The 46,781-nt window shown below is 72.7% G+C and carries 30 protein-coding genes; 21 read left to right on the top strand and 9 right to left on the bottom strand.

Going from position 1 to position 46,781, the window contains the following annotated elements; all coding sequences use genetic code 11:
* Nucleotides 1-132: 132 nt before the first annotated feature.
* A complete protein-coding gene (locus tag AC4H2H_RS16985; RefSeq protein WP_494372001.1) occupies nucleotides 133-2,358 on the bottom strand; it encodes a prolyl oligopeptidase family serine peptidase in 2,226 nt (741 codons plus the stop codon).
* A 42-nt stretch (nucleotides 2,359-2,400) separates the two neighbouring features.
* Nucleotides 2,401-3,405: an aldo/keto reductase gene (locus AC4H2H_RS16980; RefSeq protein WP_494372000.1), complete on the bottom strand. Its 1,005-nt coding sequence runs from the start codon at nucleotides 3,403-3,405 to the stop codon at nucleotides 2,401-2,403.
* Nucleotides 3,406-3,466: 61 nt separating this feature from the next.
* Between AC4H2H_RS16980 and AC4H2H_RS16975 the strand changes: the two genes are divergently transcribed.
* Nucleotides 3,467-4,330 carry a LysR family transcriptional regulator gene (locus tag AC4H2H_RS16975; RefSeq protein ID WP_494371999.1) on the top strand — a complete coding sequence of 288 codons (864 nt, stop codon included), beginning with the start codon at nucleotides 3,467-3,469 and terminating at the stop codon, nucleotides 4,328-4,330.
* 9 nt (nucleotides 4,331-4,339) lie between these two features.
* On the opposite strand, the gene AC4H2H_RS16970 is transcribed toward AC4H2H_RS16975, so the two are convergent.
* Both AC4H2H_RS16970 and AC4H2H_RS16965 read right to left on the bottom strand, forming a co-directional pair.
* Nucleotides 4,340-4,888, bottom strand: coding sequence for a LuxR C-terminal-related transcriptional regulator (locus AC4H2H_RS16970; RefSeq protein ID WP_494371998.1), 549 nt, complete (start codon nucleotides 4,886-4,888; stop codon nucleotides 4,340-4,342).
* A gap of 192 nt (nucleotides 4,889-5,080) precedes the next feature.
* The gene (locus AC4H2H_RS16965) at nucleotides 5,081-6,307 is read right to left on the bottom strand and encodes a sensor histidine kinase (protein ID WP_494371997.1); all 1,227 of its coding nucleotides are present in this window, start codon (nucleotides 6,305-6,307) and stop codon (nucleotides 5,081-5,083) included.
* A gap of 195 nt (nucleotides 6,308-6,502) precedes the next feature.
* Here AC4H2H_RS16965 and AC4H2H_RS16960 point away from each other — a divergent pair, with 195 nt between their 5' ends.
* Together AC4H2H_RS16960 and ligA are read left to right on the top strand one after the other, a co-directional pair.
* Entirely contained in the window at nucleotides 6,503-7,102 is a 600-nt protein-coding gene (locus AC4H2H_RS16960) for a M15 family metallopeptidase (protein WP_494371996.1), read from the top strand.
* An 89-nt stretch (nucleotides 7,103-7,191) separates the two neighbouring features.
* Nucleotides 7,192-9,600 carry an NAD-dependent DNA ligase LigA gene (gene ligA, locus AC4H2H_RS16955; RefSeq protein ID WP_494371995.1) on the top strand — a complete coding sequence of 803 codons (2,409 nt, stop codon included), beginning with the start codon at nucleotides 7,192-7,194 and terminating at the stop codon, nucleotides 9,598-9,600.
* 519 nt (nucleotides 9,601-10,119) lie between these two features.
* On the opposite strand, the gene AC4H2H_RS16950 is transcribed toward ligA, so the two are convergent.
* Together AC4H2H_RS16950 and AC4H2H_RS16945 are read right to left on the bottom strand one after the other, a co-directional pair.
* On the bottom strand, nucleotides 10,120-11,031 hold the full coding sequence (locus AC4H2H_RS16950) for a dihydrodipicolinate synthase family protein (RefSeq protein ID WP_494371994.1): 912 nt from the start codon (nucleotides 11,029-11,031) through the stop codon (nucleotides 10,120-10,122).
* Between the two features lie 71 nt (nucleotides 11,032-11,102).
* Complete coding sequence (locus AC4H2H_RS16945; RefSeq protein WP_494371993.1) at nucleotides 11,103-13,364, bottom strand: MMPL family transporter; 2,262 nt, start codon at nucleotides 13,362-13,364, stop codon at nucleotides 11,103-11,105.
* Nucleotides 13,365-13,479: 115 nt separating this feature from the next.
* Between AC4H2H_RS16945 and AC4H2H_RS16940 the strand changes: the two genes are divergently transcribed.
* Nucleotides 13,480-14,085 carry a TetR/AcrR family transcriptional regulator gene (locus tag AC4H2H_RS16940; protein ID WP_494371992.1) on the top strand — a complete coding sequence of 202 codons (606 nt, stop codon included), beginning with the start codon at nucleotides 13,480-13,482 and terminating at the stop codon, nucleotides 14,083-14,085.
* Nucleotides 14,086-14,131: 46 nt separating this feature from the next.
* Here AC4H2H_RS16940 and AC4H2H_RS16935 read toward each other — a convergent pair whose 3' ends face one another.
* A complete protein-coding gene (locus AC4H2H_RS16935) occupies nucleotides 14,132-14,797 on the bottom strand; it encodes a ThuA domain-containing protein (protein WP_494371991.1) in 666 nt (221 codons plus the stop codon).
* Between the two features lie 73 nt (nucleotides 14,798-14,870).
* Nucleotides 14,871-16,052, bottom strand: a complete 1,182-nt coding sequence (locus AC4H2H_RS16930) for an ROK family protein (protein WP_494371990.1) — start codon at nucleotides 16,050-16,052, stop codon at nucleotides 14,871-14,873.
* A 395-nt stretch (nucleotides 16,053-16,447) separates the two neighbouring features.
* Between AC4H2H_RS16930 and AC4H2H_RS16925 the strand changes: the two genes are divergently transcribed.
* The 15 genes from AC4H2H_RS16925 to AC4H2H_RS16855 all read left to right on the top strand — a co-directional run bounded on the left by AC4H2H_RS16925 (nucleotide 16,448) and on the right by AC4H2H_RS16855 (nucleotide 43,280).
* Nucleotides 16,448-17,968 (top strand): sugar ABC transporter ATP-binding protein, encoded by a 1,521-nt coding sequence (locus AC4H2H_RS16925; RefSeq protein WP_494371989.1) that lies wholly within the window; start codon nucleotides 16,448-16,450, stop codon nucleotides 17,966-17,968.
* Nucleotides 17,965-19,017 (top strand): ABC transporter permease, encoded by a 1,053-nt coding sequence (locus AC4H2H_RS16920; RefSeq protein ID WP_494371988.1) that lies wholly within the window; start codon nucleotides 17,965-17,967, stop codon nucleotides 19,015-19,017. Before AC4H2H_RS16925 ends, AC4H2H_RS16920 begins: the two co-directional genes overlap by 4 nt.
* Before the next feature lie 109 nt (nucleotides 19,018-19,126).
* Complete coding sequence (locus AC4H2H_RS16915) at nucleotides 19,127-20,191, top strand: substrate-binding domain-containing protein (protein WP_494371987.1); 1,065 nt, start codon at nucleotides 19,127-19,129, stop codon at nucleotides 20,189-20,191.
* A gap of 130 nt (nucleotides 20,192-20,321) precedes the next feature.
* Nucleotides 20,322-21,494: a Gfo/Idh/MocA family protein gene (locus AC4H2H_RS16910; protein WP_494371986.1), complete on the top strand. Its 1,173-nt coding sequence runs from the start codon at nucleotides 20,322-20,324 to the stop codon at nucleotides 21,492-21,494.
* 257 nt (nucleotides 21,495-21,751) lie between these two features.
* Complete coding sequence (locus AC4H2H_RS16905; RefSeq protein WP_494371985.1) at nucleotides 21,752-26,737, top strand: ThuA domain-containing protein; 4,986 nt, start codon at nucleotides 21,752-21,754, stop codon at nucleotides 26,735-26,737.
* Between the two features lie 298 nt (nucleotides 26,738-27,035).
* Nucleotides 27,036-27,743: a hypothetical protein gene (locus AC4H2H_RS16900; RefSeq protein WP_494371984.1), complete on the top strand. Its 708-nt coding sequence runs from the start codon at nucleotides 27,036-27,038 to the stop codon at nucleotides 27,741-27,743.
* A 41-nt stretch (nucleotides 27,744-27,784) separates the two neighbouring features.
* Nucleotides 27,785-28,792, top strand: a complete 1,008-nt coding sequence (locus AC4H2H_RS16895) for a sugar phosphate isomerase/epimerase family protein (RefSeq protein WP_494371983.1) — start codon at nucleotides 27,785-27,787, stop codon at nucleotides 28,790-28,792.
* 241 nt (nucleotides 28,793-29,033) lie between these two features.
* A complete protein-coding gene (locus AC4H2H_RS16890) occupies nucleotides 29,034-30,284 on the top strand; it encodes a Gfo/Idh/MocA family protein (RefSeq protein WP_494371982.1) in 1,251 nt (416 codons plus the stop codon).
* Complete coding sequence (locus tag AC4H2H_RS16885; RefSeq protein ID WP_494371981.1) at nucleotides 30,281-31,912, top strand: sugar ABC transporter ATP-binding protein; 1,632 nt, start codon at nucleotides 30,281-30,283, stop codon at nucleotides 31,910-31,912. The genes AC4H2H_RS16890 and AC4H2H_RS16885 overlap by 4 nt, the downstream gene beginning before the upstream one ends.
* The gene (locus AC4H2H_RS16880) at nucleotides 31,909-32,955 is read left to right on the top strand and encodes an ABC transporter permease (RefSeq protein WP_494371980.1); all 1,047 of its coding nucleotides are present in this window, start codon (nucleotides 31,909-31,911) and stop codon (nucleotides 32,953-32,955) included. The genes AC4H2H_RS16885 and AC4H2H_RS16880 overlap by 4 nt, the downstream gene beginning before the upstream one ends.
* The gene (locus AC4H2H_RS16875) at nucleotides 32,952-34,034 is read left to right on the top strand and encodes an ABC transporter permease (RefSeq protein WP_494371979.1); all 1,083 of its coding nucleotides are present in this window, start codon (nucleotides 32,952-32,954) and stop codon (nucleotides 34,032-34,034) included. The genes AC4H2H_RS16880 and AC4H2H_RS16875 overlap by 4 nt, the downstream gene beginning before the upstream one ends.
* 132 nt (nucleotides 34,035-34,166) lie before the next feature.
* Complete coding sequence (locus AC4H2H_RS16870; protein ID WP_494371978.1) at nucleotides 34,167-35,393, top strand: substrate-binding domain-containing protein; 1,227 nt, start codon at nucleotides 34,167-34,169, stop codon at nucleotides 35,391-35,393.
* 214 nt (nucleotides 35,394-35,607) lie between these two features.
* Nucleotides 35,608-36,546 carry a sugar phosphate isomerase/epimerase family protein gene (locus tag AC4H2H_RS16865; RefSeq protein ID WP_494371977.1) on the top strand — a complete coding sequence of 313 codons (939 nt, stop codon included), beginning with the start codon at nucleotides 35,608-35,610 and terminating at the stop codon, nucleotides 36,544-36,546.
* A 106-nt stretch (nucleotides 36,547-36,652) separates the two neighbouring features.
* Complete coding sequence (locus tag AC4H2H_RS16860) at nucleotides 36,653-42,253, top strand: ThuA domain-containing protein (protein ID WP_494371976.1); 5,601 nt, start codon at nucleotides 36,653-36,655, stop codon at nucleotides 42,251-42,253.
* Nucleotides 42,254-42,392: 139 nt separating this feature from the next.
* Nucleotides 42,393-43,280, top strand: a complete 888-nt coding sequence (locus AC4H2H_RS16855) for a hypothetical protein (protein WP_494371975.1) — start codon at nucleotides 42,393-42,395, stop codon at nucleotides 43,278-43,280.
* A 51-nt stretch (nucleotides 43,281-43,331) separates the two neighbouring features.
* Here AC4H2H_RS16855 and AC4H2H_RS16850 read toward each other — a convergent pair whose 3' ends face one another.
* Entirely contained in the window at nucleotides 43,332-43,919 is a 588-nt protein-coding gene (locus AC4H2H_RS16850; RefSeq protein ID WP_494371974.1) for a GNAT family N-acetyltransferase, read from the bottom strand.
* 81 nt (nucleotides 43,920-44,000) lie between these two features.
* On the opposite strand from AC4H2H_RS16850, the gene AC4H2H_RS16845 reads away from it, so the two are divergent.
* Nucleotides 44,001-44,795: a LamB/YcsF family protein gene (locus tag AC4H2H_RS16845; protein WP_494371973.1), complete on the top strand. Its 795-nt coding sequence runs from the start codon at nucleotides 44,001-44,003 to the stop codon at nucleotides 44,793-44,795.
* Nucleotides 44,792-46,486, top strand: coding sequence for a 5-oxoprolinase subunit B/C family protein (locus tag AC4H2H_RS16840; RefSeq protein ID WP_494371972.1), 1,695 nt, complete (start codon nucleotides 44,792-44,794; stop codon nucleotides 46,484-46,486). The genes AC4H2H_RS16845 and AC4H2H_RS16840 overlap by 4 nt, the downstream gene beginning before the upstream one ends.
* The last annotated feature ends 295 nt before the right edge of the window (nucleotides 46,487-46,781 follow it).

Genomic DNA, 46,781 nt, shown 5'->3' with positions numbered 1-46,781 from the left:
CGTCAAGGCCGCGCTCCTGAAACCCACGCCCGACGGACCAGGGTGACGGCGCGGACAGCCCGAGCACCGACGCCGCCCCGGCCGCGGACCCGACCACAGCACGCCCAACTCAGGTCGAGCCCCGACCCGACGTCAGGCGAGGCGTTCCGTGAGGAAGCGGTAGTGCACCGCGGCCATGTGGGCGGCCTGGGCGTTGTTCGCGGCGCCGCCGTGGCCGCCCTCGATGTTCTCGTAGTAGGTGACGTCCTTGCCCTCGCCGAGCATCTTCGCGGCGAGCTTGCGCGCGTGGCCGGGGTGGACGCGGTCGTCCTTGGTCGACGTCGTGAACAGCACGGGCGGGTACTCGCGCTCGGCGTCGAACAGGTGGTACGGCGAGAAGGTGCGGAGGAACTCCCACTGCTCGGGGTCGTCCGGGTCGCCGTACTCGGCGGCCCACGACGCGCCGGCGAGGAGCTTGGTGTACCGCTTCATGTCGAGCAGGGGCACGCCCACGATGACCGCGGCGAACAGCTCGGGGTACTGCGTGAGCATGTTGCCCGCGAGCAGGCCGCCGTTCGAGCGGCCCTCCGTGCCGAGGTGCTCGTGCGTCGTGACGCCCCGCGCGACGAGGTCGCGCGCGACGGCGGCGAAGTCCTCGTACGCGCGGTGGCGGTCCGCCTTGAGCGCGGCCTGGTGCCACGCAGGGCCGTACTCGCCGCCGCCGCGGATGTTCGCGACGACGTGCACCCCGCCCTGGGAGAGCCAGGCGCGGCCGAGCGCGCCGGAGTAGCCGGGGGTCAGCGAGATCTCGAAGCCGCCGTAGCCGTAGAGGAGCGTCGGCGCGCGGCCGGGGCCCCCCGGCTCGCCGCTCGCGCCGTCGGTCTCGCCGTCCGTCTCAGGGCCGCCGTCGGGCGCGCCGCTGACGAGGTCCGCCCGCCCGACGACGAAGTACGGCACGCGCGTGCCGTCGTCGGACGTGGCGAAGTGCTGGGCGACGGTCATGCCGGACGCGTCGAAGAACGCCGGGTTGGACTTGAGCACCTCGGGCTCGCCCACCTCTCCGGCGTGCTCCCCGAGCGAGAGGAGGGAGAGCGTCGTGGGCGTGAGGTAGTCGGTCGTGACGAGCCAGAGGTCGTCGGTGTCGACGGGGTCGACCGCCCCGACGGCGACGGTGCCGAGCTCGGGCAGGCCGCTGAGTGCGGTGCGCTCCCAGGGCGCGTCCGCCGCGGCGTCGGTCGCCTCGAGGTCGGGCGGCGTGAGGACCTGCAGCCGGTTCTTCACGTCGTCGAGGACGTTGACGACGAGGTGGTGGCGGGTCCAGGTCGCGCCGGCGAGCGACGTCGTCGGCGTGGGCTCGAAGAGGACCGTGAAGCCGCGGTCCCCGGCGAGGAAGTCGTCGAACCGTGCCGCGAGGAGCGAGCCCGCGCGGTACGTGGCCCCGCCGACGCTCCAGTCGTCGCGCAGCTCGACGAGCATCCACTCGCGGCGCACGCCGACCTCGGCCGAGTCGGGCACGTCGATCTTCGTCAGGCGCTGCTCCGGGGTGCCGGTGTGCTCGGCGAGGTAGAGCTCGTCGGAGTAGAACGCCTTGGAGCGGTGCACGAAGTCGCGCTCGAAGCCCGGGGTGTGCGACCGCCAGGCCGAGATGTACATGTCCTCGTCGGTGCCCTCGTAGACCGTCGTGGCGGCCTCGAGCGGGGTGCCGCGCCGCCAGAGCTTCACGACGCGCGGGTAACCCGACGGCGTGAGCGAGCCCTCCCCGAAGTCGGTGTAGACGTACACGGTGTCGGCGTCGACCCAGCCGAGCGCGCCCTTGGCCTCGGCGCGGTGGAAGCCGCCGTCGACGGGCTCGACGAAGCGCTTCTCGGCGAGGTCGAACTCGCGCGTCACGTCGGCGTCCGAGCCGCCGGGGGACAGCTCGACGAGCGCGTGCCGCCACTGCGCGCCGGCGGCGAGCTGCTCGGGCGTGGGGCGCAGGACGGACGCTCCGTGCCACACCCAGCTCTCGCCCTCGGCGGCCGCGAGCGCGTCGAGGTCGAGGACCGTCTCCCAGGCGGGGGAGTCCGTGCGGTAGGAGTCGAGCGTGGTGCGGCGCCACAGCCCGCGCTCGTGCGCGGCGTCGCGCCAGAAGTTGTAGTAGTGCTCGCCGATCTTCGAGACCTCGGGGATCTTCGCGTCCGAGTCCAGCACCTCGCGGATCGCGGCCTCGGTGGCGGCGAACTCGTCGGCCGCCTCGAGCGTGTGCGCGACCTCCGCGTTGCGGGCGCGCACCCACGTGAGCGCCTCGTCTCCCTCGACGTCCTCGAGCCAGAGGTACGGGTCGTGCGGTGCGTCGTCGTGCCCGGGCGTCGTCGTGGCGGTGGTCTGCTCGGCGGTCATGGTCACCCACCCTACGGCGCCGACGGTGGGCGGACGCCTGCTTCAGGTGGCGAGCAGGGTCGCGCCCGACACCTCGACGCCGGCCAGCGCCTCCTCGACGGCCGCGAGGGTGTCGGGGTGCAGCGTGACGGTCGCGGCGGCGACGTTGTCGTCGATGTGCGCCGGCGTCCGGCTCCCGGGGATCGGGACGACGCCGGGTCGCTGGTGGAGCAGCCAGGCGAGCGCCAGCTGGGAGGGCGACAGACCCGCACGGTCCCCGATCGCTCGGACCGGTGCGAAGCGGTCGTGGTTCGCGACCAGGTTCTCCGGAGAGAACCGCGGGGCATGAGCGCGGAAGTCGTCGTCGCCGACCTGCGTGACCGCGCCGGTGAGGAACCCGTTGCCGAGCGGCCCCCAGGCCACCACGCCCACCCCGAGCTCGTCGGCGGCGGCGAGCAGCGCGTCGTCCGGCCGCTTCCACATGGACCACTCGACCTGCACCGCGCTCACGGGGTGCACCGCGTGCGCCTCGCGCAGCTGGGTGGCGGTGACGTTCGAGAGGCCGAGGAACCGCACCAGCCCGCTGCCCACGAGCTCCGCGACCGCGCCCACGGTGTCGGCGAGGGGGATCTGGGGGTCGGGAAAGTGCGGGTAGTAGAGGTCGATGACGTCGGTTCCCAGGCGGCGCAGGCTCGCCTCGGCGTACCCGCGCACGAGCCGCGGGTCGGCGTTCACGGCGAGCTCGCCGAAGCGATAGCCGACGGGGAACGTGTGGCGCGGCTCGCCGTCGGGCACGAGGAAGCCGAACTTGGTCGCGACCACCACCTCGTCGCGCCGGCCCCGCAGAGCCTCGCCGACCAGGCGTTCGTTGTGGCCGTCGCCGTACCCGTCCGACGTGTCGACGAGCGTCGTCCCGGCGTCGAACGCGTGGCGCAGTGCGGCGACGCCTCGCAGGTCGTCGACCTCGCCGTACATGCCCGGGGACAGGCCCATCGCGCCGAAACCGACGGCCGAGACCTCGAGTCCGCCGAGCCGGCGGACGGGAAGGGGGAGCAGTGTGCGTGTCATGTGCTGAGCCTCCCGCCCGGCGCCGCCGCTCGTCCAAGATCTGTGGGCATACTCGTCGGTTATGGACGTCCACGTGCGGGACCTGCGGTACTTCGTCGCCGTCGCCGACGAGCTGAGCGTCACGCGCGCCGCGGAGCGGTTGTTCGTGTCGCAGCCGGCGGTGTCCAAGCAGGTGCGCTCCCTCGAGCGCCAGGTCGGGTTCGCCCTGTTCGAGCGGCACGCGAGCGGGATGTCGCTCACGCCCCGGGGCGCCGCGCTGCTCCCCGCGGCGCGGCACGTCGTCGACGAGTGGGCCGCCGGTCTCGTCGCAGCGCGCGCGACGGCCGCGCCGGGCACGCTCGTCGTCGGCATGCAGACGGCGGTCGGGCGTGACCTCCAGCGGCGTGCTCTCGCCCGGTTCCGCGAGCGAGCACCCGGGTGGACGGTGTCGTTGCGCATCGCCACCTGGGACGAGCCGACCGCTGGTCTCGCCGACGGGACGTCCGACGTCGCGTTCCTGTGGCTGCCGGTCACGGCCCCGGGCCTGCGCGCGCGTTCTCTCGTCCGCGAGCAGCGATGGGTCGCGCTTCCTGCGGAGCACCCCCTCGCCGCGCTCGACGAGGTTCCCTTCGCGGCGCTGCAGGACGAGCCGTTCGTCACCCTCCCGCCGGAGTCCGGCGCCGTGCGGGACTTCTGGCTCGCGACGGCGGAGCGCGACGGGACCGCGCCGGTGGTCGGGGCGGTGGCGCACCACGCCGACGAGGCGCTGGAGGCGGTCGCGGCAGGCATGGGCGTCGTCCTGCTCGCCGCGGGGAACGCAGTGCTCTACGACCGGTCCGGTGTCGTGAGCCGACCCGTCACGGGGATCGCTCCCGCCGAGCTCGCGATCGTGGTCCGTGCGGACGACCGGCGCGATGTCGTGCGCGCGTTCGTCGACGCGTTCTGAGCGCCGGCGTCAGAGCCGTTCGCCCGGGCGGACGAAGCCGGCCTCGTACGCGAGGATGACGAGCTGCACGCGGTTGGTCAGCCCGACCTTGGTGAGCAGCGAGCGCACGTGGCTCTTCACGGTGGCCTCCGTGAGGTGGAGCTCGGCGCCGACCTCGCGGTTCGACAGCCCGCGCGCGACGGCGAGCAGCACCTCGCGCTCGCGCGGGGTGGCGGCGCCCAGGCCGGTGACGGGGCTCTGAGCCGCGCCCGGGGCGGCGCCGTCGGCCGCGAGCGGCGCCTGCCGGGCGAGCTCGACGTACGTCGAGATGATGCGTCCGGTCACGGCCGGGTCGAGGAGCGAGTCGCCCGCCCGGACGCGGTGCACCGCGTCGACGAGCGTCTGGGGGTCGGCGTCCTTGAGCAGGAACCCCGCCGCGCCGGCGCGCAGCGCGCCGTACACGTACTCGTCGTCGTCGAACGTCGTCAGGACGAGGGTGCGGACGTCGGCGAGGTCGGGGTCCGCGACGATGCGTGCGGTCGCCTCGATGCCGTCGAGCCGCGGCATGCGCACGTCCATGAGCACGACGTCGGGGCGTAGCGCGCGCCATGCTCACCGCCGTCTCGCCGTCCCCGGCCTCGCCGACGACCGTCACGTCCGGCTCGTTGTCGAGGATCATCCGCAGCCCGAGTCGGATCGTCGCCTGGTCGTCCACGACGACGACGCGTACCGGCGCTCCCGGCTCCGTCCCGCCCGGCAGGTCCGGCGCGCTCACGCCTCCGCCCCCGTCGGGATCCACGCGTCGACGGCCCAGCCGCCCTTCCCGTCGGGCCCGACGGTCAGCGCACCGCCCGCGGCGAGCGCGCGTTCGCGCATGTTCGTGAGGCCGTGGCCCGACCGGTCTCCGGTGGCGGGCAGGGGCGGCCCGGCGTCGTGCACGCGCAGGAGCAAGCGCCGGTCGTCGTGGGACACGGTCACGACCACGTCGCGCGCGAGGGAGTGGAGCAGCACGTTGGTCAGGGCCTCCTGGGCGATGCGGACGACGGCGAGGCCGGACTCGGCGCTCGTCGTCGGCCAGGGGTCGGGCAGGGTGAGGTCGACGTCGCGGCCCGCGTCGCGCAGTCGGCGGGCGGCCGCGCGCAGCTCGTCGGGGGCGCCCGCGGCGACCGGTGTCGGGGCGAGCGCGGCCGTGCCGCCGTCGGCCTCGGTGCCCCGGCGCAGCACCTGCACGACCGAGCGCATCGCGGTGAGCGCCTGCTTGCCCTCGTCGCTGATCCAGCGCACCGCGTCGGCCGGGGCATCGGGCTGGTTCGCCGCGACGCGGTCCGCGGCCTGGGCCCGCACGACGATCGCCGACATGTGGTGCGCGACGACGTCATGCAGCTCCCGCGCGATGCGCGTGCGCTCGGCGAGCACGGCACGCTCCGCGAGCTCGGCCTGCAGGGCCTGGAGCTCGGCGTTGCGCTCGCGCAGCCGCTCGGACGTCACGGCGAGCCGCCGGAAGAAGTACCCGGCCGCCGACGCCCCGAGCACGAGGGCGAGGACGACCACCACGTCGGACGGTGACCGCGTCACCCACAGCCAGCCGGGGTCGAAGGGAGAGGGCGGCAGGGCGATGCGCGGGCGCTCGGCGAGGAGCAGGGAGAACGCCGACAGGCCGCCCGCGATGCCGGCGAGCAGCCACGGGACCGCTCCGGACCGCGTCGCGGCGAACCCCGCGACCATGAGCGGCACCACCTCGAAGTAGGACTGGAACATCCAGGGCAGGCACAGCGGGTACACCATCGCGGTCACCCAGAAGAGCGGTCCCGGGGCGACGCGTCGCGCCGCGAGGGTCACCACGATCCAGACGCCGACCCAGTGGTACGACTCGATCGAGCGCGGGTACCAGTAGTCGCCGCGCTGCAGGACCGTCACCACCGAGAACCACACGACACCCACCGCCAGGGCGACGGCGAGGTCTTGCGCCCACACGGGCAGACGGGTCGGCTGGGGCACCCGCCCACCGTAGTGGGGCCCCGCCCGCGTGGGGACCGCCCGGGGTGGGAAGGCCGCCGCCTGCTCTCCGCCCCAGGACGGACCTGTGTCGGGCCGGGGAATGACCCGGGACGCCCGGGGTGCGCCCGACGGCGCGGGCGAGGCGCCGCCGTCGGGCCGATGTGGTGACGGTCCGCGGACGGCGAGCCTCGGAGGATGACCACGACACCGCTCCCGCCGCGTTCGCCGGTCCGTCACGCCCCGGCCCGCGGGCACCGCCGTCGTGCCCGACGCGCGGGCCTCGTCCTCATGGTGCTCGCCGCCGCCGGAGTCACGGCGAGCGCCTTCCACACGATCGATGCGGCGTCCGACGACGGTGCCGCGGCGTCGGCGGTCGCGTCGCCGACCGGGGGACAGGCCCCCGCGACCGCGCTCGCCGCCGGGCTTGATCAGGAGCTGGAACGGCGCTTCCACGAGGCACGCGCCGCCGCGGACGCCGACGGCATCGAGCTCACCCTCACGTCCGGGTGGCGCACCGCTGCCGAGCAGCAGGCGCTCGTCGAGGCGGCGCTCGAGCGCTACGGGTCGGCCGAGGAGGCGCACCGCTGGGTGCTGCCGCCGGAGACGTCGGAGCACGTCGCGGGACTCGCGATCGACGTCGGGCCGACCGACGGCGCGCTGTGGCTCGAGCAGCACGGGGCCGACTTCGGCCTGTGCCGCACCTACGCGAACGAGCTGTGGCACTTCGAGGCCGTGATCGAGCCGGGCGGCACGTGCCCGCCGATGCACGAGGACGCGTCCCACGGGTGGGAGTGAGCGGGTCGTGCCCGCAGCCGCACGGTGATACGGGCGCCGGGCCCCGGCCGAGGACGGCGGATGTCGGCGGTCCGCGCGATGATGTCCCGGTGAGCGAGAGCACCCCCGCGACGTCCGCCCCGACCACACCTGCCGCGACGGGGCCCCAGACCGAGGCCACGTCGGCCGCCGAGCTCGACGAGGCGGGCGCGCAGCGCCGCTGGGCCGAGCTCGTCGCGCAGATCGAGGCGGACCAGCGGGCGTACTACGAGGAGGACCAGCCGGTCTCGTCCGACGCCGAGTACGACGCCCGGATGCACGAGCTGCAGGCGCTCGAGGCCGCGCATCCCGCGCTCCAGACGCCCGAGTCGCCGACGCAGCGCGTCGGCGGGCGCGCCGCCGCAGGCTTCGCGACCGTTCAGCACCTCGAGCCGATGCTCTCCCTCGACAACGCCTTCAGCGAGGAGGACCTCGCGGCGTGGGCGGCACGCGTCCACCGCGACCTCGGGGTCGGCGCGGACGCCGGCGTCGAGTACCTGTGCGAGGTGAAGATCGACGGCCTCGCGATCGCGCTGCTCTACGAGAAGGGGCGGCTCGTGCGGGCCGCGACGCGCGGCGACGGACGCACCGGGGAGGACGTGACGGCGAACGTCCGGACGATCACGTCGATCCCCCAGCGGCTCGGGGGAGACCCGGGGACCCACCCGGACGTCATCGAGGTCCGGGGCGAGGTGTTCATGGGGGTGTCGGACTTCGCGGCCCTCAACGAGAGGCTGGTGGCCGCCGGTCAGGACCCGTACGCGAACCCGCGCAACACCGCGGCCGGGTCGCTGCGGCAGAAGGACCCCGCCGTGACCGCGAGCCGCAACCTGCGGATGTACGCCCACGGCGTCGGCGCGCTGCAGTGGGAACGGGGTCAGCACGCCGAGCTCGAGCGGCAGTCCGACGCCTACGCGCTGCTCGAGCAGTGGGGCGTGCCCGTCTCGCCCCACAACCGGGTGGTGCGGGGCCTCGACGAGGTCATGGAACGCATCGCGTACTTCGGCGAGCACCGGCACGACATCGAGCACGAGCTCGACGGCATCGTCGTCAAGGTCGACGAGCTCGCGCTGCAGCGACGGCTCGGCGCGACGAGCCGCGCGCCGCGCTGGGCGATCGCGTACAAGTACCCGCCCGAGGAGGTGAACACCCGGCTTCTCGCGATCCAGGTGGGCGTGGGCCGGACCGGACGCGCGACGCCGTACGCGGTCATGGAGCCGGTCAAGGTCGCCGGCAGCACGGTGCGACAGGCCACGCTGCACAACCAGGACGTCGTCCGGGCCAAGGGTGTGCGCATCGGCGACATGGTCGTGCTGCGCAAGGCCGGGGACGTCATCCCGGAGATCCTCGGTCCCGTCGCGGCGCTCGCGGACGACGGGTACCCGCGCGAGGACTTCGTCATGCCCGCGTACTGCCCGGAGTGCGGGACGCCCCTGCGCCCCATGAAGGAGGGCGACGTCGACCTGCGGTGCCCCAACGCCCGGTCGTGCCCGGCGCAGGTGCGCGGCCGCGTCGAGCACGTCGGGTCGCGCGGTGGGCTCGACGTCGAGGTGCTGGGCGAGGTCACCGCCGCCGCGCTGACCCAGCCGCTCGAGCCCGCGGAGCCGCCGCTGCCGACCGAGGCCGGGCTGTTCGACCTGAGCGTCGGGCAGCTCGTCCCGATCCGCGTCGTGGTCCGAGACTCCGAGACCGGCCTGCCGCGCCCCTACGACGGCACGGGCGAGCCCGCCGAGATCACGATGCCCGACGGCTCGACGGCGACCGTGAAGTCCGTATGGCCGTTCCGCAAGAAGCGCAAGTTGTCCAAGGCCGCGGAGCGCGAGGCGGTCGAGGCGGGGGAGCCTCTCTTCGAGGCGTCGACGAACGCGACGAAGCTCGTCGAGGAGCTCGAGCTCGCGAAGACCAAGGACCTGTGGCGCATCCTCGTGAGCCTCAACATCCGGCACGTCGGGCCGGTCGCGGCACGCGCGCTCGCGGACTGGTTCGGCTCGCTCGACGCGATCCGTGCCGCGACGCGCGACGAGCTCGCCGCGGTCGAGGGTGTGGGGCCGGTCATCGCGGACCAGGTGGTCGAGTGGTTCACGGTCGACTGGCACGTCGAGATCGTGGACCGCTGGCGCGCCGCCGGCGTGCGGTTCGAGATCCCCGACCACCCGGGTCCGGGCGCGCGCCAGGAGCCCGCCGGTCCGCTCGCCGGCCTGACGGTCGTCGTCACCGGTTCGCTCGAGGGCTTCAGCCGCGACGGCGCCAAGGAGGCCGTGATCGCGGCCGGCGGCAAGGCGTCGGGGTCGGTCTCGAAGAAGACCGACTACGTCGTCGTCGGCGAGAACGCCGGCTCCAAGGAGACCAAGGCACGCGACCTCGGCCTCCCGATCCTCGGCGAGGAGGGCTTCGTCGCGCTGCTCGAGGGCGGCCCGGCCGCCGTCGCGGACCTCGTCGGTGCCGCGGGCGAGGCGGAGAACGAGAACCCGGAGGACTGAGCCGCAGACCGCGCGTAGTGCTCGACGACCGCTAGACGACGACGTGACGGACGAGCGGCCAACAGTGCCGCTCGACGAGATCGCCCGGGTCCTTCCCACCGCTCGTCCTGCCCTTCGCCCATGCACGACCCCACCGCCCGTCGTGAGCGTCACCGCCCGAGCCGCGGAGGACAGACGGTTCGGCACGACGCGTGCTCGATCGGCACCTCGAGCTGCCGAACTGTGCACCACCTGCCGTCGTGCACCGTGCACGACCTGCCGTCGTGCGGGGCGGCCGGTGGAGTGACCCGCGGAACCTGACGTGCGTGGACCGGTCGAGGTGGGACGAGGCAGGGTCGGGGTGGGTGGTGTGCTAAGGGCGTCAGAGTCGCGCACGTGGAGCGAGGACGAACGACCACGGTGACGGCGCGGCAGCCCGAGCACGCCGCCCACGCCGGCCACCCAGGCCCGACACCGCGGGCGGTTGCGCGGGCAGCGGTCAAGCGCGCCAGGTTCCCGCCACGGGAGGCTCGCGCCGTGTCACGGCGCCGCCTCTGCGGCAGGACGCCGGGCGACGAGCTCACGCAGCCGCGCGACGCCGTCAGGCGGGACGGGCAGCGACGGGCCGCGCGGGGGAGCCGTCGGCACGCCGAGGAGGTTCGCGAGTGCGTGGAAGCCGCTCACGGGCCGAAGCGTGGCGAGCACACCGGTGAGGTCGCGCAGCCAGGCTGCGGTGGCCGGGTCCGGCGCGGTGTCGTCGGCCCGCGCGCGGCGCAGCGCCACGTACTGCGCGGGGACGAGGCCCGCGAGGCCGGTGTGCCACGCGTCGGCGGGCTCGGCCACGCCGACGAGCGAGGGGTCACCGCTGAGGCCGACGCTCACGCCGAGGCCCGCGGTGGCCGCGCGCAGCTCGGCGACGCGACCGGTCGGTCGTGCGGGCGTCGACGCCGGGTCCTTCACCGCGGTCACGGTCGTGCTCCGCGCGAGCCGGGCGAGCGCGTCGGGCGTCAGGTCGTACGCGGTCTGCACACTCCGGTTGTAGTAGCAGACCGGCAGGTCGACCGCGTCCGCGACGGCCTCGAAGAGCGCCACGACCTCGCGCTCGTCCAGCGGGAGGTACGAGAACGGCGCCAGCACGAGCCCGTCCGCGCCGCCGTCCTGCGCGGCGCGCCCCCGTGCCACGACCTCGCGCGTCGAGGTGCCGCTCACGGCGACGTGCACGGGGACACGTCGGCCGGTCGTGGCGCCTGCCTCGACCGCCGCCCGCACGACGGCGTCGCGCTCGCCGTCGTCGAACGACACCCCCGCACCGGACGAGGCGAGCACGACCATGCCGTCGACCCCGGCGGCCACCGCGCCGCGCACGAGGTCCGCGAGCACGGCGAGATCCGGGACGTCGTCCGACGCCAGAGGAGTGATGAGGTAGGCGAGCAGACTGCGGAAGGACGTCACGCGCCGAGTGTAGGGACCGTCGCGGCTCGGGCGACCACGGTGACCCGCGCGCCACCCGAGCCCGCACCGGTTCAGAGCGCGCGGACCGGGTCGGCCGGTCGCTCACCGGGAGCCGGGAGCGTCGCGCCGTCGGCCACGCGGCTCTCGCCCAGGCCGAGCCGCCAGTGCCAGCGCGCGAGGGGTGCGGGTGCCCACCAGTTCGCGCGACCGGCGAGCCGCATGAACGCGGGCAGGAGCACCCCGCGCACGATGGTCGCGTCGACGAGCACCGCGAGCGCCATCCCGATCCCGAGCTGCTGGAGGAACGTCACCTCGCTCGTCGCGTACACCGCGAAGGATGCGGCGAGCACGAGCGCGGCGGCGGACACCAGCGGGGCCGAGCGCGCGATGCCGCGTGGCACCGACCCGACGACGTCGCCGGTGCGGTCGTAGTCCTCCTTGATGCGCGCGAGGAGGAACACCTCGTAGTCCATGGACAGCCCGTACGCGATGCAGAACATCAGCAGCGGGATGCTGGGCTCGATGGTCCCGGTGGGCTCGAACCCCAGGAGCCAGGAGAGCCCGCCCTCCTGGAAGCCCCAGACCAGCACCCCGAACATCACCGAGAGGCTCAGGAGGTTGAGCACGATCGCCTTGAGCGGCGCGACCACGGAGCCGGTCATGAGGAGCAGCACCGCGAACGTCACGACGGCGATGAGCGCCGCGACGAGCGGCAGCCGCTCGACCACGCCGTCGCGGTAGTCCGTGAGCTCGGCGGGGGAGCCACCCACGAGGCGGTCGCTGAGGCCGTCGGGGACGTCGACGGCGCGGACGGCGGCGACGAGGCCCGTGGGGTCGGCGGTGAGCCGCTCGCCGGTCGGCAGGACCGAGAGCCAGGTCCCGGCGGCGCCCGGCGGGGCGAACCGGGTCGGACCCTCGGGGCCCGGGGGACCGACGACGGCCCCGTCGACGAACGCGCCGGGCGCGGCGTCGACCCGCTGGACCCCGGGGAGTGCGGACAGCCGGGCGGCGTAGTCCGCGAGGTCCTCGCTCGAGGTGGCCGGGACAGCGTCCGGCAGGACGACCTGCACGGCGTCGGCCTCCTCGGTCGCGTAGTCGGCTCGCACGGTGTCGTACATCGTGCGGACCGCGTGATCGCCGGCGAGGACGCGGTCGTCGGGCGCACCGAAGGTGATGCCGAGCGCCGGTGCGCCCAGCAGCAGGAGGACGACGACGCCGGCACCACCCGTGAGCACCGGCCGCCGCATGACGCCCGCCGCCAGCCGCGCCCATCGCCGCCCTTCGCCTCGGCCGGCAGGTCCGGGGCGGCCCTCCGACCGGCGCAGCACGCGGCCCCCGAGGAGGAGGAGGATCGCCGGGAGCACGACGACGGACGCGAGCACCGCCGCGGCGACGACGGCCACCCCCGCGTAGGCGAACGACGACAGGAACGGGAAGGGGAAGACGAGCAGCACCGCGAGGGACGCGGCGACGGTCACCCCGCTGAACAGCACGGTGCGCCCGGCGCCGCGGAGGGTGGCGACGGTCGCCGCGCGCACGTCGTGCCCGGCACGCAGCTCCTCGCGCTGGCGGTAGACCACGAAGAGCCCGTAGTCGACGCCCAGCCCGATGCCCATGACCAACGCGATGTTCGAGGCGAAGGTCGAGATCTCGGTGAAGGTCGTGGCGACGCGCAGGAGCGCGAGCGCACCGACGACGGCGAGGACCCCGGTCGCGAGGGTCGCGAGCGCGGGGGCCAGGCGGCGGTAGACCGCCCACAGCAGGAGCCCGACGAGGGGCAGGACGATCAGCTCCGCGCGCAGGAAGTCCGTGCGCGCCTGCTCGGCGACGACGCGGAACACCTCGTCCCCGCCGCCGAGCGTCACGTCGACGGTCCCGGCGGCCCGGACGGGATCGACGACCTCCCGCTCGAGCGCGGGCAGCACCGTCCCGCGCACGTGGTCGGCGTCCCCGGGGGCCCAGGCGAGCACGAGGCCGGACGTGCGGTCCTCGCTCGCGAGCGTGGACGGCGCGCCGGGGCTCCAGGCCGACCAGACGTCTCCGACGCCCGGCTGTGCGGCGAGGTCATGGGCCAGCGCGGTCGCGGCCCGCGCGACTTCGGGGTCGTCGATCGTGCCGCCCGTGGCCTCGACGAGCAGGACGACGTTCGGGGTCCCCGTGCCGAGGTCGGCGAGGGCGGAGCGCGCGGCCACGGACTCGGAGCCAGGTGCCTCGTACCGGTTCAGGGAGAGCGCGTCGAGGGTCCCGGCCGCGACGGCACCGAGGGCGACGAGCAGGAGTGCGGCGAGCGTGACGACGAGCCGAGGGCTGCGGGTGACGAAGCGGACGATCACGGTGCCTCCAGGGCGTGCGTGGTAGCGTCAACGCGAGCGATCGCTCGCGTTCTGTGCGAGCGAGAATACGAGTGAATGCTCGTGTTTGTCGAGGGTGTGCCAGGAGGGCGACGGGATGGCGCAGGCGGTGCGACGTCAGGCGCGGGGCGAGCGGCGGATCGAGCAGATCCTCGCAGCGGCCGCGAGGGTGCTCGCCCGGGACGGCTACGAGGGCACGACGACGAACGCGATCGCGCGCGAGGCCGAGATCTCGCCCGGCTCGCTGTACCAGTTCTTCCGCAGCAAGGACGAGGTCGTGGGGGCGCTCACGACCCACTACACGACCGCGCTGCGTGCCGTGCAGGAGAAGGCGTTCGAGGGGGTCGACCTCGTCGCGGCGCCGCTCGACACCCTCGTCGAGCGCGTCCTCGCCCCCCTCGTCGCGTTCAACGCCCAGCACCACGGGTTCAAGGCGCTGTTCGCGCGCACCGACATGCCGCCGGCGCTGCGCGAGGCGACCGCACCCCTGCACGCCGCGACCGAGGGCCGGGTGACGGCGCTCCTCGCGCTGCGTTCGCCCGGTGCGGACCCGGAGACGATCCGGAGGGTCGCCGTCGTCACGATCCAGGTCGTGAGGGGCATGATGCCGCTCGTCGCGGACGCGCCCGACGACGAGCGCGGGGCGTTCGAGGAGGAGCTGCGCCGCGCCGTCGTCTCCTACCTCGCGGCGGCCCTGCCCTGACGGGTGCCGCCGCGGGGCCGCGGGGCGGCGACGACCTCAGGTGGCGTCAGCGGCTCGCCCAGAGGATGCCGCGCTCGACGATGGTCCGGACGGGCGGTATCTCGAGGTCGGCGAGCTGGTGCCCGGCGGCGCAGACGAAGATCCGCCCGGCTCCCCACTGCCGGGTCCACACGGCGGGGGAGACGACCGGCTCGTGCCAGGGGTCGCCGTCGCGCGGCATGATCGTCGTCGTCGCGAGGACCTCGTTGTACGAGTCCGCGAGCACCCAGTACTGCTCGGAGTGCAGGGAGATCGAGTTGATCCCGGCGACGATCGGGTGCTCGGCGCGCTCGGGCACGATGTCGATCGTGTGGTCGAGGAGGTCGTGCGCGTGCGCGGCGAACTGGCCCCCGACCATCTGCAGGTAGTCGGTCGCGAGGCGGAACGAGTCGACGATGCCGCCGTGCCAGCCCGCGAAGCCCGTGCCGTTCGCGACGGCGGTCCGCAGCCCGCGCATCTCGTCGGGGAGGATCTCGCCCATCGTCCAGCACTGCACGACGAGGTCGATCTCCGCCATGAACGTCGAGTCGGCGTACGCCTCGAGCGACCCTTCGAGGGTCACGTCGTAGCCGGACGCCTCGAGGAACGGGACGAACAGCTCGGCGGCCTCCTCGGGTGCGTGCCCGGGCCAGCCACCCCGGACCACGAGCGCTCGACGGTCCCGCTCGGTCATGAAGTCCTCCTTCGTGCTTCGTCACACTTGTGCGGAGGGCCCGGGACCGCGCCCGGACCTGGCTGCGGCGACCTCAGGCGATGAGGGCGTCGATCGCTGCGGGCGAGAGTACGTGATCGACGGCCATGGCGCTCGCACCGAGGACGCCGGCCTGGCCGCGCGCCTGCGACGTGACGATGCGCAGGTGCTGGGTCGCCAGGGGCAGCGAACGCTGGTACACGATCTCGCGGATGCCGGCGATGAGGTGCTCGCCCGCCTCGGCGACGATGCCGCCGATGACGATGAGCGACGGGTTGAGCAGGCTCACGCACGCGGCGAGCACGGAACCGATGTCCCGGCCGGCCTGGCGCACGGCCTGGCTCGCGGTGAGGTCCCCGGCTCGGACGAGCGCGACGACGTCGGCGCTCGTGGCGGCCCCGAGCCCGGCCGCGGTGAGCGCGGCAGCGACGGCCTGGCCGCTCGCGACGGCCTCGAGGCAGCCGACGTTCCCGCAGCGGCACGGGACGTCCGCGGCGCTCGGGACGGCGACGTGCCCGATGTCCCCGGCGGCCCCCTGCGCGCCGCGGCGCAGCTCGCCGTCGGCGATGATGCCGGAGCCGATGCCCGTGGCGACCTTGACGAACAGCATGTCCGTGACGTCGGGCCATGCGGTGCGGTGCTCGCCGAGGGCCATGATGTTCACGTCGTTGTCGACGAGGACGGCGGCGTGGAAGTGCTTCGCGAGGATGCCCGGCACGTCGACGTCGTCCCACGCGGGCATGATCGGCGGGTTGATCGGGCGTCCGGTCGAGTGCTCGACCGGGCCGGGCAGACCCACGCCGACGCTCACGAGGTCGTCGATCGTGCGTCCGGTCGTCGCGACGAGCTTCTCGCCGGTCTCGACGACCCAGGACAGGACGACGTCCGGGCCGTCCGCGATCGCGAGCGCCGCGTCCGTCTCCGCGAGGACGTTCGACGCGAGGTCGGTGACGGCGAGGCGGGCGTGGGTCGCGCCGAGGTCGACGGCGAGCACGACGCGGGCCTCCGGGCTGAAGGCGAAGGTCACGGGCGGGCGACCGCCGGTCGAGCTCGCCTCACCGGCGGGCGCGATGAGGCCCGCGGCCATCAGCAGGTCGATGCGCGCGGCGATGGTCGACCGGGCCTGCCCCGTGATCGATGCGAGGTCGGCGCGCGTGCGCGGCTGACCGTCCCGGAGCAGCTGGAACATGTCGCCGGCGCCCGTGGGACGGGGCGCGAACTTGAGCAGTTCCTCCATGGGCACAGTGAATCACGGAGCCTCTCGTCGGTCGTCCGTCGAGACGGACGAGTCATCGGCTTTTGCTTGACGATCGCCAAAAGGTACCCTACCGTCCCTCGTGTGGCGACATCGACGTCGCCAGAAGTTCGAGGTTCGAGGCCGAGCCTCCGTCCGGGCGTGCGACGCCCTACCGGAACGACTCCCCAGACGCCTTCCGTGCTCCGACCGACGACCTCACCTGCTCAAGCCCTCAGGGCGAACCGCCCACCGGCACGGCGAAGCCTTCCTCGGCGGAGATGCGGACGCAACCTCTCAACGCCGACCGGCTTTTGTAGGTTTCAGAGAGGTAACGATGGCAGAAGAACCGGAACTTCTGATTGACGCTCGGCAAAAGGTCGGTTAGGTTCGCCGACATGGTCACTGCAGACCCCACCCAGCCGCTCCTGCAGATGCAGGGCATCGTCAAGGTCTTCCCCGGAGCCCGGGCGCTCGACGGGGTGGACCTCGAGATCCTTCCCGGCGAGGTCCACTGCCTACTCGGGCAGAACGGCGCCGGCAAGTCGACGCTCATCAAGGTCCTCTCCGGCGCGCACCAACCCACCGAAGGGCACATCCTGCTCGACGGCGAGCCCATCACCATCTCCGACCCCGTCGCCGCGCTGCGGCACGGTGTCGCGACGATGTACCAGGAGCTCGACGTCGTGGACGGGCTGACCGTCGCGGAGAACGTGTACCTCGGCCACGAGCTCGCGACCGCCGGCTTCTCCCAGCGCCGCGAGGCCGTCCGCCAGACGCGGGCGCTGCTCAAGCGTCTCGGGCACTCGGAGGTCTCGCCCAACCAGGAGGTCGGGCACCTGTCCGCGGCCGGCAAGCAGATCGTCTCGATGGCGCGCGCCCTGTCGCACGACGCGCGCGTCATCATCATGGACGAGCCGTCCGCGGTGCTCGACTCCGAGGAGGTCGCGAACCTCTTCCGCGTCGTCAAGGAGCTGACGGCCGCAGGCGTCGCCGTCGTCTACATCTCGCACCGGCTCGAGGAGATCCGGGAGATCGGGGACCGCATCACCGTCCTCAAGGACGGCCAGACCGTCGCCCAGAACCTCCCGGTCTCCGAGACCCCGACGTCGAAGCTCATCACCCTCATGACCGGGCGCTCCGTCGAGTACGTCTTCCCCGACGCCTCCGAGCTCGCCGAGGAAGCACCCGTCGTCCTCGACGTCCAGGGACTCTCGCTGCGCGGCACGTTCGCCGACGTGAGCGTGCAGGTCCGCGCAGGAGAGATCGTCGGCTTCGCCGGCCTCGTCGGGGCGGGCCGGTCCGAGATCATCGAGACGATCTACGGGGCGCGCCGCGCGACGGCGGGCACCGTCACCGTCGACTCCAAGAAGCTGCGCCCCGGTTCCGTGGCCGCTGCCGTGGACGCCGGGATCGGGCTCGCGCCCGAGGAGCGCAAGAGCCAGGGGCTGCTGCTCGACGAGCCGGTCTACCGCAACGTCACCCTCTCGACGTTCGCGCGCTTCGCACGCTTCGGCCTCCTCGACGAGGGGGCCGAGCGCGCCGCCGCCAAGGAGCAGGCCGACTCGCTCGAGCTGCGCCCCGCCGGTGTCGACCGCCCGATCCGCACCCTGTCGGGCGGCAACCAGCAGAAGGCGATGCTCGCCCGCTGGCTCGTCCACGGCTGCCGCGTCCTGCTCCTCGACGAGCCCACACGCGGCGTCGACGTCGGCGCGCGCGCCGAGATCTACGCCCTCATCCGCCGGCTCGCCGACGAGGGCGCCGCCGTCGTCGTCGTGTCCAGCGAGATCCCCGAAGTCCTCGGCCTCGCCGACCGCGTCCTCGTCGTCTCCGAGGGTCGCGTCGTGCACGAGGGGCCCTCGAGCTCGATCGACGAGCACCAGGTGCTCGACATGGTCATGGAAGGAAGTGTCGCGTGAGCGAGCAGCAGGTGTCGGCCCAGATGCCGGCGAAGAAGCCAGACGCCGACGAGTCGGCGCGAGTCGAGAGGGCGGCGGGCGAACGTCGACGTAGCGGGATCCTGTCCGGGGCCGCGGGCCGGAACGTCGGTCTCGTCGTAGCCCTGCTGCTGCTGTGCGTGGTGGGGTTCGCGACGGCGGGGGAGCGCTTCGCGAGCGTCAACAACCTCATGACCATCCTGAGCCTGGGCGCGGTCCTCGGCGTGGTGAGCATCGGCATGACGTTCGTCGTCACGACCGGGGGCATCGACCTCTCGGTCGGCTCGGTGCTCGGCCTCGCGTCGGTGTGGGCCACCACGCTCGCGACGCAGCAGATGGCCGACCAGTACGGCTGGATCGTCATGGTCCTGTGCGCGCTCGCCGTGGGTGTGGGTGCCGGGCTCATCAACGGGGTGATCATCGCCTACGGGAACGTGGTGGCCTTCATCGCCACGCTCGCGATGCTCATCGCGGCGCGTGGCCTCGCGGAGATCATCGCGCAGCGCCAGACGCAGATCGTCGAGGTGGCCTCGTTCGAGAACACGTTCGAGGGAGACCTGCTCGGGGTGCCCAAGATCGTCTGGATCTTCGCCGTCGTCGCCGTGCTGGGCTGGTTCCTCTTCAACCGGACGACGTTCGGCCGCCGGACGGTCGCCGTCGGCGGCAACCCCGAGGCGGCGCGGCTCGCGGGGATCAACGTCAAGCGGCACCTCGTGTACGTGTACGCGCTGTGCGGCCTCACCGCCGGCATCGCCGGGGTCATGATCCTCGCCCGTACGGGTGCCGGCTCGTCGACCAACGGCACGCTCCTCGAGCTCGACGCGATCGCGGCCGTCGTCGTCGGCGGCACGCTCCTGGCCGGGGGCCGGGGCACGATCGTCGGCACGGTCCTGGGCGTCCTCATCTTCACGACGCTCACCAACGTCTTCATCCTCAACAACCTCGACAGCTCCGTCCAGGCCATCGCCAAGGGCGTCATCATCGTCGCCGCGGTGCTGCTCCAGCAGCGCATCGCCCGACCGAGGACCTAGCACGCCGAGCGTCGGCCCCGCGCCGCCGCCCGGTCATGACCCCGTAACCACCCGCACCACCTGCTCCCGGAAAAGTTTCCCCTCGCAGGACAGCATCGAAGGAGATCCCATGTCCGCACGTACCACCCTCCGTCGCCGCATCACGCTCGCGACCGTCTCCGCCGCGTCGATCGCGCTGATCGCCACGGCCTGCACCTCGAACACCCCGGCCGAGGAGGACACGGCCGAGGGCGACGGCGGCGGGACCAACCAGGCGGTCTCCGACAACGACGCCCCGGGCGACGAGGTCGTCATCGGTTTCTCGGCCCCGGCGGCCGACCACGGCTGGATGGGTGCCATCTCGGCGGCCGCCAAGGCCGAGGCGGAGAACTATGAGGACGTCGAGCTCCGGGTCGCGGAGGGCACGAACGACGTCTCGGTCCAGATCAGCCAGATCGAGGGCTTCATCAACGACGGCGTGGACGCCATCGTGCTCCTGCCGTTCGACGGCGCGGCGCTCACCGACGTCGCGACGCAGGCCATGGAGGCCGGCATCCCCGTCATCAACGTCGACCGCGAGTTCTCCAGCCCGTTCGCGTCTCGCGCCACGGTCCTCGGCGACAACTACGGCATGGGCGTGAGCGCCGGCACGTACATCTGCGAGCAGCTCGGTGACAACCCTGACGCCGTCGTCGCGGAGATCGCGGGCATCGACTCGCTCCCGCTCACGCAGGACCGCAGCCAGGGATTCGAGGACGCGCTGTCCGACTGCGGCCTCGACGTCGACAACCGCGTCGCCGCGGACTTCACGGTCCAGGGTGGCGAGGCCGCGACGGCCAACCTGCTCCAGGCCGCGCCGCAGATCGACGCCATCTGGAACCACGACGACGACCAGGGCGTCGGCGTCCTGCAGGCGATCGAGAACGCGGGCCGCGACGAGTTCTTCATGGTCGGCGGCGCCGGCTCGAAGCAGGTCATGGAGCACATCCAGGCCGGTGACTCGGTGCTGCAGGCGACGGTCGTCTACCCGTCGACCCAGGCGGCGGACGGCATCAAGCTCGCCCGCCTCGTCGCGCACGAGAAGAACATGAGCGACCTCGCGTCGTCGGGCGTGCCGCGTACGGTCCAGCTCTTCGCGCCGGTCGTCACCGAGGAGAACGTCGAGCAGTACCTGCCCACCGCGTTCGAGTCCTGACGGACCCGCTGACCTCGCCTCAGCACGCAGCAAGCATGCGGATCGCGCCCGCGGTCCGCCCGGGTCACCACCCGGCCGGACCGCGGGCGCGCGTACGTCACGCGCACGTCACGCGCACGGAAGGAACGTCATGGCAACAAGCAACGCCGCGCAGCTCGGCGTCGGCATGGTCGGGTACTCGTTCATGGGGGCAGCGCACTCGCAGGCCTGGCGGACCGCCCCCCGATTCTTCGACCTCCCCCTCGACCCGCGCATGCGGGTGCTCGGCGGGCGCAACCCGGAGGCGCTGGCTGCAGCGGCCCAGCGCCTCGGCTGGGAGTCCACGGAGACGAGCTGGCAGGCGCTCGTCGCGCGGGACGACGTCGACCTGGTCGACGTCTGCACGCCCGGTGACACGCACGCCGAGATCGCGATCGCCGCGCTCGAGGCGGGCAAGCACGTGCTGTGCGAGAAGCCGCTCGCGAACACGGTGGCCGAGGCCGAGAAGATGGTCGCGGTCGCCGAGGTGGCCGCCGCGCGCGGCCAGGTCGCCATGGTGGGCTTCACCTACCGTCGTGTCCCGGCGATCCAGCTCGCACGTCAGCTCGTCGCGGACGGGCGCATCGGGACGATCCGGCACGTGCGTGCCCAGTACCTCCAGGACTGGATCGCCGACGAGGACGCGCCGCTGTCGTGGCGGCTCGACAAGACCAAGGCCGGCAGCGGCGCGCTCGGTGACATCGGTGCGCACGTCATCGACCTCGCGCAGTTCATCACGGGCGAGCGGATCACGAGCGTCTCGGGTCTGCTCGAGACCTTCGTGACCGAACGACCCGTCGCGACGGACTTCGCCGGGCTGTCCGGCCAGGGCGGTGCCGAGCGCGGGCCGGTCACGGTCGACGACGCGGCGATCTTCCTCGCGCGGCTGTCCGGCGGGGGAATCGGGACCTTCGAGGCGACCCGGTTCGCCTACGGGCGCAAGAACTCGATCCGCCTCGAGGTCAACGGGTCGAAGGGCTCGTTCGCCTTCGACTTCGAGGACATGAACGTCCTGCACTTCTTCGACGCCGCGGACGACCCGGCCGTCGCGGGCTTCCGGCGGATCGTCGTCACGGAGCCGCAGCACGCGTACGTCGGGCGCTGGTGGCCGGCAGGTCACGGGCTCGGGTACGAGCACGCGTTCACCCACCAGGTCGTCGACCTGGTCGAGGGGATCGCGGCCGGGACGCAGCCCGCACCGACGTTCGCCGACGGGCTCGTCGTCCAGCGCGTGCTCGACGCCGTCGAGCGCAGCGCGGCGTCGGGCGGCTGGGTCGAGCCCTAGCGGTCGATCGACACAGGTACGGTCGTCGGGCACGCACAGTCGCGCGTCCGGCGGCCGTTCCGGCGACAGTACCGGCGAGAGGAGGTCGGACCGCGCGTCGTACGCGGCGTTTGAGGTGCCCGGCGGAGCACGTGACCTTCCGCCGAACGAGCCCGGGACGGACGGCAGGCCGATGGCGCCGACCCGGCGGAGCGCTGCACAGTTCCCCATCTCGACGAGGAGACCTTGTGAGAAACGTGCTAGGAGGATCGCTCGCCATGAGGCGCACGGTCGCGGCTCTCGCCGCGGCGGCGGTCGCTCTACCCCTGACCATGGCGGCGGCGACGTCGGCGACAGCCGCACCGGCGCCCTCGGGCGTCCAGGCGGCACCTGTCGCCGAAGCCGCCGACACCGTCCCGTTCGACGTGCTCGTCTTCAGCAAGACCGCCGGTTTCCGGCACGGCTCGATCCCCGCGGGGATCGCCGCCATCACCCAGCTCGGTGCCGACAACGGTTTCGGTGTCACTGCCACCGAGGACGCGGGGGCGTTCACTGACGACAACCTCGCGCAGTACGACGCCGTCGTGTGGCTGTCCACGACCGGTGACGTCCTCAACGACGACCAGCAGGCCGCGTTCGAGCGCTACATCCAGAACGGCGGCGGGTACGCGGGCATCCACGCGGCGTCCGACACCGAGTACGACTGGCCCTGGTACGGGGACCTGGTCGGCGCGTACTTCAGCGCTCACCCCCAGAACCAGGACGCGACCGTCAAGGTCGAGGACCACGCCCACGAGTCCACCGCACACCTCCCGGCGCGCTGGGACCGGTTCGACGAGTGGTACAACTACCGGGAGAACCCGCGCGACACCGTGCACGTGCTCGCGAGCCTCGACGAGACGTCGTACGACGCCGGATCGGGCGCCATGGGCGCCGACCACCCGATCGCCTGGTGCCAGGTCTACGACGGCGGTCGTTCGTGGTACTCCGGCGGTGGGCACACCGACGAGTCGTACGCCGAGCCGGAGTTCCTCCAGCACCTGCTGGGCGGCATCCAGACCGCGGCGGGCGTCGTCCCCTCGGACTGCAACGCCACGCAGAGCGACAGCTACGAGATGGTCCCGCTCGACGAGAACACCGCGAACCCGATGATGCTCGACGTCGCCCCGGACGGGACGGTCTTCTACGTCGAGCGTGACGGGCGCGTGCGGGTCATCGACCCGGCCACGAACCAGACCACGACGGCGGCGACGCTGTCGGTCACGCAGGCCAACGAGGACGGGCTGACGGGCGTCGTGCTCGACCCCGACTTCGCGACCAACGGCTGGGTGTACCTCTTCTGGTCGCCAGAGGACGTCGGGGCGGACGGCCCGCACAACCGGGTCTCGCGCTTCGACTACGACGCGACGGCCAAGACGGTCGACCTCGCGTCCGAGAAGGCCGTGCTCAAGATCCCGACGCAGCGCGAGACGTGCTGCCACGCGGGTGGCGACATGGTCTTCGACGCCGAGGGCAACCTGCTCGTCGTCACCGGTGACAACACCAACCCGTTCGAGTCGGGCGGCTACGCGCCGATCGACGAGCGCACGGGACAGCAGAACTTCGACGCGCAGCGCACGTCGGCCAACACGAACGACCTGCGCGGCAAGGTCCTGCGGATCCACCCGGAGGACGACGGCACGTACACGATCCCCGAGGGGAACATGTTCGCGCCCGGCACGGCGCAGACGAAGCCCGAGGTCTTCGCCATGGGCTTCCGCAACCCGTTCCGCATCGGGGTGGACCCCTCGACCGGCAACGTGCTCGTCGGGGACTACGGTCCGGACGCCGGCAGCGCCAGCGCGACGCGCGGCCCGGCGGGCACCGTCGAGTGGAACGTCGTGAGCGACCCGGGCTTCTACGGCTGGCCGTACTGCACGGGCGCGAACAACGACTACATCGACTACAACTTCGCCACGGGGCAGTCCGGCGCTGCCTTCGGCTGCGCGGCGGGCGTGGTCAACAGCTCGCCCAACAACACGGGCCTGCAGCAGCTGCCCGCGGCGATCGAGGCCGAGGTCTGGTACGGCTACGGGGGCAACCCGAGCTTCCCGGAGATCGGCGGCGGCGGTGCGCCCATGGGCGGGCCGGTGTACGACTACGACCCCGAGCTCGAGTCGGACGTCAAGTGGCCGGAGTACTGGGACGGCAAGGCCCTGTTCGGTGAGTGGAACCAGGGCAAGGTCTACTCGTTCCAGCTCGACGGGGAGAAGCGCGACGACGTCGTCGACATCAACCGCGTGCTCCCGAAGGTCCTCGACCCGTCGGCCGGATTCGACCGGCCCATGGACTTCGACTTCGGGCCCGACGGAGCGCTGTACGTCATCGACTGGGGTTCCGGCTTCGGCGGGAACAACGACTCGAGCGGTGTCTACAAGGTCAACTACGTCCAGGGCGACCCCGCCCCGATCGCCCGCGCGAGCGCGGACGTCACGAGCGGTGCCGCACCGCTGACGGTGCAGTTCTCCTCGGAGGGCACGCGCCACCCGGCCGGCGACCCGGTCACGCTGCAGTGGACCTTCGGCGACGGCTCCGCGCCGTCCACCGAGGCGAACCCGGTGCACACGTACACCGAGAACGGCAGCTACACCGCTCAGCTCGTCGCGACGGACGAGGCCGGTGCCGTGGGTGTGGCGAACGTGTCGATCGTCGTGGGCAACCAGGCCCCGACCGTCTCGATCACGTTCCCCGAGAACGGCGGCTTCTTCGAGTGGGGCGACCAGGTCAAGTACGAGATCGCGGTCGACGACCCCGACGGGGTGGTCACGTGCGAGAACGTCACCCTGTTCACCTCGCTCGGCCACGACTCGCACGCACACCCCATGGAGGAGCTCACGGGCTGCGAGGGCACGCTCCAGACGGCGCGCGACGAGGGCCACGGCATCGAGTCGAACATCTTCTGGGTGGTCGAGGCGATGTACACCGACGACGGCGGCGCCGCGGGCGTCCCGCTGACGGCGAACGACCTGCAGATCCTGCAGCCGAAGCTGCTCCAGTCGGAGTTCTTCACGTCGACCGGACGCCTCGAGGGCTCCACGAGCGCCGGCGACCCCGGCGTGCAGACCGAGACGACCGGCGACACGGCCGGTGGCGGCCTGAACATCGGGTTCATCGAAACCGATGACTGGTGGGCGCACGAGCCGATCTCGTTGACGAACGTCGACTCCATCACGCTGCGTGCGGCCTCGCCGGGCGGTGGAGGCCCGATCTCGCTGCGCTGGAACGACCCCGAGGGGCCGGAGATCGGCAGCGTGACCGTTCCCGCGACGGGCGACTGGCAGGCCTACACGGACGTCACGGCCGAGCTGCACGACGTCCCGGCAGGCACCGGCACGCTGTATTTCGTCCAGACGGCCGGCCAGTCGAACGTCAACTGGATGGTCATCAACGGGCGCGGCGTGACGGACAACGTCCGGCCGACGATCGACACGTTCGACGTCACCCCGACGACGGGCACCGCCCCGCTCACGGTGACGGCGACGGCGACCGCCTCCGACCCCGAGGCCGACGCGATCACGTTCGCGTGGGACGCGGGGCTCGGTGACGGCTTCGTCGACGGCACCGACTCGTTCGAGGTCACGTACGACGAGCCGGGCGAGTACCGGCTCCAGGTGCGGGCGACGGACGCGCGCGGGGCGTACTCGGTCGAGTACACGACGGTGACGGTGGAGGCCGAGCAGGTCGACCCGGGGATGTGCTTCTCGGGCCGCTCGGACGACTTCCTCGGCACGGAGCTCGACGAGGACCGCTGGACGGTGCTGAACCGCGACCAGAACCTCGCGGTGGCGGACGGTCAGCTCGTCGTCCCGACGACGGCGACCGACTTCTACGGGACCGGCAACACGACGGTGCCGAACCTGGTGCTCCAGGACCTGCCGGACGGGCCGTTCACGGCCACGGCGAAGCTCACGCTGCCGGCGCGCCAGCAGTACCAGCAGGCGGGTCTGCTCATCTGGGAGGACCAGGACAACTACGCGAAGATGGTGATCCAGGGCCGGTCCGCAGCGGCCGACCCGGCGACCCGCATCTTCCAGTTCATCCGCGAGGAGGCCGCCCTCCCGAACGAGGTCAACGAGTCCAACTCGGCCTCGCTCGGCGCCGACTATCCCGACACGGTCTACGTGCGGTTCGTCAGCGACGGGCAGAACCTCCAGGCGGCGTACTCGGCCGACGGCGTCACCTTCACGACGATGCCGCAGACCAAGTCGATCGCCGACCTGGAGAACGCGCAGATCGGTCTCGTGTCGCTCAAGGGGAACAACACCGCGTCCCCCGCGCTCGACGCGCAGTTCGACTGGTTCCAGATCACGCCCGACGACACGGCGTCAGCCCCCGGGCCGGACGACGAGTTCGACGGCGACGCGCTCGACGCGTGCCGCTGGACGGTCCTGAACGAGGACCCGACGGGCTTCCGCCTGGCGGACGGCTCGCTGCAGATCGACACGACCCCGACCGACATCTACGGGACCGACAACCGTCCCGTGCCGAACCTGGTGCTGCAGGACCAGCCGGGTGAGGAGTGGACGGTCGAGACCGTGGTCGACGGCTCGGCGCTGGACCGCCAGTACCAGCAGGGCGGTCTGCTCGTCTACGGCGACGACGACAACTACGTCAAGCTCGACTACGTCGTCGACAACACGGCGGGCCAGGCCAAGAACGCCCGCATCGAGCTGCGCAGCGAGGTCGGCGGCGTGGTGCAGAACCCGCAGCCCCAGACGGGGAGCCTCACGGGTGATGTGTGGCACCTGCGCCTCACGCGCTCCGGTGACACGTTCACCGGCGCGTACAGCGCGGACGGCACGACGTGGACCACGTTCGACGAGAGCGTGACCAACGCGCCGGCCGCCGGCGCCCAGGTCGGTCTCTTCGCGCTCGGTGCCGCGGCCGACACCGGTGCGCCGGCGTCGTTCGGCCACTTCCGGGTGGTCGACGACGCGGTCGAGCCGATCGCGGTGACGGTCACGGCCGAGACCCGCTGCCTGGCGGGCAACGTGTTCGTCGCGGTCCGTGCGGCCAACGGCGACGCCGTCCCGGTCGCGGTGAGCTTCGAGACCCCCTTCGGGTCGAAGGAGTTCGCCGAGGTCGCGCCCGGCGCCAACGCCTACCAGTCGTTCGCCTCGCGAGCGGTGTCGGTGGACGCGGGCTCCGTCACGGTGACCGCGACCGCCGCCGAGGGGAGGACGTTCTCCGAGACGGTCGACCTCGACGCTCGGGCCTGCTCCTGACAGGTTCCGGCGGGCCGGTGCTCTGAGGCACCGGCCCGCCGGGCACGCGCTCGACGCGCAGGCGTTACGGCGTGCGGACGGCCCATCGGCCGGGCTGACCGGACGCTGCCCGCACGACGAGCACGACGGGGACCTCCGGGTCCTCGGCCCCGGCGCCCGGGTGCGGGCGCTCCGGCCCGGCGCCGGGGCACCCCGGGGGTCTGCGACCCCCGGCCACGCACGACCGACCTACCGACGACGTCCGGCCACGGCCGACGCCCGCCCGACACGTAGTCCGACACGACGAGGTGAAGCCCCGATGTCCCGTTCCTCGCTACCCAGACCCCGGCTCCGGCGCGCCGCGACGTCAGCCTCTCCCGCCCGGGTGCTCGGCGCTCTCCTGGCCACGATGCTCGGTGCCGTGCTCGTCGTGATGGGCCTCGTCGGTCCGGCGACGGCGCACGGCGGCGACGTCGTCATCTCGCTCGGTACCGACGGGCAGGGCGGCATCTCTGCGAACCTCACGTGGAAGATCGACGGCCACCCCGTCGAGGAGGCCGCCGACGTCACGGTGACCGCGCAGTCCGCCGACGGCGAGACGGTCGGGCCGCTGACGCTCATGTCCGCCTCCGAGGGCGTCGGCTGGTACACGTCCGACCCCGGTGTCCTCGCCGAGGGCAACTGGACCCTCACGGCGACCATCACCACGCCCGCGGAGACGACGGCGACCGCGCAGGTCGACGTCGTGCCCCTCCCCGAGCCGGACCAGGCCGACGAGGGCGAGTCCGCCGAGGACGCGGCAGCGGCGGGGGAGCCTGCCGCCGAGGGCGACCCGTCCGGCGACGGCGAGGCAGCCGACGGCGCGACCGACGACGGCGGCACGAACGCCGGCGTGTGGATCGCCGTCGCCGTGGTCGCCGCGCTCCTGCTCGCGGGCGCCGTCGTCGTCGTGCGCCGTCGTTCCGGCGGGTCCGGCCCGACCTCCGGGACCGGCTCCCGCCCCCTGACCAGCACGTCCGCCCGGTGACCCCGGGTACCTCACCGAGATCGACCGAAGGAGACACGACCATGGCACGACCGATCACCCTCTTCACCGGCCAGTGGGCCGACCTGCCGTTCGAGGAGGTGGCCCGGCTCGCGTCCGGATGGGGTTACGACGGGCTCGAGATCGCCTGCTGGGGCGATCACCTCGACCCGTGGCGGTGGGACGACGAGGAGTACGTCCAGGGCAAGCTCGACCTGCTCGCGAAGTACGACCTCAAGGTCTACGCGATCTCGAACCACCTCAAGGGCCAGGCGGTCTGCGACGACCCGATCGACCAGCGTCACCGCGACATCCTGCCCGACGTGGTGTGGGGCGACGGCGACCCCGAGGGCGTGCGCCGGCGCGCCGCGGAGGAGATGAAGAACACGGCTCGCCTCGCCGCGAAGCTGGGCGTGAAGACGGTCGTCGGGTTCACGGGCTCGTCGATCTGGAAGTACGTCGCGATGTTCCCGCCGGCCTCGCAGGAGATGATCGACGCCGGCTACCAGGACTTCGCCGACCGCTGGAACCCGATCCTCGACGTGTTCGACGAGGTGGGCGTGCGGTTCGCGCACGAGGTGCACCCGAGCGAGATCGCGTACGACTACTGGACGACGGTCCGCACGCTCGAGGCGATCGGGCACCGCGAGGCGTTCGGCCTCAACTGGGACCCGAGCCACATGGTCTGGCAGGACATCGACTCGGTGAGCTTCCTGTGGGACTTCAAGGACCGCATCTACCACGTGGACTGCAAGGACACGAAGAAGCGCATGGGCAACGGCCGCAACGGCCGCATGGGCTCGCACCTCGCGTGGGCGGACCCGCGCCGCGGCTGGGACTTCATCTCCACCGGCCACGGGGACGTGCCGTGGGAGGACGCGTTCCGGATGCTCAACACCATCGGCTACGACGGCCCGATCTCGGTCGAGTGGGAGGACGCGGGCATGGACCGCCTCGTCGGGGCGCCGGCGGCGCTCGAGTTCGTCAAGAAGTACGCCTTCGACGCCCCGGAGGCGGCGTTCGACGCTGCGTTCTCCGCGAAGCGCGACTGACCCACGGCGCCGCGGGACACCGCGGCGCAGCAGCTCTCCCGTCCGGACGGCGACTCCGGACGGACGGGTGGGGAGAGAGTCCGACACGCCACCGCCCTCGGTCGCAGCCGCGCCGGGGGCGGTGGCGTGTCGTCGTGCGGTGAGTCCCCACATTTGTTTTGCGATTCGAGTTATTTAACCGTGACGAGAAATGTTCGGCTTTTGCTTGACGCTCGTCAGAAGTGCCCCTACGTTGTGATCCATGCGAGCCGACGACGTCGCGCAGGATGTGCGCACCCCGGTACTGGAGCCGGACGCGCCCTTCCCGACAGCGACCACACCAGGGGCCACCACGGCGGCCCGACGGACCTTCCCCACGAGCGCACCCGACGACGGCGCACTGCCCGCCGCGGGCTACCGCGCCGGCATCCTCGGGGCCGGCTTCATGGGGGGAGTGCACGCCCGTGCGATCCGCACCGGCGGGGGCCAGGTCGTCGCCGTCGCGGCAGCGGACCTCGACGCGGCGCGCGAGGCCGCGCCGGGCATGGGGGCGCTCCGGGCGGCACGCTCGGCGGAGGAGGTCATCGCCGACCCCGAGATCGACGTCGTCCACGTCTGCACGCCCAACCACCTGCACGTGCCCCTCGCACGCGCGGCGCTCGCCGCCGGCAAGCACGTCGTGTGCGAGAAGCCGCTCGCGATCGACGTCGCGGGCGCCGTCGAGCTCGCCGGTCTCGCAGCCGATGCCCGCGCGGCCGACGGCCGTGTCGCCGTCGTCCCGTTCGCCTACCGCTTCCACCCGATGGTCCGCGAGGCGCGCGAGCGCGTGCGGCGCGGCGAGGTCGGGGCCGTCTCGCTGGTCCACGGCTCGTACCTGCAGGACTGGCTCCTGCGTGACTCCGACGACAACTGGCGCGTCGACCCGGCCCTCGGCGGCTCCAGCCGCGCGTTCGGCGACATCGGCTCGCACTTCTGCGACCTGCTCGAGTTCACCACCGGGCAGCGCATCGTCCGGCTCGTCGCGCAGTCCGCGACCGTCAACCCGCGCCGGCGCGGCGCGGACGGCGTCGAGCACGCGGTCGCGACGGAGGACGCCGTGACGCTCCAGTACCAGACGGACGGCGGTGCGCTCGGGACCGCGGTGATCTCCCAGGTCTCGGCGGGCCGCAAGAACCGCCTCTACCTGGAGATCTCCGGGTCGGAGTCGACGCTGTCGTTCGACCAGGAGCAGCCCGAGACGCTCTGGGAGGGGCGCCGTGACGCGTCCCGCGTCCTCGTGCGCGACCCCGAGGCGCTCTCGACGGCGGCCGCCCGCTACTCGCGCCTTCCCGCGGGGCACGCGCAGGGCTACCAGGACTGCTTCGACGCGCTCGTCGCCGACACGGCGACGGCCATCGGCGGCACCGTCCCGGACGGGCTGCCCACGTTCGACGACGGTCTGCGCGCCGCGCGCCTCGCGGCGGCCGTCGCCGAGTCCGTGCGCTCCGGAGGATGGGTAGAGGTGACGTCATGACCGCAACGACCACGCGCGAGCCCCGGCCCCCGGCCGCGGGGGACGGCGGCGGCGAGCCGATCCTGCGCCTGCGGGGGATCGGCAAGGAGTTCTTCGGCAACTCCGTGCTGCGGAGCATCGACCTCGACGTGCGGCCCGGCGAGGTCCACGCGCTCGTCGGGGAGAACGGCGCCGGCAAGTCGACGCTCATGAAGATCATCGCGGGCGTGCACCGCCCCGACGCGGGCACGATCGAGCTCGACGGTGCGACCACCACGTTCGCGTCCCCGCTCGCCGCCCAGCACGCCGGGGTGTCGACCGTCTTCCAGGAGTTCAACCTCCTGCCGGAGCGGTCCGTCGCGGAGAACGTGTACCTCGGGCGCGAACCGCGGCGTGCCGGGCTCGTCGACGCCCGGCGCATGCACGCCGACACGACCGCGCTGCTCGCCGACCTCGGGCTCACGGGCCTCACGTCGTGGACGCGCGTCGGGTCGCTCTCGGTCGCGCAGCAGCAGATCGTCGAGATCGTCAAGGCCGTCTCCTACGACGCACGCATCATCTCGATGGACGAGCCGACCGCGGCGCTCGCGGACCAGGAGGTCGAGCTCCTCTACGAGCTCGTGCTCCGGCTCAAGGAGCGCGGGGTCGCGATCCTCTACGTGTCGCACCGGCTCAAGGAGATCTTCGACCTCTGCGACACCATCACGGTGCTCAAGGACGGCAACCACGTCCTCACCACGCCGACGGCGGACATCGACGCCGACGGCCTCGTGCGGACCATGGTCGGGCGCGACTTCGCCGGCTACTTCCCGGACAAGGACCCGTCGACCCTCCCCGGCGACGTGCTCCTCGCGCTCGAGGGCGCCGGGAACACCCAGGTCGACGACGTGTCGCTCGAGGTTCGCGCGGGCGAGATCGTCGCGCTCGCCGGCCTCCAGGGCTCCGGCCGCACAGAGATCGCGCACGGCATCTTCGGGGTCGCGGGCTTCACGCGCGGCCGCGTCCTGGTCGGCGGTCGCCCGGTCGACGTCCGGTCGCCGCGGCAGGCGGTGGGCGAGGGCCTCGCCCTCGTCACCGAGGACCGCAAGGCCGAGGGGCTCGCGCTCGGCCAGTCGATCCTCGCGAACGCCCGCCTCGTGCTCGACGCCGTGGTCCCCGGCAAGGCTGACCGGCGCGCGAAGCGCATCCCCGGGATCCTCTCCTCGCTCGAGCTCGTCGCGAGCTCGCAGGAGGCCGAGGTCCAGTACCTGTCGGGCGGCAACCAGCAGAAGGTCGTCCTCGCGAAGTGGCTCGTCACGGACCCGCAGGTCATCGTGCTCGACGAGCCGACGCGCGGCATCGACGTCGGCGCCAAGCGCGCGGTCTACGACCTCATGCGCGAGCTCACGGCGAGCGGCGTGGCCGTCCTGTTCATCTCCTCGGAGCTGCCCGAGGTCGTCGCGATGGCGGACCGCATCCTCGTGATGCGCGACGGCCGGCTCGCGGGCGAGCTGCCCGCGGGCAGCGACGAGGAGACCGTCATGGCGCTCGCGACCGGCGCAGGCGACGACACCGCCGACGCGTCGGGCGAGCACGTGCACGTCGACCTCGACGCCGTCGCGCACGCCCACTCGATCCCCGCGCACCACGAACCGAAGGAGGACCGATGAGCACCGCGGTCGCGACCGCCGCCTCCACCGCGCGCCGCGCGCCCTCGCGCCGGCACCGCCTGGGGTCGACGGAGATCGTCTACCTCGCTCTCGTCGGGATCCTCGTGATCGCCGGCGTGCTCGTCGCCGTCGGCGGCGGCAACCTGTTCAGCACGGCCAACACGGCGTACATGCTCACGCAGACGAGCCTGCTCGGGTTCGTCGCGATCGGGCAGACGTTCGTCATCCTGTGCAAGTCGCTCGACCTGTCCGTCGGGTACGTCGTCGCACTGAGCTCGATCGTCGGCGCGACGGCCATGGCGGGCGACCCGTCCCGGGTCTGGATGGGCGTCCTCGCCGCGGTCGGCGTGGCGGCGGTGGTCGGACTCGTCAACGGGCTCGTGATCACCAAGCTCCGGGTCAACTCGTTCATCGCGACGCTCGGCGTCGGGCTCATCATCAAGGGCTACCTCGACACCCAGTTCAAGGGCCCGGCCGGCGACGTCCCCGCCTCGTTCCAGATGTTCGGGTACACACGCGTGGGTCCCGTGCCGGTCTCGACGATCGTCATGCTGCTCGTCGCGGCGGTCGGCGTCGTCCTGCTGACGCGCACCCGGCCCGGCTACCACATGTTCGCCGTCGGGGGCAGCACCGACGTCGCGCGCCTCTCGGGCATCCGGACGGACCGGACGCTGATCCTCGCGCACGTCCTGTGCTCGGTGTGCGCGGGCGTCGCCGGTCTGCTCATCGCGGCACGCTTCGGCACCGGGAACGCGCTCGTCTACTCCTACGGGCTCGACCTCGACTCCATCGCGGCGGTCGTGCTCGGCGGCACGCTGCTCATGGGTGGGCGCGGCTCGGTCGTCGGGACGGTGGGGGGCGTGCTCATCCTCGCCGTGCTCGACACCGTCTTCAACGTGCTCGACGTCGACCCGTTCTTCAAGGACGTCCTGCGCGGCGTCATCATCATCGCCGCCGTCGCGCTCTACGCCCGGCGCCAGATCGACCCGGCGAGCAGCCGGGCCCGCTTCCGCCCCACCCGCACTGGAGGTGCGTCCGCATGACCACCGACGCCCCGCGCCGGACGATCCCGGCGCGCGCCCCGCGCGCCGGCTGGCTCGAGCGCCTCACCGCGGGCGGGAGCTGGACCGTGTTCGCCCTGCTCGTCCTCGTGTTCGTCGTGATCCTCGTGATGAACCCGTCGTTCGGCGAGCCGATGACGCTCATGGCCTTCGTCAAGAAGGCGGCACCGCTGATCATCCTCGCGATCGGCCAGTACTTCGTCATCGTGTCCGGCGAGTTCGACCTCTCCGTGGGTTCGCTCGTCGGTGCCCAGGTCGTCATCGCGGCCAAGCTCATGGACGGCGACGAGGCGATGACGTGGCCCGTCATGGCGCTCATGATCGGGTTCGGCCTCGCGGTCGGGCTCGTCAACGGGCTCGTGACGACGCTCCTCAAGGTCCCGTCGTTCATCACGACGCTCGGCATGATGCTCGTCCTGTACGGCGCGATCCGGCTGTGGACCGGCGGCGCACCCACCGGGGCCCTCACCGAGGGCTTCCGGATGTGGGGCCGTGGCGGCATCCCCGACACCCCGGGTCAGTTCCAGGTGCCGTACGCGCTGCTCGTGGTCGTGGTCCTGGGCGTGCTCGCGGCGCTGCTCATGCGCCGCCCGTTCGGCCGCACCCTCGTCGCCACGGGCGACAACGACGTCGCGGCCTCGTACTCCGGCTCTCCCGTGTGGTGGGTGCGGACCCGGGCGTTCCTGCTCTCGGGCTTCATGGCGACGGCCGCCGCGATCCTCATCGGCGGGTACGCCGGCGTCACCGCCCAGGTGGGCCAGGGGCTCGAGTTCATGGCGATCACCGCCGTCGTGCTCGGCGGCGTGGTCCTCGGGGGCGGGCGCGGGACCGTGATCGCCGCGATGGCGGGTGCGCTGACCCTCGAGGCGCTGTTCACGCTGTTCAACCAGCTCAGCCTCCCCTCGACGATCCGGCCCGCCGTCCAGGGCGTGATCATCATCGCGGCCGTCGCCTACGCGGCCCTGCCGCGCCGGCCCCGGCGCCGCTCCTCGACCCCCGAGACCCCGCCTGCCGCGGGCCCGACCACCGCACCGAAGGAGCCCGCCCCAGCGAACGCCTGACGACTGCCGGTCGGCCGTGCCCGGGTCCGGCGACTCCGCGAGCGCACGACGACGACCCTTCCGATCACCATCCCCTTCGCAACTTCCCCCGCACCCTGCGGGACGACGACGTCTCACCAAGGAGAGAAGGACATGCGACGTACACGAGCACTCCTGGCCGGCGCGGCGGTAGCCACGCTGTTCCTCACGGCCGCCTGCACCACCGACACGCCCACCGAGCCCGGCGAGGGCGAGACCTCGGCCGAGGAGAGCCCCGCGAGCGAGGAGTCCGGCGGCGCCGACTCCGAGTGGTTCGTCCAGGCCGACTACGACCGCCAGCTCGCCCAGCGCGAGGTCGTGCCCGAGGGCCCGGCCGACCAGCCGTGGCTCCAGGCCATCGAGCCGGAGAACGTGGACACGGCCGAGTTCGCGAGCGCGGAGGGCGGCAACACGCTCTGCTTCTCGAACGCTTCGGTCTCCAACCCGTGGCGCGTGACGGGCTTCATCACCATGCAGCAGCAGGTCGAGGTGCTCCAGGCCGAGGGTGTCATCGGCGAGTTCCGGGTCTCGGACGCGGCCGACGACGACAACAAGCAGATCTCCGACATCCAGGCGTTCGTGGCCGCCGGCGACTGCGACGCGATCATCATCTCGCCGTCGACCACCGCGACGCTCACGCCCGCGGTCGAGGCGGCGTGCGAGTCCGGCAAGCCGGTCATCGTCTTCGACCGTGGCGTCGAGACCGACTGCATGGTGACGTTCATCCACCCGATCGGCGGCTACGCCTACGGCGCCGACGGCGCCGAGTTCCTCGTCGAGAACCTCGACCCGGGCTCGAAGGTCCTCGCGCTGCGCATCCTGCCCGGCGTGGACGTGCTCGAGAACCGCTGGGCCGCGGCAGACAAGATCTTCTCCGAGTCGGACCTCGAGGTCGTGGGCGCCGAGTTCACCGGTGGCGACGGCGCGAAGATCAAGGACATCGTCACGCAGTACCTCCAGCGCGGCGACGTCGACGGCATCTGGATGGACGCGGGCGACGGCGCGGTCGCGGCCGTCGAGGCGTTCGAGGACGCCGGCAAGCCCTACCCGGTCTTCATGGGTGAGGACGAGATGAGCTTCATGCGCAAGTGGAAGGAGACGGACATGACCGCGATCAGCGCGGTGTACTCCAACTTCCAGTGGCGCACGCCGATCCTCGCGGCCCAGATGATCTGGGCGGGCGAGCAGGTGCCGTCCGAGTGGGTCCTGCCGCAGGCGCCCATCGAGGCCGAGGAGCTGGACGCGTACCTCGAGGCGAACAAGGACATGCCGTCCCTGCACTACGCGAAGTTCGGTGGCGAGGACCTGCCCGGGTTCCCCGAGGCCTGGACCGACCGCTGACCGGTCCGCAGCAGCGGACCTGACGGTCCGCCGATCCACCTCGGTCCGGCCCACCCGGGCCGGACCACCCAGGGGCCGCCCGGTCGTCGTCCGACCGGCCGGGCGCCCCGCCCCGCAGCCCGACGGCGTGGTGCACTCCCTCCGGGAGGCGCGCCACGGCGTCGGGCACGGGAGCGGGACGGCCGAGTGCTCGGACCCGACGATTGAGAGCGACGTGGCTCTTCCCTCCCCGCCTGCCCAGACCTCGACCGACCGCTCCGACGACCCGGCCGGGGTGGCGCTGCGCCCGCGCGCTATCGGCGTCAACACCTGGGTCTGGACGTCCCCGCTGACCGACGACGCCCTGCGCGGGATCGCGCCCCGCGTCGCGGACTGGGGCTTCGAGGTCCTCGAGCTGCCGGTGGAGAACCCGGGCGAGTGGGACCCCGGGACCGCCGCGACGGTCCTCGCGGACCACGGCCTCGCCGCGAGCGTGTCGCTCGTCATGGGCGACGGCCGTGAGCTCGTCGGGACCGACGCGGCGACCGTCCGCTCGACCCAGGACTACCTGCGCCACGTCGTCGACGTGGCCCGGACCGTCGGCGCCCCGGTGATCGGGGGACCGGCCTACGCGTCCGTGGGCCGGACCTGGCGCCTGACCGGCGCCGAGCGCGAGGCCGCGTACGACGAGCTCGCCGAGAACCTCGCGCCGGTCGTCCAGCACGCGATCGACGCCGGCGTCGTCGTCGGGCTCGAGCCGCTCAACCGCTACGAGACGAGCCTCGTCAACACGGTCGACCAGGCGCTGGAGATCGTGCGGCGCCTGCCCGCGGCCGGGATCGGCCTCATGCTCGACGTCTATCACATGAACATCGAGGAGACGGACCTGCCCGCGGCGATCGCCCGCGCGGGAGACCGGATCGCCCACGTCCAGGTGTGCGGCAACGACCGCGGCGCGCCGGGGAACGATCACATCGACTGGCCCGCGTTCCTCGGCGCGCTCGACGCGGCCGGGTACGACGGGCCCCTCGTCATCGAGTCGTTCACGGCCGAGAACGCGACGATCGCGACGGCCGCCTCGATCTGGCGGCCGCTGGCGCCCACCCAGGACGCCCTCGCCGTCGACGGCCTCACCTACCTGAAGGGACTGATGCCCACGCCGGAGCACCCGTAGCCGTAGTCGCACCACGACCGTCGGCGCCGGCACGCCGCGGGATGACGACCACCCTGCCCGGACGACGACGCCCGGGCCCGCACGTCATGCCCCTGGAGGCACAACGATGACCGCAGCACGACGTCCCCGCAGGGGGAGGACCGTCGCGGCCCTGACCATCGCAGCGCTGGCGTTCACGCTCGCGCCGACGACGATGGCCACGGCCGCCGACGAACCGCAGGCAGCCGATGAGGAGAGCAAGGTCCTCATCTTCACCAAGACGACCCAGTTCCGGCACACCGAGGCGATCACGCAGGGCACCCCGGCGCTCGAGGCGGCGTTCGCCGAGGTCGGGATCGCGTCCGACCACACGGAGGACTCGACGGTCTTCACCGACGAGAACCTCGCCCAGTACGACGCCCTGGTGATGTTCCAGACCTCGGGCGACCCGTGGAACGCGGACGAGAAGGCGGCGCTCGAGCGCTACCAGCAGGCGGGCGGTGGCATCGTCGCCATCCACAACGCCACGGACATGCGTGGGAGCTACGCGTGGTGGGACGACATGATCGGGGCGCTCATGCCCGGTCACGCCGCCACCGGCAGCAGCCCCGGCCTGCCCGGCACCGTGCGCGTCGAGGACCGCACGCACCCGTCGACCGAGCACCTGCCCCAGCGCTGGGAGCGCGCGGACGAGTGGTACAACTACTCGGCGAACGTGCGCGGCGGCGCGCACGTGCTCGCCACGATGGACGAGTCGACGTACGACGCGGGCGGCAACAAGATGGGCGCCGACCACCCGATCTCGTGGTGCAAGCCGTACGACGGCGGTCGTGCCTGGATGACCGGCATGGGCCACTTCGGCGCGCACTACACGGACGAGCCCGACCTCGTCCAGCACATCGTCGGCGGCGTGCAGTGGGCCGCGGGCCTCGTCGAGGGCGACTGCGGCGGGACGGACTGGGGCTCGTTCGAGAAGATCGCGCTCGACACGAACACGAGCGCGCCCTTCGGCATGGACGTCGCGCCCGACGGCCGCGTGTTCTACACGGAGCTCGTGCGCGGGCAGATCCGCGTGTACGACCCGCGGACGCAGAACACGACGACCGCGGTCACGATCCCGGTCTACTCGGGTGGTGAGGACGGGCTCCTCGGCATCGCGCTCGACAAGGACTTCGCGACCAACGGGTACCTCTACCAGTACTACGCGCCCGCGAGCTCGAACGACTCCGACCCGGCGAACTTCTTCAGCCGCGTCTCGCGCTTCACCGTGACGTCGAGCGGTCCGGGTGCGACCATCATCGACCCGGCGTCGGAGAAGGTGCTCCTGGAGATCCCGGCGCGCCGCCTGCCCGACGAGCCCGGTCACACGGGCGGCGGGCTGATCGTCGACCCGGTGTCCGGTGACCTGTACATCGGCGTCGGCGACGACGTGAACCCGCACTCGGAGCCGTCGGGCGGCTACGCGCCGCTGTCCGAGCGTGACGGGACGTTCCACGACGCGCGTGCGACGTCGGCGAACACGAACGACCTGCGCGGCAAGGTGCTGCGCGTCCACCCCGAGGACGACGGTACGTACTCGATCCCCGAGGGGAACCTCTTCGCACCGGGCACCGAGAAGACGCTGCCCGAGATCTACGCGATGGGCTTCCGCAACCCGTTCCGGTTCACCATCGACCCCGCGACGGGCAACCTCGGCGTGGCCGACTACTCGCCGGACAACGGGTCGGACAACATGGCCAACCGCGGCCCGGCGGGCATCGGGGAGTGGAACCTCGTCAAGGAGCCCGGCTTCTTCGGCTGGCCGCTGTGCATGGGGAACAACGAGCCGTTCCGCGACGTGGACTACCGGACGAACCCCGTCACGGTCGGTGACTTCTTCGACTGCGACGCCCCGGTCAACGACTCCGTGCGCAACACGGGCCTGACCGAGCTGCCCCCGGCCCAGCCCGCGGACATGTTCTACGGCGCCCAGCGCACCTCTGCGCCCGGCGTGATCAACGCCGGCGGCGGTGTCGCGCCCATGGGCGGGCCGTTCTACCAGTTCGACCCGGAGCTCGACTCCGACACGAAGTTCCCCGAGTACTACGACGGCAAGCCCTTCTTCTACGAGTGGGCCCGCAACAAGATGTACTCGATCGACCTCAAGGACCCGGGCGCCGAGCCCGGTGTCTCGGACGTGGAGAAGGTCAACCCGTTCCTCCCGGAGGAGGAGTTCCTCGCGCCGATCGACTCGAAGTTCGGGCCGGACGGCTCGATGTACGTCCTCGACTGGGGCGGCGGCTACGGCCGCGACAACCCGAGCTCGGGCCTGCACCGGATCGACTACCTGACCGGGTCCCGGTCGCCGGCGGCGAAGCCCGTCGCGGCTCCCGACTCGGGGCACGCCCCGCTGGAGGTCACGTTCGACGGGACCGGCAGCACGGACCCCGAGAGCGAGGAGCTCACGTACGCGTGGGACTTCGACGGTGACGGGACCACGGACTCGATCGACGTCTCGCCGACGTTCACCTACACGGAGAACGGCGTCTACGACGCCCGCCTGACGGTCACGGACCCGGCCGGCAAGGTCGGTACGGCGACCGTGCCGATCACGGTCGGCAACACGCGGCCCGAGGTCGACTTCGGCCTGCCGCCGACGGGCGCGTTCTTCAACTTCGGCGACGCGATCACGTGGGACGTCGCGGTGACGGACGCCGAGGACTCGCCGGACGGGGACGCGATCGCCGACGAGCAGGTCATCATCCAGCCCGCGCTCGGGCACGACGCGCACGCGCACCCGGCCGAGCCGCTGCACGGGCGGACGGGCACGGTGCAGACGAGCCTGGGCGGCGGTCACAGCGAGGACATGAACGTCTTCTACGTGATCGACGCCCGCTACACCGACAACGGCGGCGAGGGCGAGGTGCCCGCGCTCACGGGGTCGGACACGACACTCATCTTCCCGAAGAAGCGCGAGGCCGAGTTCACCGCGGCGTCGGACGGCACCACGACGATCCCGAGCCGGGACGTCGAGGGCGGCGGATCCGTCATCACCGGCTCCAACGGGTCCTGGGCGTCGTACGACCCGGTCAGTCTGTACGGGGTCGAGGCGCTGAACCTGCGGGTCGCCGCGGCGACGGAAGGCACGATCGAGCTGCGTCGTGGCGCGCCGGACGGCGAGCTCCTCGGCACCGCCGAGGTCCCGCAGACCGGTCTGGGCACGTTCACCGACGTCCGCGTCGAGACGATCGACCCGATGGAGCCGTTCACGCTCTACGTGGTCTTCCCCGGTGAGGGCGAGCGTCGTCTCAACTTCATCGAGGCGGACGGCAAGGCCGTGTCGGACACAACCCGACCGAAGGTCCGCATCACCGCCCCCGAGGCGGGCGTGCGGCTCGAGCAGGGGGAGATGGCCGTCACGGCGGAGGCCGAGGACACCGAGAACACGGTCACCCAGGTCGAGTTCTTCGTCGACGGCGAGTCGATCGGCACCGACACGGAGGCGCCGTACGAGGCGTCGTGGAACCCCACGGCGGACAACAACTACGAGCTGACCGCCGTGGCGACGAACGACAAGGCCCTGTACACGCGGTCCCGCATCGTGGTCGCCCAGGTCGGTGACCTGTTCGCCGGGATGAAGACGTACTCCAACGTCGACGGCGCGTTCGAGCAGCTTGCCGAGGGCAAGTACCTCATCACGTCCAAGGGCGCGAACATGTGGCAGGGCACCAACGAGTACTCGACCATCTATCGCGAGCAGGGCGGCGACGAGAACTGGTCGGCCACGGTGCGGATCAACAGCCAGGGCAACACCAACAACGGGGCCAAGGCCGGGATCATCGTCCGCAACGACGTCACCCAGACGTCGAGCTCGCCGGGCTACGCCGCCCTCGGCATCCGTCCGGGCGGCGGCTTCGAGTGGCTGCGCGGCAACGCCGCGGGGCAGCTCGCGACGTCAACGGCCGCCAGCTCGACGAGCTACCCGGCGTGGGTGCGGATCGTGCGTGACGGCGACCTCTACACCGCGTTCTGGAGCAAGGACGGCGAGAACTTCACGCAGATCGGCGAGCCGCAGGCCCTGCCGGGTGCGGCGGCCGTCCAGGACGTCGGCATGTTCGTCACCGCGCACGACGCGGTCGCGACGAGCGCCGTCGAGTTCCAGGACTTCGCGTTCGACGACGACCCGGTCGACCCGGGCGAGCCCGGTGAGGAGAACCCGCCGCAGTGCCTCGCGGAGGCCTCCGACGAGTTCGACGGCGACGCGCTCGACCCGCGGTGGACGGTCGTCCGCCAGGCCGAGGGCCAGCCGATCACCGTCGCCGACGGCCAGGCCGTCCTGCCCGTCGTGCAGGGCGACATCAACGAGGCCGTCACCGGGCCGATCAGCTACCTCGGGCAGCCCGCACCCACGGGTGCGTGGACGCTCGAGACCCAGCTGGACGTGCCGCTCGCGCGGCACTGGCAGCACGCCGGCCTCCTGGTCCACGTGAGCGACGACGAGTACACCAAGCTCGCGTTCACGAGGAACCAGAGCGGTGGTCGCTTCCTCGAGTTCCAGACCGAGACCGGCGGTTCCCGGACGTGGCACGGCCAGACGGACGTCGCGGCGGACTTCCCGTCGACGATCCACCTGCGCCTCGTCTCGGACGGCACGGCGATCACGGCCGCGTACTCGGCGGACGGGCAGGCGTGGACGGCGCTCGCGGGCTCCGCGCCCGTGAAGGCCGACGCCACGTTCGGCGTCATGGCCGGCGGAGACACGGCGGCGGCGGACTCGGTCGCGAAGGTCGACCACGTCCACGTCAGCGGTCTTGGGTCTGGCGACGGGTCCGACGACGGCGTGCGCGAGCCCGGCGACGAGTTCGAGGGCGACGCCCTCGACGGGTGCCGCTGGAACTCCGTGGTCCGCTACGACAGCTCCAAGGCCGTCGTCGCGGGCAGCGAGCTGCGGATCACCACCCAGCCGGGCGACATCCACGGCACCGCCAACGACGACCCGCGCAACTTCATCCTCCAAGAGGTCCCGGAGGGTGACTGGGTCGCCGAGACGCGGTTCAAGGCGCCGCTCGCGCACCGGTGGCAGTTCGCCGGCCTGCTGGCGTACGCCGACGACGACAACTACGTCAAGGCGAACGTCGTTGCGAAGAACGCTCCGGGAACCGCGCTGAACCTCGGCGCGGAGACCGTCTCGGAGAAGGGCGCCGCGTTCGGCGACGGTGGCAACCGTCAGCTGGAGCTCGCCGACTCGACCGAGTCCGGCTACTGGTACGTGCGCCTCGAGAAGGTGGGGAACACGTACCAGGGCTGGGTCAGCGACGGCGGCGTGAACTGGCAGCCGATCGGTGAGCCGGTGACCAACGACGTCCCGATGACGTCGGTCGGTCTCGTGGCCGTCGGCCCGGAGCAGGAGACGCCGGTCACGGTGGCGTTCGACTGGTTCCGCCTCACGACGGAGACCGAGCCGGAGCCCACGGTCGACGTCGAGGTCACCGCCTCGGCCCGCTGCCTCGCGGGCAAGGCGTACCTCGCGGTGCGCGCGACGAACGCCGACGAGGCGCCCGTCGCGATCACCCTGACCACGCCGTTCGGCTCCAAGGAGTTCGGCGCGGTCGAGGTGGGTGCCAACGCCTACCAGTCGTTCGCGTCGCGCGCGACGTCGTTCGACGCCGGCACGGCGACGGTCACGGCGACCCTCGGTGAGGTCACGACCGAGGTCGAGGCGCCGCACGAGGCCGTGAGCTGCGGCTGACGGCAGCTGACGGATCCCGCCGGTGACGGGTGCGCTCTGCTCGTCACCGGCCCGTCACCCCGGTCCGCCGGCCCGGCCTCCACGGCCGGGCCGGCGGACCATTCCAGCGGTACACAGACCACAGGACGAGGAGCAGCACGTGGCACAGCGCACCGGCGCACGCCGACCCGCACCCACGGACGCCCGCAAGGGCGCACGGCCGGCATCGGGCGGAACGCGTGGAGGCGGGCGTGCCCAGCCTCCCGTGCCGCCGTCGGCCCGCTCCCGTCCTTCCGACCGGGGTGGTGCCGGCCACCCCGAACCCCGGCCACCGGCGCACGTCCGCGTGCGCCGGTGGCTCGTGGGCCTCGACGCCCGGGGTCGGGTGCTCCTCGTGCTGGGCGCCCTCGCCGTCGTGGCCGTCGTGGCCGTCGCGGTCGCGCTCGTCATGAACCTCACCCAGGACGACGACGGCGCGTCCGGCGCCCCCGCCGTCGACCCGGCGCGCGTCGCGGAGCTCGAGGCCGCGGAGGTCGCGCGCGACGCCGAGAACCTTGTCGCCTCGATCGACCACGCCCGACACGTCCAGAGCGAGCTCGTCCCGGTCCTGCACGGCCTGCACGCCGTGCTGCCGGTCGACGGCACGACCGCTGTCCCTGCCGACCCTGCGCAGGTCGGGGCCTGGAGCGAGACCGTCGACGCGCTCACCGCCGAGACCGAGTCCCTCCAGAGCGGCTCGTCCGAGCACAACATCGTCCGCAACGGCATGCTCACGTCCCTCGAGCTGGTCGGCGACACCCTCGACGCCGTCGGCCTCGCGAGCACCGCCGACGCCACGACGGCCCCGGACCTCTACGCGCTCGCGGGCGAGCTGCGCACGCGCGCCGTCGACACGTGGGGGCTGGCCGCGATCCAGCTCGACCTGCGCGCGACGTCGGGTGGTCAGGGGCACGTCCACGTGCTGCTGCCCGTGCACCCGGACGACGCGCTCGACGGTGGGCTCGACGTAGGGCACGGGGACGCCGGCGAGGAGCACGACGACCACTGACCGCCCACGGCCGTCGGCCGCGCCGGTGCCCCGCTCGCGCCGCGCCGCGCCTCAGTGCCGGGGGAGCGCCATCACGACGTCGGAGTGCGTCTCCCCGCCGACGACGTAGGTACGCCGGCCGACGACCTCGAAGCGGTGCTTGCGGTAGAAGGCCTGGGCACGCGCGTTGAGATCGTTGGTCCCGAGCCACACGCGCAGGCCCGGGCCGAGCCGCGCGGCCGCCTCCGTCGTCGCGGTCATGAGGACGCTCGAGACGCCCGTGCCCTGGGCCACCAGGTGCACGTAGATCTTGGAGAGCTCGACCGCCTCGCCGGGACCGACCGTCGCCGCGACCTCGGGGTCGTCGGGCACTCCCCGGGCGAGCAGCGCGTAGCCGAGGAGGCCCGCGCCGTCGTGCGCACCGCCGTCCGACGCGGACCTCACGAGGAGGAGCGCGTGGGCGGCGCTCGCGGCCCACGCGCGGAACCGCTCGGGCGAGAGCTGCGTCGCGACGTGCTCGGCGATCGCCTCGGGCGCCGTGCCCGGCGGGCACGCGAGCGGGAACGTCAGCGCGGCGAGGTCGGCGAGGGCCGGTGCGTCGTCGGCCGTGGCACGGCGAACGCGCACGGTCGCGGGAGCGGCGGTGAGGTCGTCGGGCATGCCCGCGAATCTACGCCCCGGCGCTGACGACGAGATCGGCCTCCGCCCCTGGCACGGGAGTGTTCCGGGCATGATGAGCAGGTGACGCGCATCGACCTCAACGCCGACCTCGGCGAGGGCTTCGGCCGCTGGACCCTCGCCGACGACGAGGCGCTGCTCGGCCTCGTGACCAGTGCCAACGTCGCGTGCGGGTTCCACGCCGGCGACCCGGCGACGATGCGGTCCGTGACGCGGGCCGCAGCCGCGCGCGGGGTGCGCGTGGGTGCCCACGTGAGCTACCGAGACCTCGCGGGCTTCGGGCGGCGATTCATGGACGTCGCCCCCGTCGACCTCGCGGCGGACGTCCTCTACCAGCTCGCCGCGCTCGACGGGCTCGCGCGCGTCGCGGGCGACCGCGTGCGCTACGTCAAGCCGCACGGCGCCCTGTACAACGCGATCGTCCACCACGAGGCACAGGCCCGCGCCGTCGTCGACGCGGTCCGCGACTACGACGCGACCCTCCCCGTGGTCGGTCTTCCCGGGTCCGCCGTCCTGCGGCTCGCGGAGGCCGCCGGTCTGCCGACGGTGCGTGAGGCGTTCGCGGACCGCGCGTACCTCCCGACCGGCGAGCTCGCCCCGCGCGGGACGCCGGGCGCAGTCCTGCACGACGCCGCGCAGGTCGCCGCCCGCGTCCTGGACCTCGTGACGACCGGGGCGGTCGTCACGGCGGACGGCACCCGGCTGCGCGTCGACGCGGACTCGGTGTGCGTGCACTCGGACACGCCCGACGCCGTGGGGCTGCTCGGCGAGGTGCGCCGGACGCTCGAGGAGGCGGGCGTCGTCGTGCGCGCGTTCGCGGACCCGCGGCACTCTCCCGTCGAGGGCACCGCGCGGTGACACGACCAGTGGGCGTCGCGCACGGCTACGGCGAGTCGGCGCTCCTCGTCGACCTGCCCCACCTCGACGCGGTCCGCTCGCTGCACCGCGCCCTCGTGCGCGACGTACCGCCTGGCGTCGTCGACGTCGTGCCCGCGGCACGCACGGTCCTCGTGCGCTGTGCGTCGCCCGAGGACGTCCGCGGCGCACAGGTGTGGGTGCGCGACGTCCTGCGACGTACCCCCCACGAGAGCACGGCGTCGACAGCGACCGGGCCGCGTGTCGAGATCCCGGTCGTCTACGACGGCGAGGACCTCGCAGACGTCGCCCGCTGGGCGGGCGTGAGCGTCGCCGAGGTGGTGGCCCGGCACGCGGGGCGCGAGTACGACGCGGCCTTCGGAGGGTTCGCGCCGGGCTTCACCTACCTCGTCGGCGTCGACCCCGTCATCGCGGCACCACGCCTCGCGTCGCCGCGCACGCACGTGCCGGCGGGGTCCGTCGCCCTCGCAGGCGAGCTCACCGCCGTCTACCCGGGGGTGTCCCCGGGAGGGTGGCGGCTCCTCGGCTCGACGACCGCGCGGATGTTCGACGTCGACCGCGACCCCCCGGCGCTCGTCGCACCCGGGACGCGCGTCCGGTTCGTCGTCGCCCGCGGCACGGCCCGGCTCGCCGCCGCCGTCGGCGCGGGAACGGGCTCGACGGCGGCTTCCCACCCGGTGGGCCCTGCCGGCCGGGTCGACCGGGTGGTCACGGCACCTCGGACCGGGGCGGGGACGAGCGACAGGGAGGTCCGCCGGCACGCCGCCGCGGGTGTGCGGACGGTCCCGGGGCGCACGGTCGAGGTCTTGAGGACCGGGCCGCTCGTCCTCGTCGAGGACGCGGGCCGCCCGGGTCTTGCGGCGATCGGCGTCGGGCCGTCGGGAGCGGCGGACCGCTCCTCTCATGGCCTCGCCAACCGGCTCGTGGCGAACCGTCCGGACGCCGCGACGCTCGAGGTGACGCTCGGCGGCCTCGCGCTGCGGTTCGACGGTGGCGCGCTCGTGGCGCTCGCCGGGGCGGCGGTCCCCGCGAGCGTGGACGGCACACCCGTCGGGATGCACGCACCGATCCCCGTGCGCGACGGCGGGGTGCTCCGGCTCGGCACGCCGGCGCGGGGTCTGCGCACGTACGTGGCGGTGCGTGGCGGCTTCGCGGCGGAGGTGGTGCTCGGGTCCCGCTCGCGGGACGTGCTGTCGGGGATCGGGCCGGCACCGCTGCGCGGAGGCGACGTGCTCGGGGTCGGGGTACCACCGACAGCTTCCTGGCCCGACCTCGACGTCGCGCCCGTCCGGCACGTGGCGGGGGAGCCGTTGCCGGGGGAGCGCGCGGGGGCGGTGCTCGAGGTGCTGCCGGCTCCGCGAGGGGACTGGTTCCCGCCGGGCGCGTGGAACGCGCTGCGGGCACTGCGCACCGTGACCCCGGACAGCAACCGCGTCGCGCTCCGCCTCGACGGGCAGGCCGTGCCCCGCCGAGCGGACGAGCTCCCCTCGGAAGGGCTGGTGCGCGGGGCGGTCCAGGTACCCCCGGACGGCCGACCCGTCGTGTTCCTCGCCGACCGGCCGGTCACCGGGGGCTACCCGGTGATCGGGGTGCTGCGCGACGTCGACGTCGATCGTGCGGCGCAGCTCCGGCCCGGAGACAGGGTGGTGCTCCGGGCCGTGCGGTCTCGCTAGGGCCGCCCGGCGAGGCCACGCATCGAGCGGCCCCGGCCGCGCCCGACGCCTGTGTCCCTGGTCACCGGGACCCGGCTTGACCGTGGCGCGCAGAGCCGCGTAATCTTCTGGATGTCCGCCTGACAGGGAGGAACAGACACCGACTCGAACGATCGAGGGTGGCTGGTCCCGGGGTCGGACTCCTTCCACCGCGATGACAGGGAAACTTGTCGTCGCATACTGGACCCCTCGGTCGTCCACGTCGCGCTCACTGCGCGAAGTTGGCAGGCCGGAGAGAACCTGGTAAGGTTGAAGG

Source organism: Cellulosimicrobium sp. BMG9.22 (assembly GCF_059159975.1).
Note: the sequence above shows the minus strand (reverse complement) of the source record. Positions and strands in the feature narration are given on the sequence as shown.

Coding starts and splice junctions, on each gene's coding strand:
- AC4H2H_RS16900 (WP_494371984.1), top strand. CDS start 27,036: ATGTCCCGTTCCTCGCTACCCAGACCCCGGCTCCGGCGCGCCGCGACG.
- AC4H2H_RS16975 (WP_494371999.1), top strand. CDS start 3,467: ATGGACGTCCACGTGCGGGACCTGCGGTACTTCGTCGCCGTCGCCGAC.
- AC4H2H_RS16985 (WP_494372001.1), bottom strand. CDS start 2,358: ATGACCGCCGAGCAGACCACCGCCACGACGACGCCCGGGCACGACGAC.
- AC4H2H_RS16895 (WP_494371983.1), top strand. CDS start 27,785: ATGGCACGACCGATCACCCTCTTCACCGGCCAGTGGGCCGACCTGCCG.
- AC4H2H_RS16935 (WP_494371991.1), bottom strand. CDS start 14,797: ATGACCGAGCGGGACCGTCGAGCGCTCGTGGTCCGGGGTGGCTGGCCC.
- AC4H2H_RS16860 (WP_494371976.1), top strand. CDS start 36,653: ATGACCGCAGCACGACGTCCCCGCAGGGGGAGGACCGTCGCGGCCCTG.
- AC4H2H_RS16930 (WP_494371990.1), bottom strand. CDS start 16,052: ATGGAGGAACTGCTCAAGTTCGCGCCCCGTCCCACGGGCGCCGGCGAC.
- AC4H2H_RS16880 (WP_494371980.1), top strand. CDS start 31,909: ATGAGCACCGCGGTCGCGACCGCCGCCTCCACCGCGCGCCGCGCGCCC.
- AC4H2H_RS16875 (WP_494371979.1), top strand. CDS start 32,952: ATGACCACCGACGCCCCGCGCCGGACGATCCCGGCGCGCGCCCCGCGC.
- AC4H2H_RS16980 (WP_494372000.1), bottom strand. CDS start 3,405: ATGACACGCACACTGCTCCCCCTTCCCGTCCGCCGGCTCGGCGGACTC.
- AC4H2H_RS16925 (WP_494371989.1), top strand. CDS start 16,448: ATGGTCACTGCAGACCCCACCCAGCCGCTCCTGCAGATGCAGGGCATC.
- AC4H2H_RS16940 (WP_494371992.1), top strand. CDS start 13,480: ATGGCGCAGGCGGTGCGACGTCAGGCGCGGGGCGAGCGGCGGATCGAG.
- AC4H2H_RS16905 (WP_494371985.1), top strand. CDS start 21,752: ATGAGGCGCACGGTCGCGGCTCTCGCCGCGGCGGCGGTCGCTCTACCC.
- AC4H2H_RS16915 (WP_494371987.1), top strand. CDS start 19,127: ATGTCCGCACGTACCACCCTCCGTCGCCGCATCACGCTCGCGACCGTC.
- AC4H2H_RS16970 (WP_494371998.1), bottom strand. CDS start 4,888: ATGGACGTGCGCATGCCGCGGCTCGACGGCATCGAGGCGACCGCACGC.
- AC4H2H_RS16850 (WP_494371974.1), bottom strand. CDS start 43,919: ATGCCCGACGACCTCACCGCCGCTCCCGCGACCGTGCGCGTTCGCCGT.
- AC4H2H_RS16960 (WP_494371996.1), top strand. CDS start 6,503: ATGACCACGACACCGCTCCCGCCGCGTTCGCCGGTCCGTCACGCCCCG.
- AC4H2H_RS16890 (WP_494371982.1), top strand. CDS start 29,034: ATGCGAGCCGACGACGTCGCGCAGGATGTGCGCACCCCGGTACTGGAG.
- AC4H2H_RS16870 (WP_494371978.1), top strand. CDS start 34,167: ATGCGACGTACACGAGCACTCCTGGCCGGCGCGGCGGTAGCCACGCTG.
- AC4H2H_RS16885 (WP_494371981.1), top strand. CDS start 30,281: ATGACCGCAACGACCACGCGCGAGCCCCGGCCCCCGGCCGCGGGGGAC.
- AC4H2H_RS16910 (WP_494371986.1), top strand. CDS start 20,322: ATGGCAACAAGCAACGCCGCGCAGCTCGGCGTCGGCATGGTCGGGTAC.